At 33.0% G+C, this 57034-nt stretch carries 67 protein-coding genes (1 of these 67 cut by a window edge); 51 read left to right on the top strand and 16 right to left on the bottom strand.

The genetic code is table 11. The features are described from left to right. The 10 genes from phoU to ACX6U0_RS10420 form a co-directional block, all read left to right on the top strand. Window positions 1–588, top strand: the 3' portion of a protein-coding gene (phoU, locus tag ACX6U0_RS10375; protein ID WP_464959866.1) for a phosphate signaling complex protein PhoU. Its footprint begins 66 nt before the window's first position; the window shows 588 of its 654 coding nt (coding positions 67–654); its start codon lies beyond the left edge, outside the window; it ends in the stop codon at window positions 586–588. 108 nt (window positions 589–696) lie between these two features. Next, the gene (locus ACX6U0_RS10380; protein WP_464959867.1) at window positions 697–1683 is read left to right on the top strand and encodes a nucleotidyltransferase family protein; all 987 of its coding nucleotides are present in this window, start codon (window positions 697–699) and stop codon (window positions 1681–1683) included. An 84-nt stretch (window positions 1684–1767) separates the two neighbouring features. Then, the gene (rpmG, locus tag ACX6U0_RS10385) at window positions 1768–1917 is read left to right on the top strand and encodes a 50S ribosomal protein L33 (protein WP_056475024.1); all 150 of its coding nucleotides are present in this window, start codon (window positions 1768–1770) and stop codon (window positions 1915–1917) included. 105 nt (window positions 1918–2022) lie between these two features. Beyond that, window positions 2023–2586, top strand: a complete 564-nt coding sequence (locus ACX6U0_RS10390; RefSeq protein WP_464959868.1) for a 5-formyltetrahydrofolate cyclo-ligase — start codon at window positions 2023–2025, stop codon at window positions 2584–2586. 94 nt (window positions 2587–2680) lie between these two features. Next, complete coding sequence (locus tag ACX6U0_RS10395) at window positions 2681–3631, top strand: L-lactate dehydrogenase (RefSeq protein ID WP_464959869.1); 951 nt, start codon at window positions 2681–2683, stop codon at window positions 3629–3631. A gap of 116 nt (window positions 3632–3747) precedes the next feature. Next, a complete protein-coding gene (locus ACX6U0_RS10400; protein ID WP_464959870.1) occupies window positions 3748–4536 on the top strand; it encodes a M15 family metallopeptidase in 789 nt (262 codons plus the stop codon). Between the two features lie 117 nt (window positions 4537–4653). Continuing rightward, complete coding sequence (locus tag ACX6U0_RS10405; protein ID WP_464959871.1) at window positions 4654–4857, top strand: YqgQ family protein; 204 nt, start codon at window positions 4654–4656, stop codon at window positions 4855–4857. A gap of 61 nt (window positions 4858–4918) precedes the next feature. Further along, window positions 4919–5893, top strand: coding sequence for an ROK family glucokinase (locus ACX6U0_RS10410; RefSeq protein WP_464959872.1), 975 nt, complete (start codon window positions 4919–4921; stop codon window positions 5891–5893). Window positions 5894–6191: 298 nt separating this feature from the next. Then, window positions 6192–8084 (top strand): LTA synthase family protein, encoded by a 1893-nt coding sequence (locus ACX6U0_RS10415; RefSeq protein WP_464959873.1) that lies wholly within the window; start codon window positions 6192–6194, stop codon window positions 8082–8084. 246 nt (window positions 8085–8330) lie between these two features. After that, window positions 8331–9260, top strand: a complete 930-nt coding sequence (locus tag ACX6U0_RS10420; RefSeq protein WP_464959874.1) for a M14 family metallopeptidase — start codon at window positions 8331–8333, stop codon at window positions 9258–9260. Between the two features lie 66 nt (window positions 9261–9326). Here ACX6U0_RS10420 and ACX6U0_RS10425 read toward each other — a convergent pair whose 3' ends face one another. Then, window positions 9327–9503 (bottom strand): DUF2759 domain-containing protein, encoded by a 177-nt coding sequence (locus ACX6U0_RS10425; RefSeq protein WP_087998928.1) that lies wholly within the window; start codon window positions 9501–9503, stop codon window positions 9327–9329. Between the two features lie 159 nt (window positions 9504–9662). On the opposite strand from ACX6U0_RS10425, the gene ACX6U0_RS10430 reads away from it, so the two are divergent. Further along, a complete protein-coding gene (locus tag ACX6U0_RS10430; RefSeq protein ID WP_464959875.1) occupies window positions 9663–10289 on the top strand; it encodes an MBL fold metallo-hydrolase in 627 nt (208 codons plus the stop codon). A 9-nt stretch (window positions 10290–10298) separates the two neighbouring features. Next, window positions 10299–11423, top strand: coding sequence for an SAM-dependent methyltransferase (locus ACX6U0_RS10435; protein WP_464959876.1), 1125 nt, complete (start codon window positions 10299–10301; stop codon window positions 11421–11423). A 30-nt stretch (window positions 11424–11453) separates the two neighbouring features. Here the strand turns inward: ACX6U0_RS10435 and ACX6U0_RS10440 are convergent, their stop codons facing one another. After that, complete coding sequence (locus ACX6U0_RS10440) at window positions 11454–11696, bottom strand: DUF2626 domain-containing protein (protein WP_087998931.1); 243 nt, start codon at window positions 11694–11696, stop codon at window positions 11454–11456. A gap of 360 nt (window positions 11697–12056) precedes the next feature. On the opposite strand from ACX6U0_RS10440, the gene ACX6U0_RS10445 reads away from it, so the two are divergent. The 10 genes from ACX6U0_RS10445 (at window position 12057) to ACX6U0_RS10490 (ending at window position 17768) form a co-directional block, all read left to right on the top strand. Next, complete coding sequence (locus tag ACX6U0_RS10445; RefSeq protein WP_464959877.1) at window positions 12057–12719, top strand: GntR family transcriptional regulator; 663 nt, start codon at window positions 12057–12059, stop codon at window positions 12717–12719. Window positions 12720–13057: 338 nt separating this feature from the next. Next, a complete protein-coding gene (comGA, locus tag ACX6U0_RS10450) occupies window positions 13058–14119 on the top strand; it encodes a competence type IV pilus ATPase ComGA (protein WP_464959878.1) in 1062 nt (353 codons plus the stop codon). Further along, window positions 14112–15155, top strand: a complete 1044-nt coding sequence (comGB, locus tag ACX6U0_RS10455; protein WP_464959879.1) for a competence type IV pilus assembly protein ComGB — start codon at window positions 14112–14114, stop codon at window positions 15153–15155. The genes comGA and comGB overlap by 8 nt, the downstream gene beginning before the upstream one ends. A 10-nt stretch (window positions 15156–15165) precedes the next feature. After that, window positions 15166–15462 (top strand): competence type IV pilus major pilin ComGC, encoded by a 297-nt coding sequence (gene comGC / locus ACX6U0_RS10460; protein WP_464959880.1) that lies wholly within the window; start codon window positions 15166–15168, stop codon window positions 15460–15462. After that, on the top strand, window positions 15428–15901 hold the full coding sequence (gene comGD / locus ACX6U0_RS10465) for a competence type IV pilus minor pilin ComGD (RefSeq protein ID WP_464959881.1): 474 nt from the start codon (window positions 15428–15430) through the stop codon (window positions 15899–15901). Before comGC ends, comGD begins: the two co-directional genes overlap by 35 nt. Continuing rightward, the gene (locus tag ACX6U0_RS10470) at window positions 15888–16220 is read left to right on the top strand and encodes a hypothetical protein (RefSeq protein ID WP_464959882.1); all 333 of its coding nucleotides are present in this window, start codon (window positions 15888–15890) and stop codon (window positions 16218–16220) included. Before comGD ends, ACX6U0_RS10470 begins: the two co-directional genes overlap by 14 nt. Continuing rightward, the gene (comGF, locus tag ACX6U0_RS10475; protein WP_464959883.1) at window positions 16201–16635 is read left to right on the top strand and encodes a competence type IV pilus minor pilin ComGF; all 435 of its coding nucleotides are present in this window, start codon (window positions 16201–16203) and stop codon (window positions 16633–16635) included. Before ACX6U0_RS10470 ends, comGF begins: the two co-directional genes overlap by 20 nt. Next, a complete protein-coding gene (locus tag ACX6U0_RS10480; RefSeq protein ID WP_464959884.1) occupies window positions 16604–17005 on the top strand; it encodes a hypothetical protein in 402 nt (133 codons plus the stop codon). Before comGF ends, ACX6U0_RS10480 begins: the two co-directional genes overlap by 32 nt. A gap of 13 nt (window positions 17006–17018) precedes the next feature. Next, the gene (locus tag ACX6U0_RS10485) at window positions 17019–17543 is read left to right on the top strand and encodes a shikimate kinase (RefSeq protein ID WP_464959885.1); all 525 of its coding nucleotides are present in this window, start codon (window positions 17019–17021) and stop codon (window positions 17541–17543) included. A gap of 21 nt (window positions 17544–17564) precedes the next feature. Beyond that, entirely contained in the window at window positions 17565–17768 is a 204-nt protein-coding gene (locus ACX6U0_RS10490; protein ID WP_087998941.1) for a YqzE family protein, read from the top strand. Window positions 17769–18121: 353 nt separating this feature from the next. Here the strand turns inward: ACX6U0_RS10490 and ACX6U0_RS10495 are convergent, their stop codons facing one another. Beyond that, window positions 18122–18928: a YqhG family protein gene (locus ACX6U0_RS10495; protein WP_464959886.1), complete on the bottom strand. Its 807-nt coding sequence runs from the start codon at window positions 18926–18928 to the stop codon at window positions 18122–18124. Further along, window positions 18915–20600: a DEAD/DEAH box helicase gene (locus ACX6U0_RS10500; protein ID WP_464959887.1), complete on the bottom strand. Its 1686-nt coding sequence runs from the start codon at window positions 20598–20600 to the stop codon at window positions 18915–18917. The genes ACX6U0_RS10495 and ACX6U0_RS10500 overlap by 14 nt, the downstream gene beginning before the upstream one ends. 356 nt (window positions 20601–20956) lie before the next feature. On the opposite strand from ACX6U0_RS10500, the gene gcvT reads away from it, so the two are divergent. Genes gcvT through gcvPB form a run of 3 tightly spaced genes read left to right on the top strand, consistent with a single transcriptional unit; the run spans window position 20957 to window position 24901 of the window. Beyond that, window positions 20957–22060: a glycine cleavage system aminomethyltransferase GcvT gene (gene gcvT / locus ACX6U0_RS10505; protein WP_464959888.1), complete on the top strand. Its 1104-nt coding sequence runs from the start codon at window positions 20957–20959 to the stop codon at window positions 22058–22060. Between the two features lie 26 nt (window positions 22061–22086). Further along, window positions 22087–23472: an aminomethyl-transferring glycine dehydrogenase subunit GcvPA gene (gene gcvPA / locus ACX6U0_RS10510; protein ID WP_464959889.1), complete on the top strand. Its 1386-nt coding sequence runs from the start codon at window positions 22087–22089 to the stop codon at window positions 23470–23472. Next, the gene (gene gcvPB, locus ACX6U0_RS10515) at window positions 23444–24901 is read left to right on the top strand and encodes an aminomethyl-transferring glycine dehydrogenase subunit GcvPB (protein ID WP_464959890.1); all 1458 of its coding nucleotides are present in this window, start codon (window positions 23444–23446) and stop codon (window positions 24899–24901) included. The genes gcvPA and gcvPB overlap by 29 nt, the downstream gene beginning before the upstream one ends. Window positions 24902–25031: 130 nt before the next feature. Here the strand turns inward: gcvPB and ACX6U0_RS10520 are convergent, their stop codons facing one another. Then, complete coding sequence (locus ACX6U0_RS10520; protein ID WP_464959891.1) at window positions 25032–25520, bottom strand: immunoglobulin-like domain-containing protein; 489 nt, start codon at window positions 25518–25520, stop codon at window positions 25032–25034. Window positions 25521–25808: 288 nt separating this feature from the next. Here ACX6U0_RS10520 and ACX6U0_RS10525 point away from each other — a divergent pair, with 288 nt between their 5' ends. The 3 genes from ACX6U0_RS10525 (at window position 25809) to ACX6U0_RS10535 (ending at window position 28945) form a co-directional block, all read left to right on the top strand. Further along, window positions 25809–27173 (top strand): aspartate kinase, encoded by a 1365-nt coding sequence (locus ACX6U0_RS10525; RefSeq protein WP_464959892.1) that lies wholly within the window; start codon window positions 25809–25811, stop codon window positions 27171–27173. A 72-nt stretch (window positions 27174–27245) separates the two neighbouring features. Continuing rightward, window positions 27246–27746: an Lrp/AsnC family transcriptional regulator gene (locus tag ACX6U0_RS10530; protein ID WP_464959893.1), complete on the top strand. Its 501-nt coding sequence runs from the start codon at window positions 27246–27248 to the stop codon at window positions 27744–27746. Further along, complete coding sequence (locus ACX6U0_RS10535) at window positions 27743–28945, top strand: aminotransferase (protein WP_464959894.1); 1203 nt, start codon at window positions 27743–27745, stop codon at window positions 28943–28945. Before ACX6U0_RS10530 ends, ACX6U0_RS10535 begins: the two co-directional genes overlap by 4 nt. Window positions 28946–28997: 52 nt before the next feature. Here the strand turns inward: ACX6U0_RS10535 and ACX6U0_RS10540 are convergent, their stop codons facing one another. The 8 genes from ACX6U0_RS10540 to ACX6U0_RS10575 form a co-directional block, all read right to left on the bottom strand. Further along, window positions 28998–29750: a sirohydrochlorin chelatase gene (locus ACX6U0_RS10540; protein WP_464959895.1), complete on the bottom strand. Its 753-nt coding sequence runs from the start codon at window positions 29748–29750 to the stop codon at window positions 28998–29000. A 34-nt stretch (window positions 29751–29784) separates the two neighbouring features. Beyond that, window positions 29785–30570, bottom strand: coding sequence for a uroporphyrinogen-III C-methyltransferase (gene cobA / locus ACX6U0_RS10545; protein ID WP_464959896.1), 786 nt, complete (start codon window positions 30568–30570; stop codon window positions 29785–29787). A 16-nt stretch (window positions 30571–30586) separates the two neighbouring features. Next, window positions 30587–30805 carry a DUF3906 family protein gene (locus tag ACX6U0_RS10550; RefSeq protein ID WP_464959897.1) on the bottom strand — a complete coding sequence of 73 codons (219 nt, stop codon included), beginning with the start codon at window positions 30803–30805 and terminating at the stop codon, window positions 30587–30589. A gap of 16 nt (window positions 30806–30821) precedes the next feature. Continuing rightward, entirely contained in the window at window positions 30822–32444 is a 1623-nt protein-coding gene (locus tag ACX6U0_RS10555) for a nitrite/sulfite reductase (protein WP_464959898.1), read from the bottom strand. A gap of 12 nt (window positions 32445–32456) precedes the next feature. Continuing rightward, the gene (gene cysC, locus ACX6U0_RS10560) at window positions 32457–33053 is read right to left on the bottom strand and encodes an adenylyl-sulfate kinase (RefSeq protein WP_464959899.1); all 597 of its coding nucleotides are present in this window, start codon (window positions 33051–33053) and stop codon (window positions 32457–32459) included. A gap of 12 nt (window positions 33054–33065) precedes the next feature. Further along, window positions 33066–34217, bottom strand: coding sequence for a sulfate adenylyltransferase (gene sat / locus ACX6U0_RS10565; RefSeq protein WP_464959900.1), 1152 nt, complete (start codon window positions 34215–34217; stop codon window positions 33066–33068). Between the two features lie 84 nt (window positions 34218–34301). Further along, on the bottom strand, window positions 34302–35003 hold the full coding sequence (locus tag ACX6U0_RS10570; protein ID WP_464959901.1) for a phosphoadenylyl-sulfate reductase: 702 nt from the start codon (window positions 35001–35003) through the stop codon (window positions 34302–34304). Window positions 35004–35209: 206 nt separating this feature from the next. Then, window positions 35210–35353, bottom strand: a complete 144-nt coding sequence (locus tag ACX6U0_RS10575; protein WP_235821382.1) for a YezD family protein — start codon at window positions 35351–35353, stop codon at window positions 35210–35212. A gap of 394 nt (window positions 35354–35747) precedes the next feature. On the opposite strand from ACX6U0_RS10575, the gene ACX6U0_RS10580 reads away from it, so the two are divergent. The 3 genes from ACX6U0_RS10580 to ACX6U0_RS10590 all read left to right on the top strand — a co-directional run bounded on the left by ACX6U0_RS10580 (window position 35748) and on the right by ACX6U0_RS10590 (window position 39345). Then, window positions 35748–36167 carry a divergent PAP2 family protein gene (locus ACX6U0_RS10580; protein ID WP_464959902.1) on the top strand — a complete coding sequence of 140 codons (420 nt, stop codon included), beginning with the start codon at window positions 35748–35750 and terminating at the stop codon, window positions 36165–36167. Window positions 36168–36308: 141 nt separating this feature from the next. Continuing rightward, the gene (locus ACX6U0_RS10585) at window positions 36309–38543 is read left to right on the top strand and encodes an MMPL family transporter (RefSeq protein ID WP_464959903.1); all 2235 of its coding nucleotides are present in this window, start codon (window positions 36309–36311) and stop codon (window positions 38541–38543) included. Window positions 38544–38700: 157 nt separating this feature from the next. Next, window positions 38701–39345: a peptidylprolyl isomerase gene (locus ACX6U0_RS10590; protein WP_464959904.1), complete on the top strand. Its 645-nt coding sequence runs from the start codon at window positions 38701–38703 to the stop codon at window positions 39343–39345. A gap of 116 nt (window positions 39346–39461) precedes the next feature. On the opposite strand, the gene ACX6U0_RS10595 is transcribed toward ACX6U0_RS10590, so the two are convergent. Then, the gene (locus ACX6U0_RS10595; protein ID WP_464959972.1) at window positions 39462–39785 is read right to left on the bottom strand and encodes a rhodanese-like domain-containing protein; all 324 of its coding nucleotides are present in this window, start codon (window positions 39783–39785) and stop codon (window positions 39462–39464) included. 175 nt (window positions 39786–39960) lie between these two features. Here ACX6U0_RS10595 and ACX6U0_RS10600 point away from each other — a divergent pair, with 175 nt between their 5' ends. The 3 genes from ACX6U0_RS10600 to mntR all read left to right on the top strand — a co-directional run bounded on the left by ACX6U0_RS10600 (window position 39961) and on the right by mntR (window position 43089). Further along, window positions 39961–40794 carry a lipoate--protein ligase family protein gene (locus ACX6U0_RS10600; RefSeq protein ID WP_464959905.1) on the top strand — a complete coding sequence of 278 codons (834 nt, stop codon included), beginning with the start codon at window positions 39961–39963 and terminating at the stop codon, window positions 40792–40794. A gap of 187 nt (window positions 40795–40981) precedes the next feature. Then, window positions 40982–42007 carry a spore photoproduct lyase gene (gene splB, locus ACX6U0_RS10605; RefSeq protein ID WP_464959906.1) on the top strand — a complete coding sequence of 342 codons (1026 nt, stop codon included), beginning with the start codon at window positions 40982–40984 and terminating at the stop codon, window positions 42005–42007. A 647-nt stretch (window positions 42008–42654) separates the two neighbouring features. After that, a complete protein-coding gene (gene mntR, locus ACX6U0_RS10610; protein ID WP_464959907.1) occupies window positions 42655–43089 on the top strand; it encodes a transcriptional regulator MntR in 435 nt (144 codons plus the stop codon). A gap of 10 nt (window positions 43090–43099) precedes the next feature. Here mntR and ACX6U0_RS10615 read toward each other — a convergent pair whose 3' ends face one another. Next, window positions 43100–43495, bottom strand: a complete 396-nt coding sequence (locus tag ACX6U0_RS10615) for an SA1362 family protein (RefSeq protein WP_464959908.1) — start codon at window positions 43493–43495, stop codon at window positions 43100–43102. Between the two features lie 114 nt (window positions 43496–43609). Continuing rightward, window positions 43610–44539, bottom strand: coding sequence for a DUF1385 domain-containing protein (locus tag ACX6U0_RS10620; RefSeq protein ID WP_464959909.1), 930 nt, complete (start codon window positions 44537–44539; stop codon window positions 43610–43612). Window positions 44540–44758: 219 nt separating this feature from the next. Between ACX6U0_RS10620 and ACX6U0_RS10625 the strand changes: the two genes are divergently transcribed. From ACX6U0_RS10625 to ACX6U0_RS10705, 17 genes are all read left to right on the top strand, one after another. Then, a complete protein-coding gene (locus ACX6U0_RS10625; RefSeq protein WP_464959910.1) occupies window positions 44759–45334 on the top strand; it encodes a YqhR family membrane protein in 576 nt (191 codons plus the stop codon). Between the two features lie 87 nt (window positions 45335–45421). Further along, window positions 45422–45880 (top strand): type II 3-dehydroquinate dehydratase, encoded by a 459-nt coding sequence (gene aroQ / locus ACX6U0_RS10630; protein ID WP_464959911.1) that lies wholly within the window; start codon window positions 45422–45424, stop codon window positions 45878–45880. Further along, window positions 45867–46931, top strand: coding sequence for a M24 family metallopeptidase (locus tag ACX6U0_RS10635; protein WP_464959912.1), 1065 nt, complete (start codon window positions 45867–45869; stop codon window positions 46929–46931). Before aroQ ends, ACX6U0_RS10635 begins: the two co-directional genes overlap by 14 nt. Window positions 46932–47115: 184 nt before the next feature. Beyond that, the gene (gene efp, locus ACX6U0_RS10640; protein ID WP_192602546.1) at window positions 47116–47679 is read left to right on the top strand and encodes an elongation factor P; all 564 of its coding nucleotides are present in this window, start codon (window positions 47116–47118) and stop codon (window positions 47677–47679) included. A gap of 102 nt (window positions 47680–47781) precedes the next feature. Further along, complete coding sequence (locus ACX6U0_RS10645) at window positions 47782–48264, top strand: DUF456 domain-containing protein (RefSeq protein WP_464959973.1); 483 nt, start codon at window positions 47782–47784, stop codon at window positions 48262–48264. Between the two features lie 409 nt (window positions 48265–48673). Further along, the gene (locus tag ACX6U0_RS10650; protein WP_464959913.1) at window positions 48674–48955 is read left to right on the top strand and encodes a YqhV family protein; all 282 of its coding nucleotides are present in this window, start codon (window positions 48674–48676) and stop codon (window positions 48953–48955) included. A 20-nt stretch (window positions 48956–48975) separates the two neighbouring features. Beyond that, window positions 48976–49896: a stage III sporulation protein AA gene (spoIIIAA, locus tag ACX6U0_RS10655; RefSeq protein WP_464959914.1), complete on the top strand. Its 921-nt coding sequence runs from the start codon at window positions 48976–48978 to the stop codon at window positions 49894–49896. Then, complete coding sequence (gene spoIIIAB / locus ACX6U0_RS10660) at window positions 49896–50408, top strand: stage III sporulation protein SpoIIIAB (protein ID WP_464959915.1); 513 nt, start codon at window positions 49896–49898, stop codon at window positions 50406–50408. Before spoIIIAA ends, spoIIIAB begins: the two co-directional genes overlap by 1 nt. A gap of 13 nt (window positions 50409–50421) precedes the next feature. Then, the gene (gene spoIIIAC / locus ACX6U0_RS10665; protein WP_107901975.1) at window positions 50422–50625 is read left to right on the top strand and encodes a stage III sporulation protein AC; all 204 of its coding nucleotides are present in this window, start codon (window positions 50422–50424) and stop codon (window positions 50623–50625) included. A gap of 18 nt (window positions 50626–50643) precedes the next feature. Then, window positions 50644–51042, top strand: coding sequence for a stage III sporulation protein AD (gene spoIIIAD / locus ACX6U0_RS10670; protein ID WP_174567275.1), 399 nt, complete (start codon window positions 50644–50646; stop codon window positions 51040–51042). 20 nt (window positions 51043–51062) lie between these two features. Beyond that, the gene (gene spoIIIAE / locus ACX6U0_RS10675) at window positions 51063–52232 is read left to right on the top strand and encodes a stage III sporulation protein AE (RefSeq protein ID WP_464959916.1); all 1170 of its coding nucleotides are present in this window, start codon (window positions 51063–51065) and stop codon (window positions 52230–52232) included. A gap of 8 nt (window positions 52233–52240) precedes the next feature. Continuing rightward, a complete protein-coding gene (gene spoIIIAF, locus ACX6U0_RS10680; protein WP_464959917.1) occupies window positions 52241–52858 on the top strand; it encodes a stage III sporulation protein AF in 618 nt (205 codons plus the stop codon). A gap of 6 nt (window positions 52859–52864) precedes the next feature. Beyond that, the gene (gene spoIIIAG, locus ACX6U0_RS10685; protein WP_464959918.1) at window positions 52865–53560 is read left to right on the top strand and encodes a stage III sporulation protein AG; all 696 of its coding nucleotides are present in this window, start codon (window positions 52865–52867) and stop codon (window positions 53558–53560) included. Window positions 53561–53575: 15 nt separating this feature from the next. Further along, complete coding sequence (locus tag ACX6U0_RS10690) at window positions 53576–54130, top strand: SpoIIIAH-like family protein (protein ID WP_464959919.1); 555 nt, start codon at window positions 53576–53578, stop codon at window positions 54128–54130. A 601-nt stretch (window positions 54131–54731) separates the two neighbouring features. Further along, entirely contained in the window at window positions 54732–55220 is a 489-nt protein-coding gene (gene accB / locus ACX6U0_RS10695) for an acetyl-CoA carboxylase biotin carboxyl carrier protein (protein WP_464959920.1), read from the top strand. A 47-nt stretch (window positions 55221–55267) separates the two neighbouring features. Beyond that, the gene (gene accC / locus ACX6U0_RS10700) at window positions 55268–56620 is read left to right on the top strand and encodes an acetyl-CoA carboxylase biotin carboxylase subunit (RefSeq protein WP_464959921.1); all 1353 of its coding nucleotides are present in this window, start codon (window positions 55268–55270) and stop codon (window positions 56618–56620) included. Between the two features lie 15 nt (window positions 56621–56635). Then, window positions 56636–57034 (top strand): Asp23/Gls24 family envelope stress response protein, encoded by a 399-nt coding sequence (locus ACX6U0_RS10705; RefSeq protein ID WP_464959922.1) that lies wholly within the window; start codon window positions 56636–56638, stop codon window positions 57032–57034.

Consider the following 57034-nt stretch of genomic DNA (forward strand, 5'->3'; position numbering starts at 1 on the left):
ACGAAAAAAGCTGTTATGAAAAGTATGGATGCTTTTCGTACTGAAAATATAGAATTAGCGCTTGAAGTAATTGATGAAGATGAGCGAATTAATAAATTAGAAAAAGAAATAAATGAATTAATATTAGTCATTATCACAAGACAACAGCCAGTTGCAGTTGATTTAAGAAGAAACTTAACAGCTATTAAAATTGCACACGATTTAGAACGTGTAGCAGATTATGCAGTAAATATCGCAAAATCTACAATTAGAATTCGTAGTCGTCAAGAAAATTTACCATTAGAAAATATTGAAAAAATGCATGCGCTAGGATTAGATATGCTTTCAAAAGCTGTGGATGCATATCGTACAGAAGATTTGCAAGCTGCGAAAGAGATAGGCGAGATTGATGACCAAGTGGATGAATTATATGGTGTAACAGTACAAACGTTGATGTCAAGTATCGCTGATTCGCCGGAACATGTTTCAAATGTAATGCAAATGGCATTTGTTTGTAGATATCTTGAAAGAATTGCAGACTATGCAACGAACATTGCAGAAAATATCTATTATTTAGTCAAAGGTAAATATTATTTATTAAATCAATAATGATATGGGTGTTCTGAACAATTAATTGTTCCTGAACACCCTTTTGTCATATTTCTGTCATAAAAAGCATACTTCTAAAACGAATCTATCTATTTGGGGTGGTTAATGATGAAGGTTGTTATTTTAGCGGGAGGATTTGGTCAAAGACTTTTACCTATAACAAATAACATACCGAAACCACTTTTACCAATTGCAAACCGTGCTGCAATTGAACACTTATTGCTACATTTAATTAGTTTGGGTTTTAATGAATTTATTATTCAATTACATTACATGTCTCAAGCAATTATCAAAACAATAAACGGAATGAATTTAATGAATGTATCAATTGAATATATTATAGAAGAAGAAAGTTTAGGTTCTGCAGGATGTTTACGATTATCTAAACAATATTTAAATGATACTTTTTTATTAGTCAATGGGGATATTTTATTTGATGGAGATATTAGAGAGGCAATCTATCAACATTTAGAATTCAATCAACAATTTTCAATGCTTGTAAAACAAGTTGATAAATGTGAGTCTTATGGGAATGTAAAAGTGAAAAATGGACAAATAATGGAATTTATAGAAAAACCACAAATAGGAAAAGAAATTAGTAAATTAGTGAATACAGGCATTTATATTTTAAATGCAGAGTTATTAAAGTACATACCAGATTATTGTTATTTTGATATTAGTAATGACTTTATACCACTTTTAATAAGAGAGAACATTATTTTAAATGCAGCTGAATTAAACGGATATTGGATCGATTATGGAACACCGCGGAGATTCGCTAAATTAAATGTGGATTGGATTGAAGAAAAACTTAACCTACCAATCCCTGCTGTACAAATCTTACCTAGAATCTTTTTAGGTGAACATGTGAAAATAGAAAACAATGTAAAAATTGTTTCACCAGTCATCATTGGTAACGATGTAACAATAGAAGAGAATTGTATAATCGGTCCATATGTATCAATTAGTTCGAATATTGTAATTGATAAAGGAAGTATTTTGCATCACCAAGCAGTCTTCCAAAAGTACACTTTAAATCAAGAAAATAAATTCACAAAAAATACAATAAAAAAATTATCAAAAGAAATGCAATGAATATAGAAAAACTATGGAATTTATTCTGAAAGAGTGTTATTATATACAAGTCTGATTATGTCACTATGTCAGGAGGGAAAATAAATGCGCGTAAATATTACATTAGCATGTACAGAATGCGGAGATCGTAACTATATCACTACTAAAAATAAACGTAATAACCCAGACCGTCTTGAGCTTAAAAAATATTGCCCAAGACTTAAAAAAGTTACAGTTCATCGCGAAACAAAGTAAGCAGTAGGAATATTCCTACTGTTTTTTTTGTATTTCTACTATATATATGCCTCATAAGATTTTTCTGCAATTTTCTACATACTTTATTAATGGGAGACATCTATTATGAATAAAAAAGAAATTAGAGCAGCTATTATTAAAAAGTTAAATGAAATCACAGTGAAAGATCGTGACACAATGTCAACACAAATCATTGCAAAACTAATCTCCTCACAAGAATGGAATAACGCAAATATAATTGCAACAACAATGCCAATGGAACATGAAATAGATACTACATTATTCATTGAAGCTTGTTGGAAAGCACATAAACAAGTTGTCGTACCAAAATGTAATCATAAAACAAAAGAAATGCAGTTCTTTAACATTACAAGTTTTGAACAATTAGAAAAAGGTTATTTTGGCATTCAGGAACCAAAAGAATCTATATGTGCAAAAATCAATAAAGATGAAATTGATTTAATAATTGTTCCAGGTGTTGCATTTACCTCCAAGGGGGACAGATTGGGCTATGGAGGAGGGTATTATGACAGATACTTATCTAACTATGCTGGGAATCTGATTGCGCTAGCATATGACCTGCAAATCGTCGAAGAGCTTCCAGTAGAAGTACATGATCAAAGAATGCCATTGATTTTCACTGAAACAAGAGTCATTCATTCAATTTGATCATTGTATAAGAACTATCTTTTTGATGAGAATAAAGTAAGGAAATGACTGTTTTTGTCTATTAAATATCTGCAAAAAGAAGGTGGACGACATCATGCGACATAAAGATGTTAATCGTGTTGCTCTAATTGGTACAGGTGCAGTAGGATCGAGCTATGCGTTTGGTATGTTAAATGCTGGTTTAGCAGAAGAATTAGTGATGATCGATTTAAATAAGGATAAAGCAGAAGGGGATGCGATGGATTTAAGTCACTGCTTGCCTTTTGTAAGCTCAAGAACGAAAATATGGGCTGGAGATTACAATGATTGCAAAGATGCGAATTTAGTGGTGATAACAGCCGGCGCAGCCCAAAAGCCTGGAGAAACCCGCTTAGATTTAGTGGCAAAGAACTGTATGATTTTTAAAGGGATAATTGGTGCGATAATGGAAGCAGGATTCGACGGAATATTTTTAATTGCCACAAATCCAGTAGACATTCTTACTTATTTTACTTGGAAATTCTCAGGTTTACCAAAAGAAAGGGTAATTGGCTCAGGAACAAGCCTTGATACAGCTCGATTCCGTTATTTACTAGGTGATTATTTTAATGTAGATGCTCGAAATATACATGGGTATATAATAGGGGAACATGGTGATAGTGAGCTTCCTGTTTGGTCTCAGACAACAGTTGGCACTCAACCGATTCAAAGAGTTTTAAAGAAAAATCCACAATATAGTATGCGCGAATTAGATGAAATCTTTTTAAATACTAGAGATGCGGCTTACCATATCATTAAACGTAAAGGTGCAACCTACTATGGGATTGGGATGGGACTTGTTCGATTAACAAAAGCAATACTTAAAAACGAAAATAGTATTATTACTGTCTCAGCTTATTTAGAAGGCCAATATGGAGAAAATGATCTTTACATCGGAGTTCCTGCTGTCATTAATCGTAGTGGAATTCGAGAAATTGTCGAATTAGATTTAAATGAACATGAAAATCGACAATTTAAAAAATCTGTTGAGATATTACGAAAAACTGTAGAATCAATTCAATTATAAAAATGATTGGCCTCTTTCAATAGCGAAAGAGGTTTTATTTTTACGTTCAAATTTGAAATAATATCTTTCATTCGTTATTGTTAAGGTGAATGAATAAATAAGTAAGGAAGATTGCATTGATTAGAACAAAAAGTAATAAGAAACGAAATGTTGTAGTGGGAATCATTTTATTGTTTTTATTAATTGGACTAGCTTTGGCTCTTTTTATGAAAGATACAATGTTTAACATGAATAGTGAGCATAAGCATTCTAAACAGGAAATGAAAGAAACATCACCTTTATTTCCAAGTTATGACAAAACCGCAGTAGAGGCAGAGGATGGATTACTTGAAGTAACAAACGAGGAATCTAATTTAGTATTAGTTAATAAAGCTCGTAAATTACCTGATGGTTATGAACCGCCAGATCTAACGTATCCAATTGTCCCATTACATGGTGCATCAAAAGATAAGACATTAATGAGGAAAGAAGCTGCTAAGGCCTTGGAAAAGCTTTTTGAAAGGGCAGAAGAGGAAAGTGTAGTATTGACTCCAGTATCGGCTTATCGTTCATTTGATCGACAGCAAAGCTTATATAATTTCTATATACAATCACACGGGGAAGAATGGACAAAAGCCTACAGTGCGTATCCAGGAACGAGTGAACACCAAACAGGACTTTCTATTGATATTTCTTCACCTAATTTTGGGAATAAGCTTGAAAAGGAATTTGGTGAAACGAAGGAAGGTGCTTGGCTGGCAGAGCATGCACATGAGTACGGATTTGTTATTCGTTATCCGGAAGATAAGGTTGAGCAGACAGAGTATAATTACGAACCTTGGCATATACGTTATATAGGTATTAAATATGCTACCTATCTTTATGAAAATGACTTAGTCCTAGAAGAGGTTATGTCACCAAAATAACATTAAAAGTATCGGAATGAATCTATTAGCATTCGATTGACGAAGATTCTTTTCGACTTTATACTTAATACATAGTACTTAAAATATATTTGGTAGATTAAACAGTAGGAGTCACGAATGAATTCAATATATGATATCCAACAATTTTTGAAAAATTATGGAACGTTTATTTACACTGGAGATCGACAATCTGACTTAATGTTAATGCAAGATGAGTTAAAGGAACTATTTTTAGCGAATTTACTAGAGAGAAAAGATTTTCAAGTTGCAACATTAATCATAAAAAAAGAGATAAGTGAAATCCAAAATAAAACGATTTGATAAAAATCGTTTTTTATTAGTAGGAGATGCAAGCGGTTTCACTATAAAGGGAGAGAGTAAGATGGAAAAAATGATCGTAGGTGTTGATTTAGGAGGTACGAGCATTAAGTTAGCTTTACTTACAAACGATGGACAATTTATCGAAAAGTGGGAAGTACCAACAGATAAATCAGACCAAGGGAAACATATACCAAAAACCATTACAATTGCAATTGAAGATAAGTTAAAAGAAATGAATAAAACAAAAGATGATGTTGCAGGTATTGGAATTGGGGCACCTGGGTCAGTTCGCCTTGAAGATGGTCTTATTTTCGCTGCTGTTAACTTAGGATGGGTAAACTTCCCGTTAAAATCAATTCTAGAGAAGGAATCTGGAATACCTGTGATTGTTGACAATGATGCGAACATTGCAGCGGTTGGTGAAATGTGGAAGGGTGCAGGAAATGGTGCAAAAGATGTAGTAATGATTACATTAGGTACTGGAGTAGGTGGAGGAGTAATTGTAAATGGTAAAGTTGCCCACGGTATAAGCGGTGCTGCTGGTGAAATTGGTCATATTACTGTTCAACCTGAAAATGGCGTACTTTGTAACTGTGGCAAAACTGGGTGTTTAGAAACCATTTCATCTGCAACTGGAATTGTGAGAATTGCAAATGAAACTTTGCACTCTACTACTAAAGACACAATTTTGAAGAAGAAGTATACTGAAAATGCCATTACGACAAAAGATGTATTTGATGCTTTCAAGGATGGCGATGAAGTTGCAACAGAAATAGTTAATCATGTAATGAAGTATCTTGCTTTAGTATTGGCTGGTGTTGGAAATACTTTAAATCCAGAAAATATTATTATAGGCGGAGGAGTTTCAAATGCAGGAGAATTACTTCTGAAGCCTTTAAGAAAATATTTTGATGAATATGCTTTTACAACTGTTCGTGAATCAACAAAGCTTTCAATTGCTCAGTTAGGTAATGATGCAGGTGCAATTGGGGCAGCATATTTAGTGAAACAATTTATTACAAAAGAAATTAATTAACTTTAGATTTAGCTTCTATAATCAATCGTTAATTATATTTTAAAGATACTTCATTTGAGGTATCTTTTTTTTATGTAAATTGAATTGAACAAAAAATTAGTTATTTGACGTGTTGAGTATTTTTATGATAAATTGAATGACGTCAGAAAAATACACGAGATTACTAGAAAGTTTTGACGGTAGAAAATACAAAGTGGACGGACAAAACCAAAGAATCTAAGTGATATGAAAATAAACATGTGAATTCATAAACATGGTAAATAATAGATTATAAGTTTTAAAAAAGGAGGAACAGACTATGTGGAAAAAGTTTATTAAAAACTTCGGATTTCCTTTACTTGCAGTATTCCTTTTATGGACAAAAGCGACTTTACTGAGCTTGTATTACTTTGACTTAGAAATTGAAAATTCAATGCAAAAATTTATTTTAATAATAAGTCCAATTTCTTCTTTACTAATTTTTATTGGTATTGGTCTTTTTGCGAAAGGACATAAACGAAATAGGGCTGTCATCTGGATCAGTTTAGTTATGTCATTTATATTAATTGGTGACACAGCTTACTATTCATTCTTTGATGATTTCGTAACAATTCCAGTTTTATTTATGACACAGAACTTTGCTGACTTAGGTTCAAGTGTTAAATCGATGATTAGTTATAAAACAATTTTAGCTTTTGCTGATATCATTATTTTAATTCTAGTTAATATTTTCTGGGGTAAAAAATTCTTTACGACTGAAAATATTAAAGGTAAAACAAGAACTGCATATTATTTAGTTGCAGCTGCAGTATTTTTAATTAACCTTGGGATGGCTGAAACTGAGCGCCCACAATTATTAACTCGTTCTTTTGATAGAGAATACATTGTTAAATATTTAGGGTTATACAATTACCATATTTATGATATGGTTCAACAATCGAAAACAACTGCTCAAAAAGCAATGGCCGATGATAGTGAATTAGCTGGGATTGAAAACTTTATCCGTGCTAATGATACTGGTGTAAATGCTGAGCTTCATGGAAAATATAAAGGTAAAAATGTTGTAGTTATTTCATTAGAATCATTACAAGACTTTGTAATTGGCCGAGAAATTAATGGACAAGAAATCACACCTTTCTTAAATGACTTTATTAAAGAAAGTTATTATTTTGATAATTTTTATCACCAAACTGGACAAGGTAAAACTTCAGATGCAGAGTTTTTAATTGATAATAGTTTATATCCATTAGATCGTGGAGCAGTTTATTTTACAAATGGTGGTAATACATTTACTGCAACACCAGCAATTTTGAAAAAAGAACAAAATTATTATACGTCTGTCATGCACTCAAACAATAAATCGTTCTGGAATCGTGACATGATGTACCCAAGCTTAGGATACGATCGTTACTATAATGAAAATGATTATAAAGTAACTGAAGATACTTCAATTGGTTGGGGTCTTAAAGATGAATACTTCTTTGAACAATCTGTTGATATGATGAAAGAGATGCCTAAACCTTTCTATACTCGTATGCTGTCATTAACAAATCACTATCCTTTTGAATTAGGCGAAAAGGATTTAATGATTGAGAAATTAAAAACTGGTGATCAGACAGTTGATAACTATGTAACAACAGTTCGATATTTAGATGAATCAATTAAACACTTCGTTGAAGAAATGAAAGCTTCTGGCTTATACGATGATACAATCCTAGTGATGTATGGTGATCACTATGGTATTTCTGAAAATCATAACCGTGCAATGAGTGAAGTTTTAGGAAAAGAGATTACGCCTGTTGAACATGTAAAATTACAACAAGTACCTTTCTTTATCCACTTACCTGGTCAAACAAAAGGTGAAACAATTCATAAAGTTGCAGGTCAAATTGACGTGAAACCAACAATCCTAAACTTATTAGGTGTGAATGCAAACAAAACTTCAATTAACTTTGGTAATGATATTCTTTCACCAAAGCATAAAGACTTTGTTGTATTCCGTGATGGTACAATCGTTACAGATAAATATATTTACAAAAATGAAAAAATGTATGATGCGATTACTGGTGAAGAATTAGAAGGTCAAAAGCCACCTAAAGAAGATTTAGCGAAAGCTAAAAAATCACTAGAGTATTCAAACTCAATTATTTATAAAGATTTACTTCGTTTCTTTGAAGTTAAATATGAACGAGCAAAAACTAAGTTCGAATAAGAAAAGCACTTCCTATTGGAAGTGCTTTTTTTGATGGATTTCAAAAACAATAAGAATCTGTCTGATTGAAAACACTTGTCTTTCGAGGCCGCGAAATCTGAAGAGGAACGTAAAGAGCACCGAAGCTTACGAATGAATGACAAAAGCGATGGATTGTAACGGTCTGAAGCACTTCCTGATGGAGGTGCTTTTCTTATGTTTAGATACATACAATTGTATTAACAATAGAATGGTGAGGTGAAATGGTTGTTTTATAAGTCGCCTATAGATCTCTTCTTACCGAGAAGTTACAATTTTACTGAACTTGAAAAGGATTTACGCATACTTACGGAGCAGTATCCTTTTCTTAAACTAAATGTGATTGGGAGAAGTGTCCTTGGTCAACCTATATTTGAAATCATCTTTGGTAATGGAGAGAGAAAGGTACATTGGAATGGTTCATTTCACGCAAATGAATGGATTACGAGTTGCGTATTGATGAAAAAATTAGAATGGTTATGTCAAGTTGTTACAAGTGAAGAATTAATATTTCATAGCGAGGTTTTGACATTTTTTTATAGAAACACATTATCAATTGTTCCGATGGTAAATCCAGATGGGGTTAATTTAGTCGTTAACGGCCGTATAGAGGACGAGGGGTATATGAACTATGTAAATGTTCTAAATGCTGCTAATGACGATTTTACGGGGTGGAAGGCAAATATAAGAGGCGTAGATTTGAATAATCAGTTTCCTGCAAACTGGGAAATTGAAAAAGAAAGAAAGAAACCAAAAACATTTGCACCACGTGATTATCCAGGAGATGCTCCATTAACTGAACCTGAAGCAATTGCAATGAGTAATTTAGCTATTGAAAGGAATTTCGATTTAATTTTAGCACTTCATACACAGGGGAAAGAATTTTATTGGGGTTATGATCATTTAGAACCGGAAATTTCAGCTGTTTATGCTGAGTACTTTTCGAGGATTAGTCCATTTAAATCAGTCAAAACAATTGATAGTCATGCTGGATATAAGGATTGGTATATTCAAGAATTTAGAAAACCAGGTTTTACATTAGAACTTGGTAAGGGAATCAATCCTTTACCACTTTCAATGTTTAATGAAATTTATGTAGAAACCTTTCCGATCTTATTTACATCTCTTATAGACTTGAATGAAAGTAAAAAAGGCTGACGAATTTGTCAGCCTTTTATCGTTTATTTGTTTTCTTTATATGTAATATGAGAAAACGAATACATATTATAAATGTGTTGGTGGATATCCGCTATGTACGATTGTCATGATCGCAAACCATGCGAAAAGTACTAAAGTTAAACCAGAAAATACGATTCCTAATAAATTTTTCTTCTTTAAAGATCCAAATAATGCAGGAACACATAAAATAGCTGTTAGAATAAATATAATAACTGTACCCATTGTAAACCCCCTATAAAAAATTCTTCAAGCAACCCCTGTTTGCTATTACATCATTATTATTGTAAAACTTTTATTAACAATTGTCTATTTGAAATTCTAAAGCGTAAACAAAATTATGATATAGTATTAATTAGATTAAATAGAAAGCAGGGTAAAAGCATGAATGTTTATCAATTACCATTAGGTCCTCTACAAACAAATTGCTATATTGTTAGTAATGATGTAAAAGAAGCTGTTATTTTTGATCCAGGTGAAGAAGCAGATATCATTTTTAATGTTATTGAAGAAAACAAATTAAAGCCTTTAGCAATTCTTCTAACACATGCTCATTTTGATCATATTGGGGCTGTAGATGAAGTGCGTGATGAGTATAATATACCCGTTTATATTCATAAATATGAAGCTGATTGGTTAACAGATGGCCAAAAAAATGGTTCAGCATCTTTTTTAAGAAATCAAACGATTTTTGCTCGTGAAGCAGATCATGTAATTGAAAAAGAAGGCAAAATGGAATTTGGTCAATTCACTTTTTCAGTTTTTGAAACGCCAGGACATTCTCCAGGGAGTATCTCCTTTTATAATAAGGAACTTAGAACTGTATTCTCAGGTGATGCACTCTTCCAACGAAGTATTGGACGAACTGATTTAGTTGGTGGCGATCACGAACAATTAATTAAAAGTATTAAAAGCAAACTGTTATCTCTACCTGATGATGTGGTTGTTTGTAGTGGTCATGGACCTACAACGACAATTGGAGAAGAGAAAAGACATAATCCATTTTTCTAAGGGAATAAGATGAAGAATATAATTTTAAATGCCATTCAAAAGAGTGAAGATCATTACATTACATATGAAGAATTCATTTCACTTTGTTTATATGACTCAGATAAGGGCTATTATCAAAAATCAGATACTAAAATAGGTGGAAGAGGGGATTTTTACACAACGAGCTCAGTTGGGTCTGTTTACGGTGAAGTAATTGCTTCAGTTTTTTGTCGCTTGATAAAAAACGAAGTAATTGATCCGATTTTTGTTGAAGTTGGTGCCGGAAATGGGCGATTTGCATATTCCTTTTTAACATATTGCGAAAAAAACGAACCTGAGATATTTACTAATTTAGAATACAGAATTGTTGATGAAAGTAAATATCATCGAGCGCTACAAATGCAAATATTAGAGCAGTTTGCAAATGTAAGATACTACTCAAACATTTTAGAGCTTACTAAAATACAAAAAGGTATGATTTTTTCCAATGAGCTTTTTGATGCCCTACCTGTAAGAGTCGTTGAATTTTACCAGGATAAATGGCAAGAAGTTGTCATTTCTTATAATGAATCGTATGAATTAGTTGAGAAATTCATTAAGATTGATGATGATGCGATTTACGAATTTCTTAAACACCATCATTTTAATGGGAAACATGGACAAAGAATTGAAATTCCAGTTGGGATGGAAACTGTTTTCAAAGGATTGAATGAATCACTAGAGCATGGAATTATCATGACTGTTGATTATGGTTTTACAAGAGAGGAATGGAATGCACCTCATCGAGTGAAAGGTAGCTTAAGAGGCTATTATCAACACGACATGAAAACAAATGTTTTTGAATTTTTAGGCGAAATGGATTTAACGACTCATATTCATTGGGATGAACTTAAAAGAATTGGAGAAAAAAATCAGTTAGAAAATGTCTATTTTACTTCTCAAAGACAAGCCCTTCTTGATTTTGGTATATTGAATTGTCTCATAGAACATGCAGCAATCAATCCATTTTCAGATGAATATAAACATAATCGTGCAATTCAATCATTGATTATGCCAGGTGGTATCAGTGATTCGTTTCAATTGTTGTTACAGATCAAAGGTTTTTCTGAGTCAAAAAAATTAAAAGTAAAAGAATGCCTTACTGTGTATAAATAAAAAAACCAGTCAAATGACTGGTTTTATTTATTACTCACCAAAGCTTGGTACTAATAAGAAAGTACTATAATATGTAAATCCTACAAAGAACACAGTTAAGTATGCGCCAAAGATATAGATGTACATACGCTCAGAAAGCTTTAGATAGCCTAATACTACGAAAAATGCTGTTTGAACTGCAAAAATTAATGCAGCAGCAGTCATATGACCTACTAAGAACATTACCGCAAATATAGCTGTCCAGAATCCTAGAACGCGAAACATACGATCCATTCTAAATCCCCCCATAAATAATTTCTACCCATTCATTATTATAAAATAAGAAAGTTACAATTGTAAACAACGTATTACTACAATTGTCGAATGTATTTAGATGTAAATAATATTCTTATCTGTATTATTTTCGTTCATTTGTTAAATTCTATACATATTGGTACAAGAAAAAGTCTTTTATTAAAAATGCTTAATTTATTTGAATAAAAAAGTTTATTAAGAAAATTTGTTATAATGTCTAGCCTACTAGTGGTAAATATTTTGGTGAAAGCTCCGTTTCTTCATTTCTCTATGATATAATACGATATAAAGATAAAAGAATATTTAAATAAATGTTGTTATTTTGAATGGGGTATAAGAATGAATATAGAAAAAGAGTATTCACAAGCAGAAAAAGCTTATGAAATTTTAGAAAACATGATTGTATCGTTAGAATTAGAACCTGGACAAATCATAACAGAAAATGAAATAAGTAAAAAACTAAATATTGGTCGAATGCCAATTAGAGAAGCTCTAAAAAAGTTAGAGTCTGTTAATATGGTCGTTATTTTACCTAGAAAAGGAATTATGGTAAAAGAAATTACAATTGAGGAAATGTTGCAGCAGTTAGAAGTAAGAAGAGTACTTGAAAAACTCATTGTTGAACGTGCAACAAAATTTATGAATGAAGAAGAGAAAAAAAGACTTTTAGAAATAGCTGATGCATTTGAAAAAGCGACAATTGAAAAAAATGCTTTAGATTCTGTACAATATGACGGGTTGTTTAATAGCTTAATTAGTAAAGCATCAAGAAATCCTTATGCCGCAAATGCTATTACTCCTTTACATGTTTCAGCTAGAAGATTTTATTATTTTAACTACCATATTGATGAAGAGTTAACAAAAGTAATCAATATGGCTCATATTGAATTGATAAAGATTATGGTTACTGGTGATGTAGAAAAAGCTTTAAACCAGCTAGAAATTTTATTTGAATGCACAAAAAGATCAACAGACTTAAGATTAAATCTGTTTCTAAACTAATGTGATAGAGATTCTACGTAATGAATAAACAATGAATTTGTATTGTTTTTTAGCAATTCATTGTTTTTTATTTTGTGTTTTTTATCTTCTTGCAAAAAGTAAAGAAGCAGTACCAGGCAATTCCTAGGGGCTTTTTCAGGCATGTTTGAATTGTGGGCTTCAATTTTTCTTTAAATTGTAAAATTTATGTTTTACGGAAGATTATTTGAAAAAGTACTGTTAATTGATTAAAAAATGCACGCTAAAATTTAGTTTTTCAATTAAATTTAAAATTTTATCTGTTTGTGTCAATAAGCCAAGTCAATTTATAATTTGTTTAATTGAAAGGAGAATGGTACATGTATTCAGTTGAACAAATTGTGGAAGAACTTTTAAAAAAAGCTTGTCACTTTGGAGCATCGGATATCCATTTGTTGCCTAAGTATACAAATGTAGAAGTGTTATTTCGTATAGATGGAGAAATCAAATTAATTCAGCGTATTGAGCGAGAAGAAGCCAAAAAAATTATTATGCATCTGAAATTTCTAGGTAGCATGGATATTGGTGAAAAAAGAATACCTCAAACTGGCATACTAGTTGTCAACATTAATAACATTATACTATCTCTGCGGTTAGCAACCTTACCATCTATTTCTGATGAATCAATGGTGATTAGAATCCATCCCCAACAAACAATTACCCCTTTAGAAAAACTTTCATTATTTCCTTCCACTACTAGAAAACTTCTATCACTACTTCACCACTCTCATGGCCTTATGCTTTTTACTGGTCCAACAGGTTGTGGAAAAACGACGACACTTTATTCCCTTTTACATGCAGCGAGAAAAGACTTTACAAGAAATATTATTACAATCGAAGATCCAGTTGAACGCAAATCTGAGGACTACTTTCAAGTACAGATAAATGAAAAAGCTGGACTAACATACTCATCGGGATTAAAAGCGATATTAAGATCTGATCCTGATATTGTGATGGTTGGAGAAATTAGAGATGAGGAAACAGCAAAAATTGCAGTCAGGGCTGCTTTAACTGGTCATTTAGTTTTAACAACGATTCATTCCAAAAATACAAAAGGTGCTTTATTTCGGATGATTGAACTTGGTATCCCAAAAGAAGAATTGTTTCAGTCAATTGTTGCGATTGTTTCTCAACGTTTAGTCCAAATAAAGTGTCGTTTCTGTGAGAATGAATGCCAACCCAATTGTTTGGCAAATCGAAAAAATAGGAGATTAGGTGTTTACGAGTTATTGTACGGGCAAGCTTTAAATGCAGTCACGAATGAAATAAAGGGTGTGGGTGAAGATTATAAAATATCTACAATTAATGATGAATTAATTAAAGGTTATGCACTTGGTTATATAGACTATAAATCATTAGATAGAAGTTTACTTTATGGTTAATCGAACCATAAAAAAGAAGTTATCATTGGTAGAACAGGCTCGACTTCTTAAAATATTAGGTGAATTAATACAAAAAGGCTACCCATTGTTACAGGCTATTGAATTTTTATCTATTCAATTTCCTAATTCATATAGGAATACAATTCTTAAGGCTAAGCAATTATTAATTAACGGTCATTCGTTTATTGAATTTGCAAAAACATTGAAATTGCATCCGGACGTAATCGTATATTTGTACTTCGCTGAAAATCATGGAGACTTATCATTTGCACTTAGAGAAGGCAGTTTTATGTTATTAAAGAAAATTCAACACAGGACCTACTTACGAAAAGTAATGGGGTATCCGATTTGTCTATTACTTTTTTTACTTTTCATACTCATCATTTTTCAAATGTTTATTATCCCTCAATATGAAATGTTATTTTCAACCTTTCAAACCGATCATCATTCATTCTCATTTATCTACCTTCAAATCATGAAACGGTTACCAATCATTCTTTGTCTGCTTTTTGGAATCGGATTCTTACTTTTCATTGTATATTATGTATCTTTAAAAAAATTAAATCCAATACGCCAAATGGAGAAGTTAATCAAAGTACCCTTATTTAGACATTTTTTACTCACAACAAACACTTATGAGTTTTCAATGCAAATGAGTGTTTTAATACATGCTGGCTTTTCTATTGCAGAAGCTTTAAAAATTATGCAAAACAATGATAGTAGGACTTTCATCAAAACAAAATCAAAGTTTTTATATAATGAAATTCGAAATGGTGAGGTATTACAAAGAATTTTAATGAATGACCAAACATTCCATCAGGATTTAGTTTTTGTAATTGATCACGGAATGAATAATAGTACACTGGCTATTGAACTTGGAGATTATGCAGATTTTTTGAAAACTACTCTGGAAGAGAGCTTCAATCGCTCACTTCAATATATCCAGCCGATTATTTTTATCATTATAGCTTTGAGTATTTTATCAATTTATGTGGCCATTTTATTTCCGATGTTTCAATTAATGAATAGTTTCTAGGAGGGAAGGTATGAATGAAAAGGGATTTACTCTAATAGAAATGCTTGTTGTTTTATTAATCGTTTCTATCTTGTTATTGCTTGTCATACCGAATATTGGTAAACAACAAGCTTCAATTCAGACAAAAGGTTGTTCGGCATTACAAAAAATGGTGCAATCAAGCGTTGAAGCCTATCGTTTAGATCATGAAGAATTACCAGAAAACCTACAAGTATTAAAGGACGAGGGATATATCACAACTTATAAGTGTAAAAATAATTTAGACTTAATATATGAAAAAAATTCAGGCACCGTATCTGTACCTTAAATTTATTCAAAAAAATTCAGATGGTTTTACCCTGGTAGAGTTGTTGGTAGTCCTTTCAATTATCATGTTATTACTTGTATTTCCAATCATTCAAGTTCGAAAAATAGAAGAGGAGCAAAAACTGATATTATTTATGCAAATGCTACAAAATGACATTTTTCTAGCACAAAGAAATGCTGCAGTTCATCAACTACCTACAAGAATCATCTTTTCTAATGGATGTTATGTAATCGAAGACAACTTACTTAATCCTCCTGTTTTGAAGCGAACTTTTGATACAGAGCTAACCATAACCTATTTATCGCTAAAAGCCCCACTAAGATTTAACCAAGATGGAAATATATCAAGTTCAGGAACAATTTCTATTACATATAAAGATAGTAAATATATCGTAACGTTTTTTTTAGGAAGTGGTCGATTTACATATGTTAAAAAATGAAAAAGGATTTTCTTTTTATGAAGCAATCATTTCATTAAATATTTTAGTCATATTTTGTGTAATAATCGTACCTTCAATCACATTGTTATTGCAAAAAAAAGAACAAGCTTACATGTTGAAAAACGCAGAAGATATTTTAACGGATTCAGTACACTCTTATTATCTAAATAGAGAAGAATTTAATACAAATTCGATCGTAAGAAAGCAGGTTTCTTTTTCAATTTATGTTAATCAATCGCTCCATTCAAAAAGGGAGCTATGTGTTAGTTGGTATAATCGTTTAAAGGAAAGTGAAATTTGTGAAGACATTTCAGAATGAAAATGGTTTTACCTTAGTTGAATCCTTATTATCGTTAGTAATATTCATGATCATCGTTTCAATCACTACTTCAAGTCTAAGCGTTTTTGTTAAAAGAAATCATCATAAAGGTTCACTAAATCATTTAGAGTGGGAAAACTTTATTAATGAAGTTCAAGAAGAAGCAAATACAAGTCATATTCAAACGGTTTATTCAGAAATGCTCATTTTTGAAGACTCCTATGAAGTAACAAGAAGCTATCAAAAATATGCTGATATTGTAAGAAGACAAGTACTTGGAGCTGGACATGAAATTGTTTTACAAAATATAAGTAGGATTACATTTAAAAAAAATGGAGTAAATCAAATAACTGTTAAGGTAGTTGATTTAAATGGTGATATTTTTGAAAAAAATATACGGCTATTTATCAATTGAAAAAAGGTTGAACGAAAGCGGAGTGTATTTACCTTATACCGTGTTAATCGTAAATTTACTAATCATATTTTTTCTAATACAAATTGATATTCTAAATTCTTATAACTCATTCATTCAACTGAGTCGTACACATAATAAACTTGAGCGTACATATGCCCATGCAGTCTATGATTTAAAAATTGGAAATATTCCACTTCAATCTAATGTTATAAAGTATTATAATGATACAAAAATTATATGGGATATTAAAGCGACAACTAGTGATGAGTATTTCATTAAACTAACTAGTAGTAATTCGAGAATTAAAAAGCATGTAGTACAATTTAAATATAAAAAAAATGACAAACAAATATTAGGCTGGATTGATTAAGTCGGGGGAGAATATGAAATCAATTTACTTATTAGGATTTATGGGTTGTGGCAAAACAACAGTTGGTAAAATATTAGCAAAGGAATTAAATTGTCAGTTTATTGATTTAGATGAAGAAATCGTTTTTCATACAGGAAAAAGTATACCGAAGATATTCGAAGAGAAGGGTGAAAATGGTTTCCGTGTAATTGAGTCCGAAGTTTTGAAAAAAGTATCAAGTGGTGATTCAATTATTTCAACAGGTGGTGGAATTGTTACTCGTCACGAAAATATAGCATTTATGAAACAAAATGGCATTTTATTTTATTTAGAATCAACAATTGAAACGTTATACAATAGAATTCATCAGGATCCAAATCGCCCGAATGCCGTAGATCGTTCGATAGAAGAGTTAAATACATTATTCATTAGTAGAAAATCATTTTATGAAAAAGCAGATTTCACCATTTCCGTTAACGAAAAGTCACCAAATAATGTTTCGGTGGAAATCATTAACTGTTTAAATTCACTAATAAGAGGAGATAGTAGAAGTAAGTGAATAGAAAGCTAGGTGATTAGTTTGAAAACTAATGATTATGTAAAATATATGACTGAGCAGTTTATGAATTATATCGATCAGCCAAAAGAGAAGCGTGAAATGATGAAGCATGAAAAGGAAGAAAATAAAGAATCTTTTTCAACAAATATGTTCGGAATGCTTCCGCTAAGCTTTGCATTATACATGAAGAAAATTCAAAGTAGAAAAAATAAGAAGAGTATGTAAATAACAAGGACTGATTTTGTAAATAGTAACAGTTCAGATTATACGACAAATATATTTTGATAAGTAAAAGAAGACTAAATCTCGAATGATTTGGTCTTCTTTTTTTTCCTATCTCAACCTTTCAGTATGTAAGAGTATAATGTTTGGGTATTAAAATTGGTTCAATTAGAGCCATTTATTAATACGAAATGATTACAACGAAAAGGTGCTCGACTCCTGTAGGAAATGAGGGGTAGCTGAAGACCCCACAGGTGCGAACGCGGATCATCGCACGCCCCATGGAAAGCGAGCACCCAGTGAATATAACGCATACTCTTTTTTTAAAATCATCAAGAAATGAAGTGTTTAGTTTTTTATCCCAATCGATTCATTGTATTTGGCGAGAGATAGAATAAGCCCCCATTGATACATTCAACATGAATGACAGGTTCGTATAATTCTTTTAATGCGTTATATTCAACATGATAATTTTCAGGTTTTTCTTCGTCATCTTTATAAAATTGATTGAGTAATTCTAAATCATGTTTCCATCTTTCTTTTGCTTCTTCTGCCCAGGTTTCATCTTCTTCTTGAATTTTGCTTCTCAGTAGTTGCTCCATTCTATTTAAACCACTAATAGGTTTGATAATGGGTGACATAGAGTAACAAAAGTCTGGAATTTTTGAACTGAAAGGAATTCTTTCAAGTTTTGAATGAAAGTTTTCAATAATTGTTCCAGAGATTAAATGGATTCCATAAGAATATAAATAATCTTTTTTATGGTCACATGTAAAAGAAACTTGATAATTAACAGCTAACCAGGGATGTAGGGCTATTTGTTGTCCCATTGGGGCTTTCGTGTTTTCGTATAAACGAATTGATTGACCAAGCTCATTTACAATTGAAAATATTTGATGAAGTCGCGGAGAACCAAAGTGTATTTGTTCACCATTTATATCTTCTGGAACATTATTACTATCTGTAATAAATGTTAATTTCATTGGATTAGGGATGCCGCCTGTTTTCTCTAAATAATGCCAATAGAAAGGGCGATTCATGAGCTTTTTATCCATTTCAACTGTTAATTGAATTTCCATATATGTCGGCGTTTTTTTGACAATTTCACATTCATTATTAATAAAAAAGTATTCAATATAGTCATGGATTTCACTTTGCTGCATACTGATCACCTACTTGTTTATGTTGCTGTAATTGGATAATGGATGTTAGATTCTCCATTTTTATTTTTATTTCTCCTTCAGTACTTGAATTCAGGAATATTTCGTTCATATGTGCTTCAAAATCTTTGTAAGGTATTCGAGTAAGAATATCATCTAGCTCACCAATTACTCTTTCAAATAAATGGATTTTTTCATAAAGTAAACGTAAAATATGTTCTTCTATTGAACCGACAGTTGCAAAATTATAAATACAAACGTCTTCTGTTTGTCCTAGTCGATGAATACGTCCAATTCTTTGTTCTAATCTCATCGGATTCCAAGGTAAGTCATAATTAATCATATTAGAACAAAATTGTAAGTTAATCCCTTCGCCACCAGCTTCTGTGGCAATGAGGACTTGTACTCTATTTTTAAAGAGCTCCTTCATCCAATCTTTTTTACCTCTTTTAAATCCACCACGAAACGGTACCGATGTAATTCCATGTTGTTTTAATAACCATTGTAAATATAATTGTGTTGCTCGATATTCAGTAAAGATGATCACTTTATCGTTGATTTTCTTGATTAGTTCAATAACTTTATTTGCTTTTGAATTTGAAGTAATTTGATTGATTTGATGAAATATTTTTTCGATATATGGATCGTTTACTTCTATATTTTCTTTTTCAAATCTTTGAAGCATTTTTTTTAGCGATACATAAACAGCTTCTCGGCTACTACACGCTTCTCGTTTGAATGTTAAAAATGAGAAAGCAGAGTTAACACCTGTATATTGTGATTTTTGCCATTCATCAATTAAATCATATAATTTTTGTTCTTCTTCATTGAAATTGATTAGGACTGTTTCAACCTTTCGTTTTGTCCACTCAATTCCTGTATCTTGTCTTCGGTTACGAACCATTACTTTTCCAATTAATTCACGGAGTAAGTCTTCATGCTCGAGTGAGCGGTTTTTAGCAGAAAAATATTCTTCAAAACTTGTTTTATTTCCTAGATGACCAGGTTTTAATAAGGAAACTAGATGGAAAATCTCTTCAATTCTATTTTGAACAGGCGTGGCTGTTAGTAATAGACAATATTTTTTCTTCAAATGCTGAACAAACTCATAGTTTTTTGTTTTATTATTTTTTAGTTTATGAGCTTCATCGATAATAATCAGATCATAGTTTATGTCTAATATTTTTTCTCGATGTGGAGCACGTTTAGCAGTATCAATAGAAGAAACGACTACATCACAGTTATCCCAAACATAGTTTTTCTTCTGTTGAGCAATAGCAGGTATATGAAACTTAGTATTTAATTCAAATGTCCACTGAGAAACTAAAGAAGCAGGCACAAGTATTAATACTTTATTTACTAAACCTCTAATCATATATTCTTTTAAGATTAAACCTGCTTCTACTGTTTTTCCTAATCCTACTTCATCTGCAAGAATTGCTTTTCCATTCATTTTTTCAATAACAGTTGTAGCAACCTCTAATTGGTGCGGTAATGGCGTTAAATTAGGCAAATGAGATGGTGCAATCATACCTGTAAATGAAGGGACTGCAAGTTTTGTACTCGTGTGATAGGCGAGCTTATAGTTTTCCCAATTTGACCAAGGTCCATCATTCTCAAGCTTTTCTAAGAACTCGTTTTGCCATTCTGTATGGAATTTAATCTCTATTGACATTTTTTTCTCACCTATTTCATTTTATTATTGGTAAATAATGAACGTTATAGTAAAATAGAATGTGTAACGTTCGTAATTTTCTTTTGATAAAATTTCACTTCGTTATTGATGAAAACTGTCGTTTAGTGTTAGGATAAGAGTGTAGAAAAAAGAAAATTCTTATAAGTTTTATTAAAACAAAGAATTAGATTGTTTTGATTTAACAGTAAACTAATATAGTTTAATAATAATTTTATGTTTTCTACTAGTTTTTCCGAAAAAAGACAAATTATGTAAATTATTTAATTGTTTAGCTGGACGAACTATTAATTTAGTTTTCCATCATGCTAGCATGTAGATAAGGGGGAGAAGACTACATGACGACTTTATTACGTACACCTTTGTTCGAAGAGTACAAAGTTTTAGGTGGTAAAACAATTGATTTTGGTGGCTGGGAGCTACCAGTGCAATTCTCGAGCATTAAAGAAGAACATGAAGCTGTTCGTACAGCTGCTGGTTTATTCGATGTTTCTCACATGGGAGAAATTGAAGTAACTGGTAAAGATAGTCTTAAATATTTACAAAAAATGATGACAAATGATGTTTCAAAGCTAAAAGAAGAAGGCGCATTATATAGTGCGATGTGCTATGAAAATGCTGGAACTGTAGATGACTTATTAATCTATAAATTTAGCGATGATTATTATTTATTAGTTGTCAATGCGTCTAATATCGAAAAAGATTTTGAATGGTTACACTCACACGTTGAAGGTGATGTGAAAGTTGTAAATAAGAGTAATGAAACTGCGCAGTTGGCACTACAAGGTCCAAAAGCAGTTGAAATTTTACAACGACTTACATCTATTAATGTATCCGAAATTAAGTATTTTACTTTTAAACATAACGTCCAAATTAGTGATGTGACAGCATTAGTTTCTCGTACTGGATACACAGGTGAAGATGGGTTTGAACTTTACTGTGCAGCTAATGATGCTGCAAAGCTTTGGAATATTCTACTTGAAGCTGGTAAAGATGACGGATTAAAACCTTGTGGATTAGGTTCTCGTGATACACTGCGCTTTGAAGCAACACTAGCTTTATACGGACAAGAGCTTTCAAAAGAAATTACTCCACTCGAAGCTGGAATCGGTTTTGCTGTGAAGTTAAATAAAGAAGAAGACTTCTTTGGTAAAGAAGTTCTGAAAAATCAAAAAGAACAAGGTGTTCCTCGTAAATTAGTAGGAATTGAAATGATTGATAAAGGAATTCCAAGATCTCATTATCCTGTATATAAGGATGGAGAATATATTGGAGAGGTAACAAGTGGTACACAATCTCCAACGTTAAAACGCAATATTGGACTTGCGCTAGTGAAAACAGAATGTTCAAGCTTAGGTACTGAAATTGAAGTTGAGATTAGAAATAAAAAATTAAAAGCAGTTGTAGTTTCTACACCATTTTATAAAAGAGAGAAGAAGTAACTAGGGGGAGAAAGGGGATTACCTTAATGCATCGTTATTTACCAATGACAGAGCAAGATCGTCAAGAGATGTTAAAAGCAGTTGGTGTTTCTTCAGTTGATGAACTATTTAGTGATATTCCAAAAAATGTTCGTTTTAATGGATTATTAAATATTAAAAAAGCAAAATCTGAATCGGATTTATTACAAGAACTTAGTGGATTAGCAAATAAAAATGCGAATCTTAGAGAATATGTATCATTCTTAGGTGCTGGAGTTTATGACCACTATTTACCAACAGTTGTTGATCATGTAATTTCACGTTCAGAGTTTTATACTGCATACACTCCATATCAACCTGAAATCTCACAAGGTGAGCTTCAAGCAATTTTTGAATTCCAAACAATGATTTGTGAATTGACAGGAATGGATGTTGCAAACTCTTCTATGTATGATGGTGGAACTTCTCTTGCAGAAGCTACTACATTAGCAGCTGGTCATACTGGTAAAAAACGAATTTTAGTGTCAAAAGCTGTTCATCCACAATCACGTGAAGTTATTTTATCTTATGCTAAAGGTCAACACTTAGAGGTTGTTGAAATTGGTCTGAAAGATGGAAAAACTGATATCGAAGAGCTAAAAAATGAAATGAATGATACTGTAGCATGTGTTGTTGTTCAATACCCTAACTTCTATGGACAAATTGAAGCATTAGATGAAATTGAACCAATTGCTCATACTGGAAAAAGCTTATTTGTAGTATCAAGTAATCCATTAGCATTAGCTGCATTAACACCTCCAGGTGAATTTGGTGCTGATATTGTTGCAGGAGATGCTCAAACATTTGGTATCCCTACTCAATTTGGTGGACCTCACTGTGGTTACTTTGCAACGACAACGAAACTGATGCGTAAAATGCCTGGTCGATTAGTTGGTCAAACAGTTGATGGTGAAGGCCGTCGTGGTTTCGTATTAACTCTTCAAGCTCGTGAGCAACATATCCGTCGTGATAAAGCGACTTCTAATATTTGTTCAAACCAAGCTTTGAATGCATTAGCAGCATCAGTTGCAATGACAGCACTTGGTAAAAACGGTGCAGTTGAAATGGCTACACAAAACATCCAACGCACTCAATATATGAAAAAGAAATTAGCGCAAAGTGGCATTTCGGTTGTTTTCGAAGGTGCGGCATTTAATGAGCTAGTAATTGACGTGAAACAAAATGTCTCTGAAATTAATAAAGAATTATTTACAAAGAAAATTATCGGTGGTTACGATTTAGCTAAAGTTGAACCTGCTATGGAAAATCATATGTTAATCGCTGTAACTGAACTACGTTCTAAACAACATATTGATACATTTGTAGAAGAGCTAGCATTATTAGTAGACGGAAAGGGGATGCAACATGCTGAAGGATCAACCGTTAGTTTTTGAGATGAGTAAAGAAGGTCGTATTGCTTATAGTCTTCCAGTAATGGATGTTGAAGACATTAATATTGAAGACGTTATTCCAGCGACTTATGTTCGAAAAGAAAAAGCAAATTTACCAGAAGTATCTGAATTAGATTTAATGCGTCACTATACAGCTCTTTCTAAGAGAAATCATGGTGTGGATTCTGGTTTCTATCCATTAGGATCATGTACGATGAAATATAATCCGAAAATTAACGAAGCTGTTGCTCGAATGAACGGATTTGCTCACATTCACCCACTACAAGACACATATACTGTTCAAGGTGCTCTTGAGTTAATGCATGAGCTTCAACAGGAATTAAAAGAAATCACAGGTATGGATGAAGTTACGCTTCAACCAGCTGCAGGTGCCCATGGTGAATGGACAGGATTAATGATTATCCGTGCTTATCATGAAAGTCGTGGCGATTTCAACCGTACGAAAGTAATCGTACCTGACTCAGCACATGGTACGAATCCAGCTTCAGCAACAGTTGCAGGATTTGAAACAATTACAGTTAAATCAAATGAAAAAGGTTTAGTAGACTTAGACGATTTACGTCGTGTAGTTGATGAAAATGTAGCAGCATTAATGCTTACAAATCCAAATACATTAGGTCTATTTGAAGAAGATATTTATGAAATTTCTGAGATTATCCATGCTGCAGGCGGTAAAGTTTACTATGATGGAGCAAACTTAAATGCTGTATTAAGTAAAGCACGTCCTGGCGATATGGGATTTGACGTAGTACATTTAAATCTTCATAAAACGTTTACTGGTCCTCACGGTGGTGGCGGTCCTGGTTCAGGTCCTGTTGGCGTAAAAGCAGATTTAATTCCATATTTACCTGCACCAATCGTTGAAAAAGTTGGGGAAGAGTATGTCTTAAATTCTGATCGTCCAGAAACAATTGGTCGAGTGAAACCTTTCTACGGAAACTTCGGAATCAATGTAAGAGCATACACTTATATTCGTTCAATGGGTCCAGAAGGATTAAAACAAGTTACTGAAGATGCTGTTTTAAATGCAAATTACATGATGCGTCGTTTAGAGCCATACTTTGATCTTCCATTCGATCGTCATTGTAAGCATGAATTCGTATTAAGTGGTAAACGTCAAAAGAAATTAGGCGTTCGTACGTTAGATATTGCTAAACGTTTATTAGACTTTGGATATCACCCACCAACAATCTACTTCCCATTAAACGTGGAAGAATGTATTATGATTGAACCTACTGAAACTGAATCAAAAGAAACATTAGATTCATTCATTGATACAATGATTGCGATTGCGAAAGAAGCTGAAGAAAATCCAGAAATCGTTCAAGAGGCTCCACATACAACAGTTGTAAGTCGTCTTGATGAAACATTAGCTGCTCGTAAGCCTGTATTACGTTACCAAAAAGCGTAAATAAAAACGTTCCCTTTTTAAAGGGAACGTTTATTTTTATTCAGTCACATTTATTGCCAAAAGTGATCATCCTGAAGTTGTAGTTCAATCATGCTTTCTAATATAGTAAATTTGTATTCGAAAACATCTTTTATTTTAATTGGAAAATTGCTGATAAATTTGCATCCTTCTTTTTGTCATGATCTAAGTAAAAATGATCAACCAATCGATAATAGCCTGGCTTTAATTTAATATTTAGGCTGTCCAAACTGATTGTCTTTTTAACTGTTTTTCCTTTTGGTAAAATGATGCCTATTGAAGTAAAAGCAGTATTCTGTTTAAAAGATATCTTTCTCCAAGAACCATTTTTAAACTGCTCGATTTCATAAGGATTACCAAATAGGAGATCCTCACCTTTATTTATGATATTGTATGATATTTTATTTGTTTTTACATCGTATGAAGCTTTTTCAAATTTTATTTTAACGTCCATTTTTCCCTCTTTAAATAAGCTAGGCATATCATTATATTTTGATTTCCCAAAAGCTTGAGGATCTTTTTCGTAGTCAGTATGTTCCTCCTTACTACATGCAGATATGCAAATTACAATACTTAGTAACAGAAACATTCCCTTTTTCATAAGCTTTATTCCTTTCAAGATTGAATCAATTTACATTATTATATTTTATTTATCTGAAAATTACAAAAAATACTTTAGAAAATTTTAAAAATACCAATTTTAGTAGAATTGTTTAATTAAAAGAGAATTTTAGTTAAAATATGAAAAGAAAAGTAAGGTAAATTTTACTATCAATTTTCTTTCCTGAAATACTAAAATCTTCCAAAAACCAGTTGATTTTTTCTGTTATTAGAGGGATAATTGTAGCATTATTTAACAGAAAATTAACATAATTGGGAGACGTTAAGAATGAAAATCGCAAAATTTGGTGGTTCATCATTAGCCACTTGGGAGCAAATTGAAAAAGTTTTTCAGATTGTGGTTTCAGATAAAGAACGTAAAATTATTGTGGTTTCTGCTCCGGGTAAAAGATATCCAGAGGATGTAAAAATAACTGATCTCTTAATTACTTGTGGACGAAAATCAATCAATGGTGAAGATTATTCTATGGAATACAGTCAGATCATCGGAAGATATTCTGAAATTGCAAATGGCTTGTGTTTATCATCTAACTTAATTGATGAGATTTCATTCAATATAGAAGGTGCACTGTCTAGTTCAAAGGAAAATCATGCTAGATTTATGGATGCTGTTATGGCTTGTGGTGAAGATAGTTGTGCTAGGTTAGTAGCAAATTATTTTCAAAAAAAAGAAATTGAAGCAGAATATGTTAATCCAAAAGATGCAGGATTATTTGTAACAAATGAACCTGGCCATGCACAAGTTTTACCTAAAAGTTATCCTCTTTTACATGATTTACGTGAAAAAGCAGGTATTGTTATTTTTCCTGGTTTCTTCGGATATTCAGAAGATGGAGATATTGTGACTTTTTCAAGAAGTGGTTCTGATATTACTGGATCCGTTATTGCAAATGGCGTTAAAGCCAGCTTGTATGAAAATTTCACTGATGTTGATGCTGTATATTCAGTTAATCCTTCCATCATTCAAGAGCCAAAAGAGATTAAAGAATTAACGTATCGTGAAATGAGGGAGCTATCATACGCTGGATTTAATGTATTTCATGATGAGGCACTGATTCCTGCATTTCAAGCTGGTATTCCAGTTAATATTAAAAATACGAATAATCCGGTTGCTCCAGGGACTGTAATTGTAAAAGAAAGAAAATTAACAAATGGTCCATTGGTTGGAGTAGCCAGTGATAATGGATTTTGTAGTATTTATATAAGCAAGTATTTAATGAATAGGGAAGTTGGATTTGGTCGGAAAATCTTACAAATCTTAGAAGATTTTCAAATATCTTATGAACACCAGCCAAGTGGAATTGATGATATTTCAATTATTATCAGGCAAAATCAATTAACTTCTACAATCGAAAACGAAATTATCAACCGCATACAAGATGAACTTCAAGTTGATCATGTGGTCATTGAAAGAGATCTTGCTTTAATCATGTTAGTTGGTGAGGGAATGCGTCATAATGTAGGGACTACAGCTCGAGCCAGTAAAGCCCTTGCAAATGCGAGAATCAATATAGAAATGATTAATCAAGGATCATCTGAAGTTAGTATGATGTTTGGTGTAAAAGCAAGTGACGAGAAAAAAGCAGTACAGGTAATTTATGAAGAATTCTTTCCAAATGTGTCATCTAAGTAAAATATTTAAATATAGATGAAGAGTATAACATCAGCAGAAATTCCATGTTTTAATGGAATGCATAAGGAGCTTATGAAAATGACAGAAAAAGAAATTCAATTACTGCAGAGTATTGAACAAAATGGTCGATTAAGTAATGACGTATTAGCAAAGATGATTCAAGTGTCAGAGGAAGAAGTCGTTGAGATTCTTAAAAAGTTTGAAAACGACCGAGTAATTTTACAGTATATTACTCTGATAGACTGGGGTAAAGTTCCTGTTCAAGAAAGCATTACGGCAATGATCGATGTAAAAGTAGCTCCAAAAAGAGGGGTAGGCTTTGATGAAATTGCTGAAAAAATATATTTATATCCTGAAGTAAAATCAGTTTATTTAATGTCAGGTACATATGACTTGTCAGTTGTTGTTGAAGGAAAAACAATGACTTCAATTGCTTCATTTGTATCTCAAAAACTATCAACCTTAGAATCAATTTTATCCACTACAACGCACTTTATCCTAAAACGATATAAACATGACAGTATTGTATATGGACACAAACAAAATGATAAGCGTATGGTGATCACGCCATGAGTAAATTTACATTATCGAATATAGTCACAACACTTCAACCTTCTGGGATTCGTAAATTTTTTGATTTAGCAGCTAGTATGGATAATGTCATTTCATTAGGAGTAGGGGAACCTGATTTTGTCACGCCTTGGAATGTACGTGAGGCAAGTATCTATTCGTTAGAAACAGGGCATACAGCTTATACTTCAAATGCTGGTTTATTTGAATTGCGTGATGAGGTAAGTCGCTATTTTTCTAAGAAATTTGATGTGCATTATAATCCAAATGAAGAGTTAATCATCACTGTTGGTGCAAGCCAAGGGATTGATATTGCGTTACGAACGATTTTAAATCCAGGTGATGAAGTGATCGTTATTGATCCTTGTTTCGTTTCGTATGCACCACTAGTTTCATTAGCAGGTGGTGTACCTGTTCATTTAGCAACAACAGGAGAAGAAGAATTTAAAATCAATCTTCAAGCTTTAAAGAAAAAAATAACATCAAAGACAAAAGCAATTTTACTATGTAATCCTAATAATCCTACTGGTACATTACTTGAAAAGGAATTACTTGAAGATTTAGCTGTATTTGTTAAAAAACATAATTTGATTGTCATTTCTGATGAAATTTATGCAGAACTTGTTTACGATGGCGAATACACTAGTTTTGCTAAAATAGATGGTATGAGAGAACATACAATTTTAATATCTGGTTTCTCTAAAACGTTTGCAATGACTGGCTGGCGTTTAGGAATTGTTGCGGCACCTTCAGATATAATTTCTCATATGTTAAAGGTCCATCAATATGCAATTATGTGTGCACCTACTATGTCACAACATGCTGCGGTTGAAGCACTTCGTAATGGTGAACATGATGTAGAAGCAATGAGAAGAAGTTATATGCAACGAAGAAATTTTCTTGTATCATCGCTTCAAGAACTTGGTTTATCATGCCATTTGCCTGGAGGAGCATTTTATGTTTTCCCATCAATACAAAATACAGGATTAACGTCTGAAGAATTTGCAGAGCAATTACTCTTAAAAGAAAGAGTTGCGGTTGTCCCGGGAAATGTTTTTGGGGATTGTGGAGAAGGATTTATCCGTTGTTCGTATGCTACATCATTAGAACAGTTAATTGAAGCAACAAAAAGAATTGGGCGTTTTTTACAAACTGTCCCGACGTTTCAACCAGTTAATTTAACGAAAATTGAAAGTAAATAGTATCATGCTAAAAAAGCTCTTGTGTTCCATATGGAATAGACAAGAGCTTTTTTTATATATGGAAGAAAGGATGATTTGATTTAGTTTCGAGTAATCTTTCTTGAAAAATAGAAGCAATCAAATAATCATATCCTAGCGTTTCACATAGAATCCAATTATGCCTATGTGTTTTTGGTAGACTGCTAATTTTCTCTTCCAGTTCATTCATCAATGTACCCGAAAAGAATAAATAAGGTACAACGATGATCGGACAATTTTTTTCAGTTAGTAGCCGTGCCCAAACGTCATGGATAGAAGGCTTCGATACTGCCATATAGGTAGGGATTACTGTTCTTTTTATTTTGATTTCAAGTAATTTAGCAATGTTTAAAAAATCATTTTGTGTAAGTATGTCGCTGCTCCCACGGCCAACTAATAAAATTTTAGAATCAGGTTTTACATGTTTCGTTTTTTCATAAATGCGTTTCTCCACCAATTCAATCATATTTTGATGAACACCGATTGGATTGCCAATCGAGATGTCAACTGTAGGAAATCGTTTTTGAAAAGTGGCGATATCTTCCGGAATATCAATTTTTGCATGATTGGCTGATAAAAGTAGAACAGGGAGGACTGTGATTGAAGTTGCTCCCCGTTGAATACAATTATGTAATCCCTCATGTATAGAGGGTTCTACTAATTCTATAAAACTAATTTCTTGTATTGGACAATCAATTTGTTTTTGCACTTTTTTTACAAAGTTTATGGCAGAATGGACAGCAGATTGTACGCGGCTACCGTGACAAATATATAAAATAGCTTCCATTCTATCACTCCTTATATATATGATGTACTAAATACTAAATAGTAGAGTAACTCTTTTGATTTGATTGTACAATTGAATCCTGTTTTGATTCGAACCATTTTAGTTGATGATGTAAATTTACAACTTCTCCTACAACAATCATACTAGGGTTACTTATTTTTTCCTTTTCAACAACTGAAAGTATGTCTTTTAAAGTGCATGTCACAGTTTTCTGTTGTTCTGTCGTACCATAGTGGATGATAGCAACCGGGGTATCCTGATGTTTTCCATTTGATATAAGCTGATGACGAATATATGGTAAATTGCTAACACCCATATAAATCGCAAGCGTGTCAATTCCATTTGCTAAAGCTTCCCATTTAACAGTATCATCTTCCTTACAATGCCCTGTTACAAATGCAAAAGAGCTACTGTAATCTCGATGTGTCACTGGAATCCCTGCATAAGCGGGTGCTGCTATACCAGAAGTAATGCCTGGAACGATTTCGAATGGAACTCCACGTTCAACGAGATAAGCGGCTTCTTCGCCACCACGCCCAAAAATAAAAGGATCTCCACCTTTTAAACGTACGACAGTTTTGCCTTTTTTAGCATACTTTACTAAAAATGCGTTAATTGTTTCTTGTTTTAATGCATGGTAGTTTGGCAGTTTACCTGCGTAGATACATTCTACTGATTCTTTTGCATATTCTAGCAGTTCTTTATTCACTAATCGGTCATATAAAATGACATCAGCGGTTTGAATGCATTTTAGACCTTTTACAGTAATTAGATCAACATCACCTGGTCCAGCGCCAACTAAATAAACTTTTCCAACCATTCCATACACCTCATCATCATCGTTTACTTAATACTTCAATATCTAAGACGAAACCACCACTCTGACTTACTCTCTTTTTTTCATACATTAGTAAATCTTTAACGATTGGTTTTTTTACATAAAATTTCTCAAGCTCTGTATCAACGAGCTTAAACGCTTTTTCATCATCATTCGCTAGAATAACAACAGGGACAGTACGATTTTCTATTTGCGCCTCAAATCGATATAAAAACATAGGCCACCGACTTTCTTTATGATGCTTTCACTGTTTCAAGAATAGTAGTTAAATGATTTTGTAGTTCTTCAATACCAACTCTAGCTACATAATCTAAGTAAGGTTCAGAAGGTAACTTATGCTCTTGAAAGTGCTGTAAGAACTTTTCTAAAACAAGATGAAGGGAAGGGGATTCCACTTTTCCTTTTAATTTTTCGTTTAATTTTCCACCATTTGCTAAAGTTCCACCTACATAGATCTCAAATGCTTCAACTAATTCTTTTTTGTCGTTTCGAGCTTTAATACCTTGTAACCCAATATCAGCGATTGCTCTTTGCCCACATGAGTTCGGGCAACCTACCATATGAATTCGAACGGGCACATCAAGTGAAACTTTTTCATCTAAGTAAGAAGCAGTATCTTTCATACGAGCTTTTGTTTCAACTAATGCTAGGTTGCAATATTCATTTCCTGTACACGCTACAGAATAACCAATAAACTTTGGCGGAATCGGAGTGAATTTTTTTAGCAAAGGTTCTTCTAGTAATTCATTAATATTTGCAGTTGGGATATTTGGCAAAATTAAATTTTGTGAATTACAGTTTCTGATTTCTCCATTTCCGTATTTTTTTACAATTCTAGCTAACTCCAAAACTTCCTCAGAGTGTAATCTTCCAACTGGAATACTTAAACCGACGTAGTTTAATCCTTCTTGCTTTTGTGGATGGACACCATAAAAATAACCAGCATTCCAGGACTCATCAAAACCGGTTCCTTTTGTTAGTAATTGACCAGTATATTCTTCTAGTATATCTTTAAACTTTTCTACTCCCCAATCTGCTACTAAAAACTTTAATCGGGAGTGATGACGCTTTTCGCGGTAACCAAAATCTCTAAAGATCGTAGTAACTGCAATCGCAACTTCTTTTACTTGATGAGGTAAAACAAATACATCAAGAGTTTGAGCTAAATGAGGTGCAGCAGATAATCCGCCGCCAACCTTTAAATGGAATCCAGATGTTTTCACACCATCGATTTCTTTAGTTGCAGGAACAAAAGAGATACAGTTAATTTCAGCGTTAGAAGCATTACTTGTATTTGTACTAATTGACATTTTATATTTTCTTGGAAGATTCGAAAAATCTTCGTTAAATTGGAAGAATTCATATATTTCTTTTACAATTGGTGTTGTATCGAATAATTCATTCGGATCAATACCAGCCAATGGATTACCAACAATATTACGTGTAATATCTCCACAAGCACCTGCACTTGATAGATTAACCTTTTCCAGACGGGATAAAATATCTGGAATTTGTTCAATTGTTAACCAGTGAAACTGAATCGCTTGACGGGTTGTAATATCATAAACATCACGACCATAATCACGAGCAATTTCAGCTAATACGACTAGTTGATCATGCGTTAATATCCCAGATGGAACATTGACACGCATCATAAAGTAACCAGCTTCTTTTGGTTTTTGTAGGTAACATCCTGCCCACTTAAATAAATCCCATTGATCTTTTGGAATTGATTCAAAACCATTCTTAGCATAATAAGGAATGTCATCATAAATTTTTAATCCGTCTTTTACTAGCTTCTTTTTTTCAGTTTCGTTTAACTTTGGGTTGTCTTTCCATAGTTTTTCAGTACTCATTAACACATCTCCTTATTTGATAAAATTTTGAACTTTTAAATAGTGAAGTACTGTTTCAACACATTGTTCGATTGTAAGTGAGTCTGTATTTAAAGTGATTTCCGGACGTTTTGGTGCCTCGTAAGGGGAGCTTATACCAGTGAAGTTTTGAATTTCACCATTCTTGGCTTTTTTATACAGCCCCTTTGGATCTCTGTTTTCACAAGTTTCTACTGAGCACTCAACATAAACTTCAATAAACTCGTCTTGTTCAACAGTCGTTCGAACTAGATTGCGATCCGATTGGAATGGGGAGATAAAGGCAGTCAGAACAATTTGGCCATTATCGACAAACAACTTAGCTACTTCTCCAATGCGACGGATATTTTCAGTGCGATCATGATCTGTAAAACCAAGATCATAATTTAGTCCGTGGCGTATATTATCACCATCTAATACATATTGCTGTACGTTTTGATGAAACAAAGCTTTTGCGATTTCATTGGCAATCGTAGACTTTCCAGATGCTGATAAACCGGTAAACCATAGGATACAGCTATGATGATTATTTTTTTGACGGCGATCTTGTTTTGTGATACTTGCTTGATGCCAAACAATATTTTTAGACATGTCGTTATTCTCCTATTCAACTGAAATGGATGCTGCTTCACGTATTCCTTCAATTAAAACTTCAACTACTTCTTTTCGGCTAAAGGCAGTAGGAGGAATTTCACCGTTTTTTAACATTTCTCGTACTTTCGTTCCAGAAAGGGTAATATGATGCTCGCTACTATGAGGACAAGTTTTTGTTGAACCCATATTTTCACATTTTGAACAGTAAAAACTGTTTTCAAAAAATAGGAGATTGATCCCTAAATCCTCCTCTGAAAAACGTTGGAAGATTTTTTGGGCATCATAAGTTCCGTAATAATTTCCAACACCTGCATGATCACGTCCTACAATAAAATGAGTGCAACCATAATTTTTTCTGACGATTGCGTGGAAAATTGCCTCACGTGGTCCAGCGTAGCGCATAGCTGCAGGGAAAACTGCTAAGAAAACACGATTAGCTGGATAATAGTTTTCTAGTAAAACCTTATAGCTTTTCATTCTCACATCTGCAGGAATGTCATCTGCTTTTGTTTCTCCAACTAATGGATTCAAAAAAAGTCCATCAACGATTTCTAATGCGCTCTTTTGAATATATTCATGTGCTCTATGAACAGGATTTCGAGTTTGGAAGCCAACAATCTTTTGCCAGTTTAACGATGCAAATTTTTCCCTAGTTTCAATAGGTGTTAAATAATGTTCGGAGAAATCGTTTCTATTCAAGTGTTTAGTAACGGTAACTTCGCCTCCGATATAAACATCACCGCGAGAATACAATTTAGCTACACCAGGATGCTCATGATCAGTCGTTCCGTAAACGAATTGTGCTTCGACTAATTTATTAGGCGTATAAATATCTTCAATTTTAATGATTCCATATATTTCATTTTCCCAAATGAGCTTTGCTACATCTCCTATTTGAAGATGTTTTGCAGAAGACTTCGAAATAGGAAGTGTAATAGGGATACTCCATACAGACCCATTTTTTAATCTCATTGAACTAACAACTTGTTCATAGTCATCTTTTCTTAGAAAACCAGTTAAAGGGCTATATGCTCCATTTCCAATTAACTCTAAGTCACTAATTCCGATGAGATCTAAAGGAATCTCATGTGAAATTTCATTTGTTAAAACCGTTGAATCGAATCGATTAATTAATGTTCCGCCATGTGCAGGTAAACTCATATTCTAGACACTCCTTAAACTTTTCTAATGTGATAGTTTCATATATTACTGTCAAAAATTTATTACAAGCAGAGAAAGAATGAATTAGTCGTGTAAGCCACATTCAGTTTTAGTTGAACCTGACCAACGTCCGGAACGTCCATCAGACGAATTAGAAGCAGGTATTGTACAAACCTCACAACCAATGCTTGGATAACCTATATCATGAAGTGGATTGAAAGGAAGGTTTTGATAATAAACATATCTCCAAACTTCTTTCCAAGGCCAATGGATTAATGGGCACACCTTTATAGACTGAAACTTATTGTCAAGATTGAGAAAGTTCGTTTTTTGACGAGATGCTGATTGCTCTCTACGTAGACCTGAGATCCAAGCAGGAGCATCCTTTAATGCTTCTTGTAATGGAATAATTTTTCGAATTTGACAGCACTGATTTGGTTCTCGTTTCCATAGTTCATTACCATGTATCTCAGCTTGTTCCTCAAGTGTTAAGCTAGGAAGTTTTTTTTCTATCTGTAGTAACGGATACTTAGCTTGGACCCGGTCGATACATTCGTAGGTTTCTTTAAAATGTAAACCTGTCTCCAAAAATACAATTTTTGCGTCAGGTTTTACTTTTGAGATTAAATCAATTAATAATATTCCCTCCACGCCAAAGCTACAGGCGTAGATCAATTCATCTCCATAAGTAGAATATGCCCACTGGAGTACATCAAGGGCTCCCTTTGTATCATTATCAATAGAAAAGTTTGGTAGTTGTTCCTCGTTCCAATTTTCAAATCTCATTTGTTTTCCTCCATTGAATTAAAGAAAATAAAATAGAGAGCAAAATACGCTGTCATCTTTTTTTGAAATGAACAATATAAATACTTTCTATATGAAAATGTATAAAAACATTTTTTTTGAAATAGAAAAAGACAGCTTAAATCTATGTTGTAAAGATTACATAGATTTAAGCTGCCTCTAGTTTTTCTAGTCAGCAGGAGCCTCATTTACTTTAATCGTATTTTCTCTTGTTTTTCTACTTGAATAATTTTTCCATCTTGAACGACTAAAGTAATCGTTCCAAATTTTAAACCATTTAGTAACGATTCCACGACCTCGATTAACGGTTTTAAGTCGTTGGTTTGGCTCATGAGCATCATCCTCTGAATTTAATTACAACTAAGTTTATCAGAATTGTATGAATTGTCAATTTCAAAAATTCCATTTTTTGAATAAAATTTGAAACTTCAAATAAAGGGGAGGAAATACCCAAAATGTAAGCGTTTCATTGAGGGTTTTTATTTAAAAGAACAAAAATATGAATAATAAATGGAATGAAAACATTTCTATAATAAGATCGATTGTTTTCCTTTTACAATATGCCACGAAATCTTTTCGTCATTAAATTGGAAACAAATAATCATCAATATTCATAATAGAGAAAATGAATTTTTATTTCGTTCTTTCGGAAAGGTTATGAATATACAATTGTTGAAAGAAGATAATAATTAGTAGGTAATTTAATAAAATTTAAGGGGGTTCGTCTTGACTATCCTTCATAACGAGCCATTGATTTCTGCTGTAATAGCATGGTTTATTGCTCAGTTTTCAAAAGTCATCATTCATTTAGTGAAACATAAGGATTTTGATTTATCAAAGTTTTTTGCATCAGGTGGTATGCCAAGTTCTCATTCTTCAACTGTTACTGGTTTAGCTTTAAGTGTAGGAATTACGATGGGTTTTGAAAGCGTTGATTTCGCGATGGCAGCAATTTTTGCTACGATTATTATGTACGATGCTTCAGGTGTGCGTCTTGCAGTTAGTAAGCACGCGAAAATCCTGAATGACTTTTTTCACGGCAGAATAAAAAATTATAAGGCTCTAAACGAATTGGTCGGACATACTTCATATGAAGTTGTGGTTGGGGCATTAATCGGAATCATAGTTGCCATCATTGTGACCTGATCAAACTTGCGCTCAAGTATAAATCAAGTGATTTATTCTTGAGCGTATTTTCATAATTTAAAAAATTAAATGTAAATAATATGAGTTATATGAATAGTTTTGATAAGATAATGTTAGGATTTGTATGTAAGGAGTGGAAGCATGAAAAGTATTGTAAGCGAACATAGTGCTTGGAAGAAAGTCGGGCGAGGGATTTATCATTTCCGATTTCTATTAATAAGTTTAATAGCTGTTATATCTATCTTCCTTAGTATTTATGCGAAGCAATTACCTGGCATTTTAGAAGGTGATGGATTTCGAACACCTGGTGATTATGAAAAAGCTAAAAATATTTTAGAACAGGATTTTGAACAATCTCCTGACTCTCTTATTATTCTACTTGAAAGAAAAAAGGGTGCTACGGCTAAAGAGTTTCAGGACGAAATTGAGAGAATTGTTAAAGTGATTGAAAAAGAAAAAAATATTAAGCAATTCATGAATCCAGTGGTTGATCCTACGATGAAAAAAGAGAATATTGCTTATTTATCGCTGCTATTTGATGAAAAAGATTATGATAAATTAGTTGAACGGAATAATCATTTTGCCAAAAAAATTGAATCATACACCAACGAAACTGTGAAGGTTGGTACAACTGGATTTACGATTATTAGTGATGTGATGAATAAAACGAGTCAAGAAGATTTGAAAAAAGCGGAAATGATTGGTGTTCCGATAGCATTTATTGTTTTATTCTTTGCGTTTGGTAGTCTTGTTGCTTCTGCAATCCCTATTTTAATAGGTTTAATTAGTATTTTTACGACTTTTGGTATTTTAGCATATATCGGAAAGTATGTTGATTTATCTATATTTGTCTTAAATGTAGCACCGATGATCGGATTGGCTTTATCGATTGATTTTGCTCTGTTATTTGTCAGTCGATACAAAACTGAGCTTTCAGAGCACAATGCTTCAGTTAAAGAAGCAATCAGCATAACTTTTGCAACTGCGGGAAGAGCAATAATCTTTTCGGGTATTTGCGTGTTTATTGGTCTATCTGCACTGTATTTCATTAATATTGATTTATTTAGAAGTGTTGCAATTAGTGGTGCTGTAGTCGTTTTAGTTAGTTTATTTTTATCATTAACCTTATTACCTGCAGTACTTTCTGCTCTAGGTAGAAATATCAATAAAGGTACATTAAAGTGGATTGCGAATCGTAGTCAAGATCAGCAACAAGCGATTTGGAGAAGATTTGCACAGTTTGTAATGAAGAGACCAATCATAATGGCACTTACTTCATTAATCATTTTAGGGATATTTGTCATTCCAATTCGAGATGTCCATTTAAACATCCCTACGATTGATGCACTTCCAAAACATGAATCCTCTAGAATCAATTATGAAAAGTATCAAAAGGAATTTCTTCCTGATGCATTAAACCACGGGACAGTTGTCGTCGTATTAGATTCGGATAAACAGATTTTAACGAATGATAATTTGACATCATTAGAAAAGGTTCAAAAGGAATTTGAAAATGATCCTCAAGTTTTAAGAGTAAGAAGTGTGTTCAACGCAGTTAATATGAATGCTTCTCAACTTTTACCGGCATTAAAATCACCTAATGCTACAAAGCTTCAGCCAGCTGTCCATGCTTATATCCAAAATGATAAAACCTTCATACAAGTTTTTCTAAACTCCGGACCGAAGTCTGAAAAAGGGAAGCAATGGGTAAGAGATATTGAAAAGAAATACAAAGGTGAAATTGAAGGATTTCAAATGACGAATGGTGGGCAGGTTAAGTTTGAACAAGAGTTATTTGATGAAATTACTGATAATATTCGTTATGGATTAATTGTCATCATGGTGAGTACTTTTATTATTTTAATGATCGCATTTAGGTCGATTATTATTCCGATTAAAGCGATTATCATGAATGTCCTTTCATTAAGTGCAACATTTGGAATTATTACGTGGTTATTCCAAGGTGGGAACTTTGGTTTACCGCAATCTGATATTATGTTGATTTTACCAGTATTCGTCTTCGGCTTAGTATTTGGCCTGAGTATGGATTATGAAGTGTTCTTGATGTCTAGGATGCAAGAGCTATATGAAGAAACGGGCGATAATACTTATTCGACTAGAGAAGGTTTAGTGTCAACAAGTCGAATTATCACATCTGCTGCTTCAATCATGATTGTTATTACAGGAGCATTTGCATTTACAGATATGGTTCCGGTTAAACAAATGGGGATCGGAATCGCCATTGCAATATTTTTAGATGCTACAATCGTTCGGTTAGTACTCGTCCCGAGCTTAATGCAATTATTTGGAAAGTGGAATTGGTGGTTCCCATTTGCGAAAAATAAAGTTGAAGAACCAAAAGAAAAAGTAGGATAAAACAATCAAGAAACTGCTAAACAAAGAAAGGTTTAGCAGTTTTTTTATTTAAGTAATTATTAGTGTAAAATAAATTAGAGCATAAATGATAGAAGGATTAGTAAAAGAGCCTAATGGTTTGGTAAAATGATACTAGCAAATAGAAGGGAGAAACTACATGTTTAAAAAATCAATGAAAGCAGTTCTGATTTGCTGCTTTGTCTTATTATTTACTATTTTAACTGCTTGTGGAAATGATGATCAAAAATCTTCACAAGTTGAAAAACCAAAGAAACCAGCAAAATTACCAGTCGCAACTATTACAATAAAGGACTACGGAGTAATTGAAGCGGAGCTTTATCCACATATCGCACCAAATACCGTTTATAATTTTATCTCGCTTTCAAATAAAGGATTTTATGACGGATTAAAGATACATAGAATTGTGAAAGACTTTGTTATTCAAGGTGGAGATCCAGAAGGTACTGGAGCAGGCGGACCTGGTTATACAATTAATGGAGAGTTTTCTTCTAATGGATTTGAAAATAACTTATTACATACTGCAGGCGTATTATCAATGGCGCGAACGGATGATCCCAATAGTGCTGGTAGCCAATTTTTTATCATGACGAATGATTCTTCGCAGCTTGATGGCGCATATGCTTCATTTGGTAAAGTGACTAAAGGAATGGATATCGTTAAGAAAGTTGAAGTCAGTGAAACGACACCTGAAGAGCAACCAAAAACGCCGATCATCATTGAATCTATTAAAGTAGATACAATGGGTGTTAAGTATCCTAAGCCTAAAACGAATAAAGAGTAAGTTGAAATGAAAATGGAATCCCTCAGTGAAGATATGAGGGATTTTTTCTAAACATTTTTAAATGAATAAAACTACTACTTAATTAGTAGTAGTTCGTTATAATTTATTTAAATAAATTATAAGCCTTTTTTTATTTTACCAGACCAAACCTTAAATCCACCTTTTAATTGGAACAGGTTTGTTACGCCTTGTTTACGTAAAATACGTGCAGCTTGTCCAGGACGAACACCCATTTGATCATACAGATAAACTGGTTGATCTTTACGAATTTCCTTTGAACGCATTTTTAATTGAGCAAAAGGAATATTACGTGCACCTAAAATATGTCCGTTTTTAAAATCCTCTTGATCTCGTAAGTCAATTAATTGAGCTTTACGAATACCAGAGCGGAATTCTTCCTCGTTTAATGTTTTAATTAAGCGTTTTTGGTAGAAATACATGACTGTTGTGTATACAATGATACCTAGGACAATCCAAATTAACAATAACCAACTATTCAATTTATTCAACACCTTTCAATTACCTACATATCTTATTATAATTCTCTAATAAGATTGTGCAAGATTTCTTAATAAAAAAAGAAAAAATTTCAGTAATGTATGAGGAGATTTCAACATGTCAAAGACAAAGTGGTATTTTATTAATAGTGGAAAAAAATCAGGTAGTTATAATATGGCACTAGACGAATGTCTAATTAAATGGCAAAGTGAAGAAGGATTTTTACCAACTTTACGTTTTTATGAGTGGGAACATCCAACAGTAACAATTGGATATTTCCAAAAAAATCAAGAAATCAGTTTAGAACAATTAAAAAAGTATAACGGTGATTTTGTTAGAAGACAAACAGGTGGTAGAAGTGTACTTCATCATGAAGAGTTAACGTATAGTGTAATTGTTCCTGAAAACTACCCAACTATGCCAGCTTCAGTAACAGAAGCTTATAAAGTCATTTCAATGGGGTTATTAGAAGGCTTTAAGTTATTAGGTTTAGATGCTTCTTTCTCTGTGCCAAAAACGGCGGCAGAAAAAGACGAATTAAAAAAACCTGCTAGTGCAGTTTGCTTTGACGCGCCATCTTGGTATGAAGTTGTTGTTAATGATAAAAAGATTGCTGGAAGTGCACAAACAAGACAAAAAGGTTCTATTTTACAGCACGGTTCAATCCCATTAAATATTGATGTAACGATGCTGTATGACCTTTACATTTTTTCATCAGATGAAGTAAGAAACAGAATGAAGAAAAGATTCTTAGAACGCGCTACATGGATTAATGCAGAAAGCGATTCACCAAAATCAATGGATGAATTGTACATTGCATTTAAAGAAGGCTTTGAAATTGGTTTAGAAATTGAATTAGTTCCTTATGAATTAACCGAGGCCCAAGAAAAAGAAGTACAAGCATTAGTCGAATCGAAATATTGTACTGAAGAATGGAATCTTCGAAAATAATGAATGTGTTGGAAAGAAAGCTGGTCAAGCTTTCTTTTTTTTATAAAATAGGTAGTTTTCGAATTGCAATAATCCTTCATTTTTAAACCGTCTCCTTTCTTTACCTATATTCCCAATACTTGGACCGTTTGTTTTTTTTGTAACGTTCATACTATCAATAGATAGATGTAGAAAGGAATCATCAGATATGAAACCATTTATACCGAGGCTCGTTTATTTTGAGCCACAAGCGCTAGAATATCCTTTAGGGAAAGAATTAAAAGAGAAGTTTGAGAAAATGGGTTTGGAAATAAGGGAAACAACTTCACATAATCAAATTCGAAATTTACCCGGTGAGACAGATGCCGAGAAATATCGGATTGCAAAATCAACTTTAGTAATTGGTTTACGTAAAACATTGAAATTCGAAACATCAAAGCCTTCTGCGGAATATGCTATCCCTTTAGCTACTGGATGTATGGGACATTGTCATTATTGTTACTTGCAAACAACATTAGGATCCAAGCCATATATTAGAGTATATGTTAATTTAGAGGATATCTTTGATCAAGCTAAGAAATATATGGACGAAAGAAAGCCGGAAATCACAAGATTCGAGGCTGCGTGTACTTCTGATATAGTAGGCATTGATTATTTGACCCATTCATTAAAAAAAACAATTGAGTTTATTGGGGAAACCGAATATGGTCGCTTACGTTTCGTAACAAAATTCCCACATGTAGATCATTTATTGGATGCTAAACATAACGGGAAAACAACGTTTAGATTTAGTATTAATTCAAGGTATGTAATTAAAAATTTCGAGCCAGGGACGGGCTCGTTTGACGAAAGGATTGAAGCTGCGAAAAAAGTTGCAAATGCAGGATATCCTTTTGGATTTATTGTCGCGCCAATTTATATGCATGAAGATTGGGAAGAGGGCTATGAGGAATTATTTATTAGGCTAAAAGAGGCTCTTGGAGACTTGGCGAATCAAAAAATGACATTTGAACTAATTCAACATCGTTTCACAAAGCCTGCAAAAAAGGTCATCCTTGAACGATATCCAAATACAAAATTAGAGATGGATGAAGAGAAAAGAAAATATAAGTGGGGCAAATATGGAATAGGGAAATACGTTTATCAAACCGATCAAGCTGCTTCTATAGAAGAAACGATATCTGCTTATATTAAATATTACTTTCCAAACGGAGAGATACAGTATTTTACATAAATAAAAAGTGTACTAATTTTGTAACGGGTTCTCTTCTAGGAGAGAGACCAATTTTTCACGGTATAAATTGCTAGGTATTCGCAACAAATTAACACTATAAATAACATTGATAGAGAATTGATTTAACAGTCACTTCTCTTTTTTATATTTGGCTCTGTTAAAGAAGACTGTTGATTTCCATTCCAGGTACTTCGCTTTCCATGGGGCGTGACATGAGCCTCCTCGGCAAGCCTGCGGGGTCTCAAGTTTCCCGCATCTCCCATAGGAGTCTTCGTACCTTCCATTCCAATCACTCTCTAACTTACGTTTCTCTTTTCATACTCTATAGGCATTTGCTAAAAACAACAATTAATATTAACAGAGCTTTTTTAGTTCTTATTTAACGAAAACCTTGATTTGACAATAAAAAAGAAAGACCATTTTTTTGTTAGTTGGTCTGTCATTAGGTAATTTAATTTCTACTTTTCTCTCCCAAAGGTGAACACGTTACTAATTTTGGTACACTTCTTTTTTATGACAGTATGATATATATGTAAAGATTGAAAAGTTCGAGTTAATTGCACTTTTGTATTATGTGTTGTATCATTTTATTTGATGTTTATTTGTAACGGATTATTTAATTAGTAATACTTAACTGGAGGAAAAACATGCCCACACCTAGTATGGAAGATTATATTGAACAAATTTACCTTTTAATTGAAGATAAAGGGTATGCTCGCGTGTCTGATATTGCAGATGCTTTATCAGTACATCCATCGTCAGTTACGAAAATGGTACAAAAGCTTGATAAAGACGAATATTTAATTTATGAAAAGTATAGAGGGCTTATTCTAACTCAAAAGGGTAAGAAAATGGGGAAAAGGCTTGTATATCGTCATGTATTACTTGAGCAATTTTTACGAATTATCGGCCTTGACGAAAATTTAATTTATCAAGATGTTGAAGGTATGGAACATCATATGAGCTGGGAAGCAATTGATCGAATTGGTGACTTAGTTCAGTTTTTTGAGGAAGATAAGAGTCGGATGGAAGCATTAAAGGTCATCCAAAAATCGAATGAAGAACAATCTAACAATGAATAAAAGACCGTGCTCAATAAGAAGCACGGTCTTTCTTTTTACCCTTTTCACCTTCGATTACGGTCAGGTGACTAGAATCTTTACTTCGTTTTCTTAGCAAAGGACTGGAGGTACTTTTCCTTGAAGTGGGCTTTGATTTATTAAACGATTTTTTTACTGAACTAGTTTTTTGCGTATTATATTTTTTTACAGTCTGTTTAGCAGCTTTTCGATAGGAGTCATGTTGGCTTCTTTGACTACTAGATGATGTAAATACTCTATAAATAAAATAAAGAACAAGTAGAATTAATCCAATAAATAAAATCCTTTGTAATAATTTTGCTGGATCATTTATCAATTCAGCAATTAAGCCAAAAAGTGCTAATGCTATCATTCCGTAAAATATTGATGTGTACACTTTTTGATTCACTTAAGCACCTCCTATGTTAAGAATTATTTTTAGATTGTTTTGTAAAAAAATAGGTTACTTATAGTTTATTACATTTTATTCAATAAGTTGATATTTTTTATAAAATTCTGTCAATTATATTTTGGTATTTTTTTCTATCTCCAAAAGTCGATTAAATGAAGCGATTGAAACCTCAATTTGGTCATCTGAAGGCTCTTTTGTTGTTAATAATTGTAGCCATAATCCTGGGTAGCCAACCCACTTTAACACTGGAAGATGACGAACTTTATTTGTTAATTGTAAAACCTCGAACGAAATACCTAAGACGACTGGTATTAATAAAAGTCTGTCTACGATTCTTAACCATAGCGGACTTGTAGGAACAAGGAAATATATGAACATCCCTACAATAACAGTAAATAAAATGAAACTACTACCACATCGGTAATGTAATCTGGACTGAGATCTAACACCTTCGACAGTTAATGGTACATTATTTTCAAAAGCATTAATTACTTTATGCTCTGCACCATGATATTGGAAAACTCTTTTTATAAAAGGAGTTAAAGAAACTACATAAATATAAGTTAATAAAAAAAGTAATTTTATAATACTTTCAACTATTACTTGCTGAATATCTGTTTCGAAAAATGGTCTAAGTGTAGCAGCTAACAGAACTGGAACTAAGGTAAAGATTACTTTCCCTACTAAAAATGATAAAACTGCTAACAAAGATAATCCAATGTATGTAGCAATCGTACTTTTTTGATTCTCACGTTCTAAAGCAACTTGTTCATCATCGATTGGATCGATTCCATATCGTTCGGTTGAAAAGTTTAAATGCTTTGATCCATTTATACTAGCCTGAATGATGGCCACAACTCCTCGTACGAATGGAACTCTCTTTAGTTTTTGCATCGTAGGATTCGTTTGAATTGGTTCTTCAAAATATTGAATTGAGTGATCATTTCTTCGAATTGCTGAAACGGTGTGTTTTTTACCACCGAACATGACACCTTCTACGATTGCCTGCCCCCCATAAACTGCTCTTTCTTTCTCTTTCATGTTGCACCAACCTAAATTCATTTTTTACTACATTAATATTTCTATTTGAATCTATTGTAAATGGAATCACAATATTGGTGCAAGTATAAGTAATGGGAATTACTAAAATGAAGTTGTAATATTTTTAATATTCTCACAAACAAGCTGTTCACATGAAAGATTATGACTTGGACATACTACAATAAGATAATTAGCAATGTATGGAAAGGGTCATGATATATGGATAAAGATAATCAACAAGCACAAAGTGAAAATGAAAAACAAAAACTTAAAGGGCAAGGTAAACAACAAGGCAATGTAAAGGATCAAGGACAAAGTCCTGATTTTGCAAAAGGTGCAATGAATTTTAATAAGATTGCAAGTATTGGATTTTTTGGTGGCATTTTTTGGTCAACAGTATCATTTGTACTTAGTTTTTTTGATTTTACACAAATTGGTCCTACATTTGTCATTGAAAAAATTCCTCTTGGTAAATGGGCGAATTTTTATATTGAGTTATTAATTTCTATATTTTGTATTGGCATTATTTCAATTGTCATTGCCTTCATCTTTTTCTTTATTGGAAGAAAATTTACAGGTGTATTGCCAGGAGTATTCTACGGACTATTATGGTGGGTCATTATTTTCCTTGTATTAGGAAAAATTGCGTTTGATTTAAAACCAATTAAAGAATATTCATCTGACACGATGGTAACTAGCATTTGTTTATTCATTTTATACGGTACCTTTATTTCATATTCGGTTTCTTTTGCATCTCAAGAAGAAGAACCCTATTTGCGTGGCTATTCAAAATAGTCTGGCCTATGATAAAATAAGGATGGGTGTTCCATATTATGTTAAATTGGAGCAAATATGCTGAAATGATAGGTGGAGACTAGAAAATTGGCTAAGTTTTTATTATTAAATGGACCTAATTTAAATATGCTCGGCCAGAGAGAGGTTTCAATCTACGGTTCAACAACACTAAAGGATATAGAGAACCATTTATCTGGTCTGGCTAGTGAGTGTAATGACATGATTGATTGTTTCCAGTCTAATCACGAAGGTCAGATTATTGATCGTCTACACGCAGCAAACAATGTTTATGATGGCATTATTTTTAATCCAGGTGCATTTACACATTATAGTTATGCAATTCGCGATGCAATCGCAAGTATTACAGTTCCAACCATTGAAGTACACATATCAAATATACATAAAAGAGAAGAGTTCCGTCACACATCAGTTTTAGCTGCTGTTACAGTCGGGCAAATTGTTGGATTAGGTGTGTATGGATATGACTTAGCTTTACTTGCATTACAACAGATTTGTAAGGGAGAGAGAGAACATGGAAAAAATTAAAAAATTAAGAGAAGCTCTTGTAGAAAAAGGATTAGACGCACTTTTAGTTACTAGTACATACAACCGTCGTTATTTAACAAATTTTACAGGATCATCAGGTGTGGCACTTATTACAAAAGATAAGGCATTATTTATTACTGATTTCCGTTATATTGAGCAAGCAACTAGTCAATGTGAAGGATTTGAAATCGTTAAACACGAAGGTCTAATTTCAAGCGAAGTTGCATCTCAAATTGAAAAAAATGGTGTAACAAAAGTTGGATTTGAACAAGATCACATGACTTTTTCAGAATATGGTACATACCGTAAAGTAGTAGCAAGTGCAGAACTTGTACCTGTAAATGGAATTATTGAAAACTTACGTTTAATCAAAACAGATGCTGAAATTTCAATTATTAAGGAAGCAACAAAAATTGCTGAATCTGCTTTTGATCATATTTTAGGTTTTATCCGCCCAGGCGTAACAGAATTAGAAGTATCTAATGAGCTAGAATTTTATATGCGTAAATTAGGAGCGACATCATCTTCATTTGATATTATTGTTGCTTCAGGTGCGCGTTCGGCATTACCGCATGGTGTTGCTTCTAGTAAAATAATTGAAACAGGTGATTTTGTAACACTTGATTTTGGTGCATACTACAAAGGATATGTTTCTGATATGACAAGAACAGTTTCAGTAGGCGAGCCAGATGCAGAATTAAAGAAAATCTATGACATCGTGTTAGAAGCTCAATTACGTGGTGTAAATGGAATCAAAGCTGGAATCACAGGTAAAGAAGCTGATGCTTTAACACGTGATTATATTACTGAAAAAGGTTATGGCGAATTCTACGGACACTCAACTGGTCATGGAATTGGTCTTGAAGTACATGAAGGTCCTGGATTATCATTCCGTTCTGATTTAGTACTTGAGCCAAATATGATTGTTACTTGTGAGCCGGGAATTTATATTCCAAATCTTGGTGGAGTTCGTATAGAAGATGATTTAATCGTTAAAAATGGTGGTAACGAAAACTTAATGTCATCACCTAAAAACTTAATCATTCTATAAGTTTTCACGATAATCGAAAAAGAACTACACAAACGAAGTAATATACATTATCATATAGAAATGTGGAGGCGCATGGACTTAGGTTTCATGGCGCTGTAACTAGATCTTAATTAAAGGTAAGCGAAATGGTTCAAAGTCAATACATAGAAAATAAGAACCATTTCATTTTTTAGGAGGATATTTAATGATTTCAGTAAACGATTTTCGTACAGGTTTAACAATTGAAACTGACGGTGGCATTTGGCAAGTTATTGACTTCCAACACGTTAAACCAGGTAAAGGGGCTGCGTTCGTACGTTCTAAACTTCGTAACCTACGCACAGGAGCAGTACAAGAAAAAACTTTCCGTGCTGGTGAGAAAGTTGCGAAAGCACATATCCAAAATCGTAAAATGCAATATTTATATGCAAATGGTAACCAACACGTATTCATGGATAATGAATCTTACGAACAAATTGAATTACCAGAACAAAACATAGAGCGTGAATTAAAATTCTTAAAAGAAAATATGGAAGTTTATATCATGACTTATGAAAGTGAAATTTTAGGTGTTGAATTACCAAACACTGTTGATCTAAAAGTAATTGAAACTGAACCAGGAATCAAAGGTGATACTGCTTCAAACGTTACAAAACCTGCTACAATGGAAACTGGCTTAGTTGTTCAAGTACCAATCTTCATTAACGAAGGTGAAGTATTAATTATTAACACGACTGAATCAAGCTATGTTTCTCGTGCAAAAAACTAATTTAACATTTAGTGGAATATAGTGGAAAGTAGAGGCACTTGAAAAAAGTGTCTCTTTTTCTTATGAAATATCATCTATATTTGATGGAGGGTTGATATGTTAATAACAATTTTACTTTGGACATTGATTATTATTTGTTTCGCTTTGGCGTTTATTGCGTTGATCAAACCGATTATTCCAGGAGTACCTGTACTTTGGGTAGGATTTTTAATTTATCACTTCGGAATTAATAAAGAGGAACTAGGTCTACTATTCTGGATTATCATGGCGATTTTTACTGCTTTCATATTTATAGTAGACTTTATTGCAAATCATTATTTTCTTAAAAAATACGGAAGTACAAAGACCGGTGAAAGAGTAGGCTGTTTAGCTGTGATTGTTGGTTCTTTCATTTTTCCACCATTTGGTTTAATCATTGTTCCGTTTATTTCAGTGTTTGTCACAGAAAGAGTACAAGGTAAAACAAATAAGGAAGCTTTGAAATCTTCATGGGCAACAGTAATTTCATTTCTTAGTAGTTCACTTGCGAAAGCAATTTTACAAATTATCATGGTAATCTTATTTTTTATATTTGTGATTATGTAACTTTAATGAGAAATGCTTTGCTTTTCTCGGTTTGATTAATCATTTAAATAGTTTATTTACAACACTTAGAGAAGCGCTATGCTTCTCTTTTTTTTATTCTATCTAAGTTAACTTAGATAACTCTGTAATAAACTGAGATTTCTTCTCTAGTAAGCTCATTTTATATGGTGCGAGCGGGAACTTCTCAATTTCTCCTTGTAACAAATATTCATTCGTGAATCATGAGCAGAAATGATAAGATTCTCCCACCATTAATTCCTCAGCATTCCTTTCCTTAAATTACTTTTTACAAACCAGAAAAGACTGCATTCTTAGTGTATTTTTGAAAAATCAACTAATGAAATATCTTCTTAAATGGACATGTTCTGCATATTAGTAATAAAAAGACTGAAAAAAAGGTGTGTAATGCATGAAGCAATGGATTGATTCAATGGATAAGGCTGTACTTGGCATGGGCTTGTTAAGGGTTGTTGGTGGTAGCTTAGAATTGATTGCGGCGTTTACAATTCTTTATTTCAATGACATGAAAAAAGCATTAGCACTTAATAGTATTCTAGCAACTGTTGGACCAATCATCCTCATTTCGACGATGACGATTGGGATTATCGGTGTAGCTAGCGAGTTAGATCCAATAAGACTTGTGCTTGTTTTTTGTGGAGTGTTTTTAATTTTACTAGCGGTTTTTAAATGATTAATAGGATGTGAACTGCTATGGAAGAGGTTTTTAATGTGCTACCAACAATGCTGAAAGAGAAATTAATCATTTCTTTTTCAGATTTAAACGAAGTAGAAGAATTACGTTTAAGGGTCTCTAGGCCAGTAGAGGTAATTGCAAACAATCATTCAACATTTTTACCGTATATTGTGACAGAGGAAGATGGGAGTCAAATTCTTGGAAAACTTAGTCAATTTTCTATTTACACAATTGAGGAAGAGTTGAAAAAAGGATATATCACCATTAAAGGCGGCCACAGAGTAGGACTAGCCGGACGGGTGGTGACTGAACATGGGAAGGTAAAGATGATTCGTGATATTAGTTCATATAATTTTCGAATCGCAAAAGAAAAAGTAGGCATAGCAAGTCCATTTGTAAAGTATTTATATGATGGAAGATGGAAAAATACAATGCTAATTGGACCACCACAAGCAGGCAAAACGACTTTATTAAGAGATTTTGCTAGAGTCGTCAGTCAAGGTGATCATGTTAGGGGCATTAAACCTCAAAAAGTAGGTATCGTTGATGAGCGCTCTGAAATTGCTGGTTCAGTTAAAGGTGTACCTCAATATACATTCGGAGAACGAATTGATGTCTTAGATGCTTGTCCAAAGGCAGAAGGAATGATGATGCTCGTAAGATCGATGAGTCCACATATCATTTTAGTAGATGAGATCGGTAAGAAAGAAGATGTAGATGCAATTTTAGAAGCGATTTTTGCAGGTGTTCAATTAATTGTAACTGTTCATGGTTATTCTCTTGAGGAAATTCGAAAAAGGCCGTCATTGCAGCCATTATTTCAAAATGGAACATTCGAACGTTTTATTGAAATTTCCAATCATCCAAGACCGGGGAATGTCACTGATATTAAAAATAGAAAAAATATAAGCCTGTTTTCACAAAAGGCGGTGTATTAATGAAATGGATTGGCGCATTATTCATTATCTTTTCTACAACGTGGCTTGGCTTTTATTTTGCAGGTAGATTATCTGAGCGAACAAAGGAATTACGTGCATGGAAATTAGCTCTTCAATCACTTGAAGCGGAAGTTATGTATAGTCAATTACCACTACAAGAAGCAAGTAGGCGTATTGCGAAACAATTAAATGGGCAAATCCAAGTATTTTTAATCGGTTTTGCAAATCAACTTGAAACAAGTGCCTTATCTGCAAAAGAGGCATGGAAACATTCATTACAAGAATATGCCAAAAAAGTGTCAATTAAGGATTCTGATATCCAAGTCCTTTTGCAATTTGGCGAAACCATCGGAATGCATGACAAAATTTCGCAGCAAAAGCAAATTATCTTAGCGTTAAAACATTTAGAACGTGAAGAGCAAGAGGCAATAGACTCTCAATCTAGCTATGAAAGAATGTCAAAAATGCTTGGCGTCTTAAGTGGGATTTTAATTGTTATTTTATTAATTTAAAGGAGGGAAATCGATGATTACAAATTATGCATTAATGTTTCAAATTGCTGGAATAGGCGTAATCGCTGCTATTATACATGCAGTCTTAAAAAAAGCAGGGCAGGAAGAATTTGCAACATGGACAATTATTACAGCCTTTATCATTGTTTTCTTTCAAGTCATTACGAAAGCCGGAGATCTGTTTAATAAAGTCAGGGATGTATTTCTATTTCATTAGATTAGGAGTGAGTTTGTAATGGAAATCATCCAGATTGTTGGCATCGGGTTATGTGCAACATTTTTAATTCTTCTTCTAAATCAATTTAAAATGGACAAATTTAATTTGGCCATAACGGTTTTTATCAGCTGCGTATTATTTCTATTCTTATTAGATAAAGTTCAATTTTTACTAGATGAAATTCAAAAACTGGCTAATCAAGCAAGTATAAAAAACGTTTACGTCGAGACATTATTGAAAATTATTGGGATTGCGTATATTGCTGAATTTGGCGTTCAAATAACAAAGGATGCTGGGCAGGGTGCAATTGCTTCTAAAATTGAGCTAGGTGGAAAGGTTCTCATTTTAGTATTAGCAGTTCCAATATTAACAGCTTTAATTGAAACGATATTAAGTTTTTTACCTAAAATTTCTTAAAAAGAGGAAGGGAGGACTTTATGAAACATAAAATTCAATTTATTCTTCTTTTCCTTTTTCTCCTTTTTTTTATCCCAAAAAATGTACAAGCTGCTCCTCCACCTGCTGAAATTGTCAATGAACAAATTAAAAAACTCGGTATTGATGAAGTGCAGCAGTACTGGGATGAAGTAGTTAATAAATATGGAGGATTTCTTCCAGAAAGTCAAAAAGGAGATTTTATTGAATTTATTAAAGGGGAAAAGAAGTTTTCAATTCAAGAATGGTTTATCGCCTTTGGTAAATATTTATTTTTTGAGCTATTAAGTAATGGAAAAATACTTGGAATACTGATCATGCTCGTTATTTTCAGTTCTTTACTACAATCATTGCAAAATGCATTTGAAAAAAGTTCGATTAGTAAAATCGCTGACAGTGTTGTGTTTCTAGTTCTAGTTGTTTTTGCTTTAAATAGCTTTTATGTAGCCACCCAAGCAACACAAGAAGCAATTACAATGATGATTAATTTTTTAAGAGCATTAATTCCAATTTTATTAGCTTTAATTGCGACTTCAGGTGGAGTGATCTCTGTAGGATTCTTTCATCCGATTCTAATCTTTTTAATGCATACAAGCGGATTGTTAGTAACGTATTTCGTATTACCTCTTATTCTAGTCTCAACGATTCTAAGTATTGTCAGTATTATCAATGATGAACTCCAAGTTACAAAACTAGCAGCATTAATTAGAAATATTGCAGTAGGTGTGCTTGGTATTTTTTTAACAATTTTCCTCGGTGTGTTAAGTGTACAAGGTATGACGACTGCAGTAACTGATGGCGTAGCTGTCAAAACTGCAAAATTTGTGACAAGTAATTTTATCCCAGTGGTCGGTAAAGTATTTGCAGATGTAACAGATACGGTCATCAGTGCGTCACTTTTATTAAAAAATACTGTCGGAATCGTCGGATTAGTCACGATGCTTGCGATCATCGTATTTCCGGCATTGAAAATATTAGTTTTGGCTCTTATTTATAAATTTTCAGCTGCTATTCTTCAACCCGTAGGCAGCAAAGCAATTATTAGTACGATTGATGTAATTGGAAAAAGTGTCATCTACTTATTTGTTTGTTTAGCGATTGTCTCATTAATGTTTTTCTTAAGTATGACATTGATCATTGCGGCAGGAAATATTGTCGTTATGTTTAGGTAGGTGGGAAGATGGATTTCTTTATTCAATGGGTATCAAACATTATTGTCTATATCTTAATCGCAACAATTATCATGATGTTAATTCCGAATACTGGATTAGCAAAATACGTCCGTTTTGTTGCAAGTTTATTATTAATTGTCATGATGCTCCAACCGATTTTTCAATTATTTCAAGTAAATATTAAAGAAGTACTTGCTGGATACCAGTCAACAACGTATGAAGCAAGTAGCGAAATAAAAAATGAAATAAATAATAAGAAAAATGAAATACAAGCAGCAGAACGTGCATATATATTAAAACAAATGGCTGTCCAAATGAAAAAAGAAGTTGAAGAAAACATTACACAGGACTTTGAACAGGTTATTACAAATGTTGAATTAGAAGTAAAAGAAGGCGTAACTACAATTAAAAATGCCGAGGATTTATCGAAGGTAACTGTTTTTGTAAGCGCCAAAAAAGATGAGACAAGCAATGTAGAACCTGTTCAAGAAGTTAGTGTAAATACAACTGAGCCGATCCAATCAGACAGCGAAAAAATTAAACAGCAAGAACTACAGAGTTTTTTAGCAGATAGATGGCAACTTGAGGACAAGCAAATCGAAGTTAAGATGGAAGGAGGGGAGTAATGGCAAATGAAAAAGAAGATACCACCAATAAAACTAGCAGAATTTTTTAAAGGAAACAAAGATGAAAATACCTCTTCTGACAAAGAGCCTAGTCAAAGTCCATTTAAACTCACAAGGAAATATGTACTGGCTCTACTTGGACTTGGAGTTTGTTGGATGATCGCAAGTAGTCTATTTGCAAATTCTACCGGTAAAACTAATTCGATGATTTCACCAATAGCTACTGAAACAAGTGGAAGTCCTAAAAATAACGATGAAGCTGTTGAAACTCTTAAACTCGGTGGTGAAAAATCATCAGGCAGTATAAATGATTTTGAAAATAAATATGAACAACAATTAACAGAAACTTTAAATCAAATGGCTGGCGTAAGCAAAGTGAAAGTAGAAGTAAATGTAGATGGCAGCGAAAAAAATGTATACCAATATAACCGAACAGATCGTACTCAACAAACAGAAGAAGTAGACAAGCAAGGTGGTAAACGGAAAATTGAAGACGAGTCTCATGATTCGCAAGTCGTCATTATTAATGATGGTGAAAAAGAAATTCCAGTTATTGTGCAAACAGAAATGCCAGATATAAAAGGGGTTCTTATTATCGCTAAAGGTGCTGAGAATCTCGAAGTGAAAAATATGATACGAGAAGCTGTCACGCGATTACTTGACGTACCAAGCCATCGTGTCGCAGTACTACCAAAAAAATAATAGGAAGAAGGTAAAATGAAAATGAAAAGACAAACGATTTGGTTATTAACAATGTTAAGTTTAGTAGTGGTACTATCAGTATATTACGTAACAACACCTGATCAAATGAAAACAGCAGGCATTATGAATATGACTAGTAATAACTCTTTAGATTCTACACCATCATCTGATACAAACAAAAAAGATGATGGCAAAGAAACAACTTCTAAAGAAGAAACTACAAATGAAGTATTCTTAAAACAACGAATGGAACAAGAAGATAAAAGAGCTCAATTACAAGAAGAATTTCAAACAACAATTGACTCAGCTACAGCATCTGCAGAAGAAAAAAGTCAAGCATTCACAAGCTTAAAAGAACTTCAAACATTAACAGCACTAGAAGCTGATGTTGAAACAATGATCAAAGAATCTGGTTATAAAGATGCATTAGTACGCGCTGACAGCAACGAAGTAAATGTAGCAGTAAAATCAACAAAAAAACATAGCAAAGCAGCTGCAAACGAAATCATCCAAATGGCAAGAAGCGTACTAGGTGAAAAACTAGTAATCGTAACATTCCAGACTAAATAATAAGAAAAGTGGAGGCGACTGGTCAGCTCCGACAAGCATAAGGCAAGCCCGGGTAAAGGTTGCTTTTTAACCTTTACATGGGATTGACTTATGACCTCGAGGAGCTAGGAGCCGGAACTAGACAATAAGAAAAGTGGAAGGCGTTCGCTCTGCCCCGACAAGCATAAGACAAAAACCAATAAAGGTGCTTTTTACCTTTAATGGGGTTTGGCTTATGACTCGAGGGGCAAACGCCTGGAACTAGACAAAGAAAAGTGGAAGGCGTTCGCTCTGCCCCGACAAGCATAACGGGGTTCGATATAAGCTTTTTACCTTATGGGGGATTGGCTGTATAAAACTTTTAATAAAATCGCATTTCTTTAACGAAAATCTATAACATTAAAAGCACTGTCTACAAAGTTGTAGGTAGTGCTTTTGTACGTTAAAATAGATATGTAGTACCTATGTTTACAACAAATTATTTTTGGTAAGGAATAAGATAATTAATTTGGTGGGAAAATGGCTAAAATTAGAATGAAACATGGGCAAGTAAAATAATTTGTTGAAAAGTTTAGTATTAGGTTATAAGATTAGACTATATGTTTTTAAGGGGTGAACGAAAATGAAAATTCATGAAATTAGAGAATTAATTAAATTAATTGACCAAACAACGATAAATGAGTTTGAATTTGAAAATAACGGTGCCATCGTTAAAATTAAAAAAGGTGGGCAAACAACTGTTGTTACTCAAGCTGTTGCTCCAGTAGTTCAACAAGAACTTATGCCTGTTGTATCTGCACCAGTAGCAACTTTAGAAAAACCAGCTGCAACTGAAACTGTTGCACAAGAAGTGGCGAAAGAAGATACAAGTAATTTACATAAAATTACATCACCAATGGTAGGTACATTCTATGCATCTCCATCACCAGATTCAAAAGAATATGTAGCAGTTGGCGATCGCATTAAAAGTGACTCAATTGTATGTATCGTAGAAGCAATGAAATTATTTAATGAAATCGAAGCTGAAATTGATGGAGAAATCGTTGAAATTTTAGCTAAAAATGGACAATTAGTTGAATATGGCCAACCATTATTTTTAGTTAAAAGCTAATAAACATACAGATTGATTTACAGTACTTTACTTAAGAAGGTGAAGAAATGAAGAAGGTTTTAATTGCAAATCGTGGGGAAATTGCGATTCGTATAATAAGAGCATGTAAAGAATTAAATATTGAAACAGTTGCAATTTATTCTGAAGGGGATAAAGAAGCATTGCATGTTCAAATGGCTGATGAAGCATATTGCGTCGGACCTAAATTATCAAAAGATAGTTATTTAAATATGACTAATATTATTAGTATCGCAAAATTAACAGGTTGCGAAGGAATTCATCCAGGCTATGGTTTCTTATCGGAAAATGCTAGTTTTGCAGAATTATGTACAGAGTGTAATGTGAAGTTTATCGGGCCTACTGCTGATTCCATTTCTAAAATGGGTACGAAAGACGTAGCTCGTGAGACGATGAAAGAAGCAGGTGTACCAGTTGTACCAGGTTCACAAGGCATTATTTCTAGTATTGAAGAAGGTAAAAAAATCGCTTTAGAAATTGGATACCCGGTCATTATTAAAGCAACTGCTGGTGGTGGCGGTAAAGGTATTCGTGTAGCTAGAGATGAAAAAGATTTAGAAAAAGGTATTCAGATTACTCAACAAGAAGCTCAAACAGCTTTTGGTAATCCTGGAGTGTACCTTGAAAAATATATCGAAGACTTTAGACATGTTGAAATTCAAGTTTTAGCAGATGAACATGGTAATACAATTCATTTAGGTGAACGTGATTGTACAATTCAACGTCGTTTACAAAAATTAGTAGAGGAAGCACCATCTCCTGTTTTAGATGAAGAAACTCGTGCTAAAATGGGGCAAGCAGCCGTTCGTGCAGCTGAAGCAGTTAATTACTGGGGTGCTGGTACTGTTGAGTTCATTTATGAGCCACATACAAAAAACTTCTATTTCATGGAAATGAATACTCGTATTCAGGTTGAACATCCTGTAACAGAATACATTTCTGGAATTGACTTGATTAAACAACAATTATTAATTGCAAAAGGTCATCCTTTAAAAACCACTCAAGCAGACGTAACTTTAAATGGTTGGTCTATCGAGTGTCGTATTAACGCTGAAAATCCTGATAAAAACTTTATGCCTTCTCCTGGTAAAATTATTACGTATTTACCACCAGGTGGTCCAAACGTTCGAGTTGATTCTGCAGTATATAACGGTTACACAATTCCGCCATATTATGACTCAATGATTGCAAAAGTTATCGTTCATGGCAAGACAAGAGACGAAGCAATTGCTATAATGATAAGAGCACTGGAAGAATTTGTAGTAGAAGGAATTTATACAACTATTCCTTTCCATTTAAATTTACTGCAAAATGAAATCTTCGTAAAAGGGAAGTATAATACTAAATTCCTTGAGGAACATGCGCTTGTGACGAAAGGATAAAGTGGAGGGATCTACATGAATGAAAATCAAATGTTAGAAATGGGTAGCGCGACTCTTGGTCGAGTAGAAATAGCACCTGAGGTTATTGAAGTAATTGCTGGTATTGCAGCTGCAGAAGTAGAAGGCGTATCTAGCATGCGTGGTAATCTTGCATCTGGTATTTCTGAAATTATCGGTAAGAAATATCATGGTAAAGGTGTTCGCGTTGATTTATCAGAAGATCGCATTAAAATTGATGTTTATATTTTAGTGAAATTCGGTAAATCGATTCCAACAGTAGCAGGTAATGTTCAAGATAATATTCGTCAAGCATTATTAACAATGACTGGCTTAGAGTTATCAGAAGTGAATGTACATGTTGTTGGTGTTCAATTTGATACAAAAGTAGAACAAGAAGCTCCAATCGAGCTTTAA

The organism is Gottfriedia sp. ABJ_BB2_2 (genome assembly GCF_055484705.1).

Excerpts from the sequence above, each read along its gene's own strand:
- ACX6U0_RS10380 (WP_464959867.1), top strand. The coding sequence starts at position 697 with ATGAAGGTTGTTATTTTAGCGGGAGGATTTGGTCAAAGACTTTTACCT.
- rpmG (WP_056475024.1), top strand. The coding sequence starts at position 1,768 with ATGCGCGTAAATATTACATTAGCATGTACAGAATGCGGAGATCGTAAC.
- ACX6U0_RS10390 (WP_464959868.1), top strand. The coding sequence starts at position 2,023 with ATGAATAAAAAAGAAATTAGAGCAGCTATTATTAAAAAGTTAAATGAA.
- ACX6U0_RS10395 (WP_464959869.1), top strand. The coding sequence starts at position 2,681 with ATGCGACATAAAGATGTTAATCGTGTTGCTCTAATTGGTACAGGTGCA.
- ACX6U0_RS10405 (WP_464959871.1), top strand. The coding sequence starts at position 4,654 with ATGAATTCAATATATGATATCCAACAATTTTTGAAAAATTATGGAACG.
- ACX6U0_RS10410 (WP_464959872.1), top strand. The coding sequence starts at position 4,919 with ATGGAAAAAATGATCGTAGGTGTTGATTTAGGAGGTACGAGCATTAAG.
- ACX6U0_RS10415 (WP_464959873.1), top strand. The coding sequence starts at position 6,192 with ATGTGGAAAAAGTTTATTAAAAACTTCGGATTTCCTTTACTTGCAGTA.
- ACX6U0_RS10425 (WP_087998928.1), bottom strand. The coding sequence starts at position 9,503 with ATGGGTACAGTTATTATATTTATTCTAACAGCTATTTTATGTGTTCCT.
- ACX6U0_RS10430 (WP_464959875.1), top strand. The coding sequence starts at position 9,663 with ATGAATGTTTATCAATTACCATTAGGTCCTCTACAAACAAATTGCTAT.
- ACX6U0_RS10435 (WP_464959876.1), top strand. The coding sequence starts at position 10,299 with ATGAAGAATATAATTTTAAATGCCATTCAAAAGAGTGAAGATCATTAC.
- ACX6U0_RS10440 (WP_087998931.1), bottom strand. The coding sequence starts at position 11,696 with ATGGATCGTATGTTTCGCGTTCTAGGATTCTGGACAGCTATATTTGCG.
- ACX6U0_RS10445 (WP_464959877.1), top strand. The coding sequence starts at position 12,057 with ATGAATATAGAAAAAGAGTATTCACAAGCAGAAAAAGCTTATGAAATT.
- comGA (WP_464959878.1), top strand. The coding sequence starts at position 13,058 with ATGTATTCAGTTGAACAAATTGTGGAAGAACTTTTAAAAAAAGCTTGT.
- comGB (WP_464959879.1), top strand. The coding sequence starts at position 14,112 with ATGGTTAATCGAACCATAAAAAAGAAGTTATCATTGGTAGAACAGGCT.
- comGC (WP_464959880.1), top strand. The coding sequence starts at position 15,166 with ATGAATGAAAAGGGATTTACTCTAATAGAAATGCTTGTTGTTTTATTA.
- comGD (WP_464959881.1), top strand. The coding sequence starts at position 15,428 with ATGAAAAAAATTCAGGCACCGTATCTGTACCTTAAATTTATTCAAAAA.
- ACX6U0_RS10470 (WP_464959882.1), top strand. The coding sequence starts at position 15,888 with ATGTTAAAAAATGAAAAAGGATTTTCTTTTTATGAAGCAATCATTTCA.
- ACX6U0_RS10485 (WP_464959885.1), top strand. The coding sequence starts at position 17,019 with ATGAAATCAATTTACTTATTAGGATTTATGGGTTGTGGCAAAACAACA.
- ACX6U0_RS10495 (WP_464959886.1), bottom strand. The coding sequence starts at position 18,928 with ATGCAGCAAAGTGAAATCCATGACTATATTGAATACTTTTTTATTAAT.
- ACX6U0_RS10500 (WP_464959887.1), bottom strand. The coding sequence starts at position 20,600 with ATGTCAATAGAGATTAAATTCCATACAGAATGGCAAAACGAGTTCTTA.
- gcvT (WP_464959888.1), top strand. The coding sequence starts at position 20,957 with ATGACGACTTTATTACGTACACCTTTGTTCGAAGAGTACAAAGTTTTA.
- gcvPA (WP_464959889.1), top strand. The coding sequence starts at position 22,087 with ATGCATCGTTATTTACCAATGACAGAGCAAGATCGTCAAGAGATGTTA.
- gcvPB (WP_464959890.1), top strand. The coding sequence starts at position 23,444 with ATGCTGAAGGATCAACCGTTAGTTTTTGAGATGAGTAAAGAAGGTCGT.
- ACX6U0_RS10520 (WP_464959891.1), bottom strand. The coding sequence starts at position 25,520 with ATGAAAAAGGGAATGTTTCTGTTACTAAGTATTGTAATTTGCATATCT.
- ACX6U0_RS10525 (WP_464959892.1), top strand. The coding sequence starts at position 25,809 with ATGAAAATCGCAAAATTTGGTGGTTCATCATTAGCCACTTGGGAGCAA.
- ACX6U0_RS10530 (WP_464959893.1), top strand. The coding sequence starts at position 27,246 with ATGAAAATGACAGAAAAAGAAATTCAATTACTGCAGAGTATTGAACAA.
- ACX6U0_RS10535 (WP_464959894.1), top strand. The coding sequence starts at position 27,743 with ATGAGTAAATTTACATTATCGAATATAGTCACAACACTTCAACCTTCT.
- ACX6U0_RS10540 (WP_464959895.1), bottom strand. The coding sequence starts at position 29,750 with ATGGAAGCTATTTTATATATTTGTCACGGTAGCCGCGTACAATCTGCT.
- cobA (WP_464959896.1), bottom strand. The coding sequence starts at position 30,570 with ATGGTTGGAAAAGTTTATTTAGTTGGCGCTGGACCAGGTGATGTTGAT.
- ACX6U0_RS10550 (WP_464959897.1), bottom strand. The coding sequence starts at position 30,805 with ATGTTTTTATATCGATTTGAGGCGCAAATAGAAAATCGTACTGTCCCT.
- ACX6U0_RS10555 (WP_464959898.1), bottom strand. The coding sequence starts at position 32,444 with ATGAGTACTGAAAAACTATGGAAAGACAACCCAAAGTTAAACGAAACT.
- cysC (WP_464959899.1), bottom strand. The coding sequence starts at position 33,053 with ATGTCTAAAAATATTGTTTGGCATCAAGCAAGTATCACAAAACAAGAT.
- sat (WP_464959900.1), bottom strand. The coding sequence starts at position 34,217 with ATGAGTTTACCTGCACATGGCGGAACATTAATTAATCGATTCGATTCA.
- ACX6U0_RS10570 (WP_464959901.1), bottom strand. The coding sequence starts at position 35,003 with ATGAGATTTGAAAATTGGAACGAGGAACAACTACCAAACTTTTCTATT.
- ACX6U0_RS10575 (WP_235821382.1), bottom strand. The coding sequence starts at position 35,353 with ATGAGCCAAACCAACGACTTAAAACCGTTAATCGAGGTCGTGGAATCG.
- ACX6U0_RS10585 (WP_464959903.1), top strand. The coding sequence starts at position 36,309 with ATGAAAAGTATTGTAAGCGAACATAGTGCTTGGAAGAAAGTCGGGCGA.
- ACX6U0_RS10590 (WP_464959904.1), top strand. The coding sequence starts at position 38,701 with ATGTTTAAAAAATCAATGAAAGCAGTTCTGATTTGCTGCTTTGTCTTA.
- ACX6U0_RS10595 (WP_464959972.1), bottom strand. The coding sequence starts at position 39,785 with ATGTATTTCTACCAAAAACGCTTAATTAAAACATTAAACGAGGAAGAA.
- ACX6U0_RS10600 (WP_464959905.1), top strand. The coding sequence starts at position 39,961 with ATGTCAAAGACAAAGTGGTATTTTATTAATAGTGGAAAAAAATCAGGT.
- splB (WP_464959906.1), top strand. The coding sequence starts at position 40,982 with ATGAAACCATTTATACCGAGGCTCGTTTATTTTGAGCCACAAGCGCTA.
- mntR (WP_464959907.1), top strand. The coding sequence starts at position 42,655 with ATGCCCACACCTAGTATGGAAGATTATATTGAACAAATTTACCTTTTA.
- ACX6U0_RS10620 (WP_464959909.1), bottom strand. The coding sequence starts at position 44,539 with ATGAAAGAGAAAGAAAGAGCAGTTTATGGGGGGCAGGCAATCGTAGAA.
- ACX6U0_RS10625 (WP_464959910.1), top strand. The coding sequence starts at position 44,759 with ATGGATAAAGATAATCAACAAGCACAAAGTGAAAATGAAAAACAAAAA.
- ACX6U0_RS10635 (WP_464959912.1), top strand. The coding sequence starts at position 45,867 with ATGGAAAAAATTAAAAAATTAAGAGAAGCTCTTGTAGAAAAAGGATTA.
- efp (WP_192602546.1), top strand. The coding sequence starts at position 47,116 with ATGATTTCAGTAAACGATTTTCGTACAGGTTTAACAATTGAAACTGAC.
- ACX6U0_RS10650 (WP_464959913.1), top strand. The coding sequence starts at position 48,674 with ATGAAGCAATGGATTGATTCAATGGATAAGGCTGTACTTGGCATGGGC.
- spoIIIAA (WP_464959914.1), top strand. The coding sequence starts at position 48,976 with ATGGAAGAGGTTTTTAATGTGCTACCAACAATGCTGAAAGAGAAATTA.
- spoIIIAB (WP_464959915.1), top strand. The coding sequence starts at position 49,896 with ATGAAATGGATTGGCGCATTATTCATTATCTTTTCTACAACGTGGCTT.
- spoIIIAC (WP_107901975.1), top strand. The coding sequence starts at position 50,422 with ATGATTACAAATTATGCATTAATGTTTCAAATTGCTGGAATAGGCGTA.
- spoIIIAD (WP_174567275.1), top strand. The coding sequence starts at position 50,644 with ATGGAAATCATCCAGATTGTTGGCATCGGGTTATGTGCAACATTTTTA.
- spoIIIAE (WP_464959916.1), top strand. The coding sequence starts at position 51,063 with ATGAAACATAAAATTCAATTTATTCTTCTTTTCCTTTTTCTCCTTTTT.
- spoIIIAF (WP_464959917.1), top strand. The coding sequence starts at position 52,241 with ATGGATTTCTTTATTCAATGGGTATCAAACATTATTGTCTATATCTTA.
- spoIIIAG (WP_464959918.1), top strand. The coding sequence starts at position 52,865 with ATGAAAAAGAAGATACCACCAATAAAACTAGCAGAATTTTTTAAAGGA.
- ACX6U0_RS10690 (WP_464959919.1), top strand. The coding sequence starts at position 53,576 with ATGAAAATGAAAAGACAAACGATTTGGTTATTAACAATGTTAAGTTTA.
- accB (WP_464959920.1), top strand. The coding sequence starts at position 54,732 with ATGAAAATTCATGAAATTAGAGAATTAATTAAATTAATTGACCAAACA.
- accC (WP_464959921.1), top strand. The coding sequence starts at position 55,268 with ATGAAGAAGGTTTTAATTGCAAATCGTGGGGAAATTGCGATTCGTATA.
- ACX6U0_RS10705 (WP_464959922.1), top strand. The coding sequence starts at position 56,636 with ATGAATGAAAATCAAATGTTAGAAATGGGTAGCGCGACTCTTGGTCGA.